The organism is Rhodococcus globerulus (assembly GCF_019334125.1).
GTDB lineage: Bacteria > Actinomycetota > Actinomycetes > Mycobacteriales > Mycobacteriaceae > Rhodococcus_F > Rhodococcus_F globerula.
Window position 1 is genome coordinate 2,743,671 of the sequence record NZ_CP079698.1, and the last position, 55,537, is coordinate 2,799,207.

55 protein-coding genes, 4 pseudogenes and 1 riboswitch (2 of these 60 only partly in view) are annotated in these 55,537 nt (G+C 61.1%); of the genes and pseudogenes, 26 read left to right on the forward strand and 33 right to left on the reverse strand.

Annotation, left to right across the window (positions count from 1 at the left end; all coding sequences use genetic code 11):
• Positions 1 to 714, forward strand: the 3' portion of a protein-coding gene (locus tag KYT97_RS12380) for a TetR/AcrR family transcriptional regulator C-terminal domain-containing protein (RefSeq protein ID WP_033231553.1). 12 nt of this gene lie to the left of the window's left edge; only the last 714 of its 726 coding nucleotides appear in the window; the start codon falls outside the window, past its left edge; its stop codon occupies positions 712 to 714.
• A 78-nt stretch (positions 715 to 792) separates the two neighbouring features.
• Here KYT97_RS12380 and KYT97_RS12385 read toward each other — a convergent pair whose 3' ends face one another.
• From KYT97_RS12385 to KYT97_RS12440, 12 genes are all read right to left on the reverse strand, one after another.
• On the reverse strand, positions 793 to 1,125 hold the full coding sequence (locus KYT97_RS12385) for a gas vesicle protein K (protein WP_045064356.1): 333 nt from the start codon (positions 1,123 to 1,125) through the stop codon (positions 793 to 795).
• Positions 1,118 to 1,327 (reverse strand): gas vesicle protein GvpJ, encoded by a 210-nt coding sequence (gene gvpJ, locus KYT97_RS12390; protein WP_033231554.1) that lies wholly within the window; start codon positions 1,325 to 1,327, stop codon positions 1,118 to 1,120. Before gvpJ (KYT97_RS12390) ends, KYT97_RS12385 begins: the two co-directional genes overlap by 8 nt.
• Positions 1,324 to 2,112: a GvpL/GvpF family gas vesicle protein gene (locus tag KYT97_RS12395; RefSeq protein ID WP_033231555.1), complete on the reverse strand. Its 789-nt coding sequence runs from the start codon at positions 2,110 to 2,112 to the stop codon at positions 1,324 to 1,326. Before KYT97_RS12395 ends, gvpJ (KYT97_RS12390) begins: the two co-directional genes overlap by 4 nt.
• Positions 2,099 to 2,506 carry a gas vesicle protein gene (locus KYT97_RS12400; protein ID WP_095886923.1) on the reverse strand — a complete coding sequence of 136 codons (408 nt, stop codon included), beginning with the start codon at positions 2,504 to 2,506 and terminating at the stop codon, positions 2,099 to 2,101. Before KYT97_RS12400 ends, KYT97_RS12395 begins: the two co-directional genes overlap by 14 nt.
• Positions 2,503 to 2,793 (reverse strand): gas vesicle protein GvpO, encoded by a 291-nt coding sequence (locus KYT97_RS12405; RefSeq protein WP_033231557.1) that lies wholly within the window; start codon positions 2,791 to 2,793, stop codon positions 2,503 to 2,505. The genes KYT97_RS12400 and KYT97_RS12405 overlap by 4 nt, the downstream gene beginning before the upstream one ends.
• 6 nt (positions 2,794 to 2,799) lie before the next feature.
• Positions 2,800 to 3,051 (reverse strand): gas vesicle protein GvpG, encoded by a 252-nt coding sequence (locus KYT97_RS12410; RefSeq protein ID WP_033231558.1) that lies wholly within the window; start codon positions 3,049 to 3,051, stop codon positions 2,800 to 2,802.
• 3 nt (positions 3,052 to 3,054) lie between these two features.
• Positions 3,055 to 3,858 carry a GvpL/GvpF family gas vesicle protein gene (locus KYT97_RS12415; RefSeq protein WP_172936487.1) on the reverse strand — a complete coding sequence of 268 codons (804 nt, stop codon included), beginning with the start codon at positions 3,856 to 3,858 and terminating at the stop codon, positions 3,055 to 3,057.
• Positions 3,858 to 4,268 (reverse strand): gas vesicle protein GvpJ, encoded by a 411-nt coding sequence (gene gvpJ, locus KYT97_RS12420; RefSeq protein ID WP_033231560.1) that lies wholly within the window; start codon positions 4,266 to 4,268, stop codon positions 3,858 to 3,860. The genes KYT97_RS12415 and gvpJ (KYT97_RS12420) overlap by 1 nt, the downstream gene beginning before the upstream one ends.
• Complete coding sequence (locus KYT97_RS12425; RefSeq protein ID WP_172936488.1) at positions 4,265 to 5,443, reverse strand: SRPBCC family protein; 1,179 nt, start codon at positions 5,441 to 5,443, stop codon at positions 4,265 to 4,267. The genes gvpJ (KYT97_RS12420) and KYT97_RS12425 overlap by 4 nt, the downstream gene beginning before the upstream one ends.
• 5 nt (positions 5,444 to 5,448) lie before the next feature.
• The gene (locus tag KYT97_RS12430) at positions 5,449 to 6,069 is read right to left on the reverse strand and encodes a hypothetical protein (protein WP_172936489.1); all 621 of its coding nucleotides are present in this window, start codon (positions 6,067 to 6,069) and stop codon (positions 5,449 to 5,451) included.
• Between the two features lie 297 nt (positions 6,070 to 6,366).
• Positions 6,367 to 7,116, reverse strand: a complete 750-nt coding sequence (locus KYT97_RS30875) for a hypothetical protein (protein ID WP_242484614.1) — start codon at positions 7,114 to 7,116, stop codon at positions 6,367 to 6,369.
• A gap of 103 nt (positions 7,117 to 7,219) precedes the next feature.
• Positions 7,220 to 7,414 (reverse strand): CsbD family protein, encoded by a 195-nt coding sequence (locus KYT97_RS12440; protein WP_033231564.1) that lies wholly within the window; start codon positions 7,412 to 7,414, stop codon positions 7,220 to 7,222.
• Positions 7,415 to 7,482: 68 nt separating this feature from the next.
• Here KYT97_RS12440 and KYT97_RS12445 point away from each other — a divergent pair, with 68 nt between their 5' ends.
• Positions 7,483 to 7,641: a hypothetical protein gene (locus tag KYT97_RS12445; protein WP_155276674.1), complete on the forward strand. Its 159-nt coding sequence runs from the start codon at positions 7,483 to 7,485 to the stop codon at positions 7,639 to 7,641.
• A gap of 761 nt (positions 7,642 to 8,402) precedes the next feature.
• Here the strand turns inward: KYT97_RS12445 and KYT97_RS12450 are convergent.
• From KYT97_RS12450 to KYT97_RS12460, 3 genes are all read right to left on the reverse strand, one after another.
• The gene (locus KYT97_RS12450) at positions 8,403 to 10,571 is read right to left on the reverse strand and encodes a catalase (protein WP_172936490.1); all 2,169 of its coding nucleotides are present in this window, start codon (positions 10,569 to 10,571) and stop codon (positions 8,403 to 8,405) included.
• Positions 10,572 to 11,362: 791 nt separating this feature from the next.
• On the reverse strand, positions 11,363 to 13,018 hold the full coding sequence (locus KYT97_RS12455; RefSeq protein WP_219112397.1) for an ABC-F family ATP-binding cassette domain-containing protein: 1,656 nt from the start codon (positions 13,016 to 13,018) through the stop codon (positions 11,363 to 11,365).
• Between the two features lie 329 nt (positions 13,019 to 13,347).
• A complete protein-coding gene (locus KYT97_RS12460) occupies positions 13,348 to 13,488 on the reverse strand; it encodes a hypothetical protein (protein WP_165826228.1) in 141 nt (46 codons plus the stop codon).
• On the opposite strand from KYT97_RS12460, the gene KYT97_RS30885 reads away from it, so the two are divergent.
• Positions 13,429 to 13,677 (forward strand): CorA family divalent cation transporter, encoded by a 249-nt coding sequence (locus KYT97_RS30885; RefSeq protein ID WP_425332407.1) that lies wholly within the window; start codon positions 13,429 to 13,431, stop codon positions 13,675 to 13,677. The two genes, KYT97_RS12460 and KYT97_RS30885, sit on opposite strands and share 60 nt — an antisense overlap.
• 170 nt (positions 13,678 to 13,847) lie before the next feature.
• Positions 13,848 to 14,573, forward strand: coding sequence for an alpha/beta fold hydrolase (locus KYT97_RS12470; protein WP_219112399.1), 726 nt, complete (start codon positions 13,848 to 13,850; stop codon positions 14,571 to 14,573).
• Between the two features lie 59 nt (positions 14,574 to 14,632).
• Here the strand turns inward: KYT97_RS12470 and KYT97_RS12475 are convergent, their stop codons facing one another.
• Positions 14,633 to 15,079, reverse strand: a complete 447-nt coding sequence (locus KYT97_RS12475; protein WP_219112400.1) for a hypothetical protein — start codon at positions 15,077 to 15,079, stop codon at positions 14,633 to 14,635.
• 739 nt (positions 15,080 to 15,818) lie between these two features.
• On the opposite strand from KYT97_RS12475, the gene KYT97_RS12480 reads away from it, so the two are divergent.
• On the forward strand, positions 15,819 to 16,391 hold the full coding sequence (locus KYT97_RS12480; protein ID WP_172936495.1) for a hypothetical protein: 573 nt from the start codon (positions 15,819 to 15,821) through the stop codon (positions 16,389 to 16,391).
• Between the two features lie 125 nt (positions 16,392 to 16,516).
• Here the strand turns inward: KYT97_RS12480 and KYT97_RS31100 are convergent, their stop codons facing one another.
• Positions 16,517 to 16,879: an FAD-dependent oxidoreductase gene (locus tag KYT97_RS31100; protein ID WP_172936496.1), complete on the reverse strand. Its 363-nt coding sequence runs from the start codon at positions 16,877 to 16,879 to the stop codon at positions 16,517 to 16,519.
• Between the two features lie 63 nt (positions 16,880 to 16,942).
• On the opposite strand from KYT97_RS31100, the gene KYT97_RS12490 reads away from it, so the two are divergent.
• Positions 16,943 to 17,329, forward strand: a complete 387-nt coding sequence (locus KYT97_RS12490; protein WP_219112401.1) for a hypothetical protein — start codon at positions 16,943 to 16,945, stop codon at positions 17,327 to 17,329.
• A 233-nt stretch (positions 17,330 to 17,562) separates the two neighbouring features.
• Here the strand turns inward: KYT97_RS12490 and KYT97_RS12495 are convergent, their stop codons facing one another.
• A complete protein-coding gene (locus tag KYT97_RS12495; RefSeq protein WP_141484977.1) occupies positions 17,563 to 17,994 on the reverse strand; it encodes a hypothetical protein in 432 nt (143 codons plus the stop codon).
• A gap of 447 nt (positions 17,995 to 18,441) precedes the next feature.
• Here KYT97_RS12495 and KYT97_RS12500 point away from each other — a divergent pair, with 447 nt between their 5' ends.
• The 3 genes from KYT97_RS12500 (at position 18,442) to KYT97_RS12510 (ending at position 22,235) form a co-directional block, all read left to right on the forward strand.
• On the forward strand, positions 18,442 to 19,140 hold the full coding sequence (locus KYT97_RS12500) for a type 1 glutamine amidotransferase domain-containing protein (protein WP_219112402.1): 699 nt from the start codon (positions 18,442 to 18,444) through the stop codon (positions 19,138 to 19,140).
• A 450-nt stretch (positions 19,141 to 19,590) separates the two neighbouring features.
• Positions 19,591 to 19,704: riboswitch (SAM riboswitch) on the forward strand.
• Between the two features lie 51 nt (positions 19,705 to 19,755).
• Positions 19,756 to 20,841 (forward strand): LLM class flavin-dependent oxidoreductase, encoded by a 1,086-nt coding sequence (locus tag KYT97_RS12505; protein ID WP_245006096.1) that lies wholly within the window; start codon positions 19,756 to 19,758, stop codon positions 20,839 to 20,841.
• A 23-nt stretch (positions 20,842 to 20,864) separates the two neighbouring features.
• A complete protein-coding gene (locus tag KYT97_RS12510) occupies positions 20,865 to 22,235 on the forward strand; it encodes an NtaA/DmoA family FMN-dependent monooxygenase (protein ID WP_219112403.1) in 1,371 nt (456 codons plus the stop codon).
• Positions 22,236 to 22,737: 502 nt separating this feature from the next.
• On the opposite strand, the gene KYT97_RS12515 is transcribed toward KYT97_RS12510, so the two are convergent.
• A complete protein-coding gene (locus KYT97_RS12515) occupies positions 22,738 to 23,439 on the reverse strand; it encodes a hypothetical protein (protein WP_219112404.1) in 702 nt (233 codons plus the stop codon).
• A 192-nt stretch (positions 23,440 to 23,631) separates the two neighbouring features.
• Between KYT97_RS12515 and KYT97_RS12520 the strand changes: the two genes are divergently transcribed.
• From KYT97_RS12520 to KYT97_RS12535, 4 genes are read left to right on the forward strand one after another with little or no spacing between them, the layout of a single operon-like run.
• Complete coding sequence (locus KYT97_RS12520; RefSeq protein ID WP_095886940.1) at positions 23,632 to 23,994, forward strand: GntR family transcriptional regulator; 363 nt, start codon at positions 23,632 to 23,634, stop codon at positions 23,992 to 23,994.
• Positions 23,991 to 24,926: an ABC transporter ATP-binding protein gene (locus tag KYT97_RS12525; protein ID WP_219112405.1), complete on the forward strand. Its 936-nt coding sequence runs from the start codon at positions 23,991 to 23,993 to the stop codon at positions 24,924 to 24,926. The genes KYT97_RS12520 and KYT97_RS12525 overlap by 4 nt, the downstream gene beginning before the upstream one ends.
• On the forward strand, positions 24,923 to 25,663 hold the full coding sequence (locus KYT97_RS12530; RefSeq protein ID WP_219112406.1) for an ABC transporter permease: 741 nt from the start codon (positions 24,923 to 24,925) through the stop codon (positions 25,661 to 25,663). The genes KYT97_RS12525 and KYT97_RS12530 overlap by 4 nt, the downstream gene beginning before the upstream one ends.
• A gap of 35 nt (positions 25,664 to 25,698) precedes the next feature.
• Positions 25,699 to 26,103 (forward strand): nuclear transport factor 2 family protein, encoded by a 405-nt coding sequence (locus KYT97_RS12535; protein ID WP_141484983.1) that lies wholly within the window; start codon positions 25,699 to 25,701, stop codon positions 26,101 to 26,103.
• Positions 26,104 to 26,128: 25 nt separating this feature from the next.
• Here the strand turns inward: KYT97_RS12535 and KYT97_RS12540 are convergent, their stop codons facing one another.
• Positions 26,129 to 27,127: a poly(ethylene terephthalate) hydrolase family protein gene (locus KYT97_RS12540; RefSeq protein WP_095886943.1), complete on the reverse strand. Its 999-nt coding sequence runs from the start codon at positions 27,125 to 27,127 to the stop codon at positions 26,129 to 26,131.
• Positions 27,128 to 27,338: 211 nt separating this feature from the next.
• Here KYT97_RS12540 and KYT97_RS12545 point away from each other — a divergent pair, with 211 nt between their 5' ends.
• From KYT97_RS12545 to KYT97_RS12555, 3 genes are all read left to right on the forward strand, one after another.
• The gene (locus KYT97_RS12545) at positions 27,339 to 29,780 is read left to right on the forward strand and encodes a glycoside hydrolase family 3 protein (RefSeq protein WP_245006098.1); all 2,442 of its coding nucleotides are present in this window, start codon (positions 27,339 to 27,341) and stop codon (positions 29,778 to 29,780) included.
• Between the two features lie 143 nt (positions 29,781 to 29,923).
• Positions 29,924 to 30,535 (forward strand): TetR/AcrR family transcriptional regulator, encoded by a 612-nt coding sequence (locus KYT97_RS12550; RefSeq protein WP_219112408.1) that lies wholly within the window; start codon positions 29,924 to 29,926, stop codon positions 30,533 to 30,535.
• 148 nt (positions 30,536 to 30,683) lie between these two features.
• Positions 30,684 to 32,348 carry a hypothetical protein gene (locus KYT97_RS12555; RefSeq protein WP_245006099.1) on the forward strand — a complete coding sequence of 555 codons (1,665 nt, stop codon included), beginning with the start codon at positions 30,684 to 30,686 and terminating at the stop codon, positions 32,346 to 32,348.
• Between the two features lie 452 nt (positions 32,349 to 32,800).
• On the opposite strand, the pseudogene KYT97_RS30895 reads toward KYT97_RS12555, so the two are convergent.
• Positions 32,801 to 32,987: pseudogene (locus tag KYT97_RS30895) on the reverse strand (hypothetical protein); the annotation flags it as partial.
• 21 nt (positions 32,988 to 33,008) lie between these two features.
• Positions 33,009 to 33,347, reverse strand: a pseudogene (locus KYT97_RS12560) (Mu transposase domain-containing protein); the annotation flags it as partial.
• 58 nt (positions 33,348 to 33,405) lie between these two features.
• Here KYT97_RS12560 and KYT97_RS12565 point away from each other — a divergent pair.
• Positions 33,406 to 34,055, forward strand: a pseudogene (locus KYT97_RS12565) (IS6 family transposase).
• Between the two features lie 331 nt (positions 34,056 to 34,386).
• Here KYT97_RS12565 and KYT97_RS12570 read toward each other — a convergent pair.
• The 3 genes from KYT97_RS12570 to KYT97_RS12580 form a co-directional block, all read right to left on the reverse strand.
• A complete protein-coding gene (locus KYT97_RS12570) occupies positions 34,387 to 35,013 on the reverse strand; it encodes a TetR/AcrR family transcriptional regulator (RefSeq protein ID WP_172936510.1) in 627 nt (208 codons plus the stop codon).
• 289 nt (positions 35,014 to 35,302) lie between these two features.
• Positions 35,303 to 35,920 (reverse strand): TetR/AcrR family transcriptional regulator, encoded by a 618-nt coding sequence (locus KYT97_RS12575; RefSeq protein WP_095888927.1) that lies wholly within the window; start codon positions 35,918 to 35,920, stop codon positions 35,303 to 35,305.
• On the reverse strand, positions 35,904 to 36,794 hold the full coding sequence (locus KYT97_RS12580) for a crotonase/enoyl-CoA hydratase family protein (RefSeq protein WP_095888928.1): 891 nt from the start codon (positions 36,792 to 36,794) through the stop codon (positions 35,904 to 35,906). Before KYT97_RS12580 ends, KYT97_RS12575 begins: the two co-directional genes overlap by 17 nt.
• Before the next feature lie 246 nt (positions 36,795 to 37,040).
• Here KYT97_RS12580 and KYT97_RS12585 point away from each other — a divergent pair, with 246 nt between their 5' ends.
• The 5 genes and pseudogenes from KYT97_RS12585 to KYT97_RS31270 form a co-directional block, all read left to right on the forward strand.
• On the forward strand, positions 37,041 to 37,814 hold the full coding sequence (locus KYT97_RS12585; RefSeq protein ID WP_219112410.1) for an SDR family NAD(P)-dependent oxidoreductase: 774 nt from the start codon (positions 37,041 to 37,043) through the stop codon (positions 37,812 to 37,814).
• A gap of 77 nt (positions 37,815 to 37,891) precedes the next feature.
• Positions 37,892 to 39,094 carry a serine hydrolase domain-containing protein gene (locus KYT97_RS12590; RefSeq protein WP_219112411.1) on the forward strand — a complete coding sequence of 401 codons (1,203 nt, stop codon included), beginning with the start codon at positions 37,892 to 37,894 and terminating at the stop codon, positions 39,092 to 39,094.
• An 11-nt stretch (positions 39,095 to 39,105) separates the two neighbouring features.
• Positions 39,106 to 40,623: a flavin-containing monooxygenase gene (locus KYT97_RS12595; protein WP_219112412.1), complete on the forward strand. Its 1,518-nt coding sequence runs from the start codon at positions 39,106 to 39,108 to the stop codon at positions 40,621 to 40,623.
• A gap of 69 nt (positions 40,624 to 40,692) precedes the next feature.
• On the forward strand, positions 40,693 to 42,318 hold the full coding sequence (locus KYT97_RS12600; protein ID WP_219112413.1) for an AMP-dependent synthetase/ligase: 1,626 nt from the start codon (positions 40,693 to 40,695) through the stop codon (positions 42,316 to 42,318).
• 253 nt (positions 42,319 to 42,571) lie between these two features.
• A pseudogene (locus KYT97_RS31270) lies at positions 42,572 to 42,738 on the forward strand (transposase); the annotation flags it as partial.
• 467 nt (positions 42,739 to 43,205) lie between these two features.
• On the opposite strand, the gene KYT97_RS12610 reads toward KYT97_RS31270, so the two are convergent.
• From KYT97_RS12610 to KYT97_RS12630, 5 genes are all read right to left on the reverse strand, one after another.
• Complete coding sequence (locus tag KYT97_RS12610; RefSeq protein ID WP_219112416.1) at positions 43,206 to 43,397, reverse strand: hypothetical protein; 192 nt, start codon at positions 43,395 to 43,397, stop codon at positions 43,206 to 43,208.
• 618 nt (positions 43,398 to 44,015) lie between these two features.
• The gene (locus tag KYT97_RS12615) at positions 44,016 to 45,071 is read right to left on the reverse strand and encodes an acyl-CoA dehydrogenase family protein (protein ID WP_219112418.1); all 1,056 of its coding nucleotides are present in this window, start codon (positions 45,069 to 45,071) and stop codon (positions 44,016 to 44,018) included.
• A 9-nt stretch (positions 45,072 to 45,080) separates the two neighbouring features.
• Positions 45,081 to 46,316: an acyl-CoA dehydrogenase family protein gene (locus tag KYT97_RS12620; protein ID WP_219112420.1), complete on the reverse strand. Its 1,236-nt coding sequence runs from the start codon at positions 46,314 to 46,316 to the stop codon at positions 45,081 to 45,083.
• Positions 46,313 to 47,077: an enoyl-CoA hydratase-related protein gene (locus tag KYT97_RS12625; protein WP_219112422.1), complete on the reverse strand. Its 765-nt coding sequence runs from the start codon at positions 47,075 to 47,077 to the stop codon at positions 46,313 to 46,315. The genes KYT97_RS12620 and KYT97_RS12625 overlap by 4 nt, the downstream gene beginning before the upstream one ends.
• A gap of 7 nt (positions 47,078 to 47,084) precedes the next feature.
• Complete coding sequence (locus tag KYT97_RS12630; RefSeq protein ID WP_219112424.1) at positions 47,085 to 48,770, reverse strand: AMP-binding protein; 1,686 nt, start codon at positions 48,768 to 48,770, stop codon at positions 47,085 to 47,087.
• Between the two features lie 117 nt (positions 48,771 to 48,887).
• On the opposite strand from KYT97_RS12630, the gene KYT97_RS12635 reads away from it, so the two are divergent.
• The 3 genes from KYT97_RS12635 to KYT97_RS12645 all read left to right on the forward strand — a co-directional run bounded on the left by KYT97_RS12635 (position 48,888) and on the right by KYT97_RS12645 (position 52,780).
• Entirely contained in the window at positions 48,888 to 49,679 is a 792-nt protein-coding gene (locus KYT97_RS12635) for a FadR/GntR family transcriptional regulator (RefSeq protein ID WP_172936521.1), read from the forward strand.
• Between the two features lie 154 nt (positions 49,680 to 49,833).
• The gene (locus KYT97_RS12640; protein WP_219112426.1) at positions 49,834 to 51,186 is read left to right on the forward strand and encodes an MFS transporter; all 1,353 of its coding nucleotides are present in this window, start codon (positions 49,834 to 49,836) and stop codon (positions 51,184 to 51,186) included.
• Between the two features lie 43 nt (positions 51,187 to 51,229).
• Positions 51,230 to 52,780: an AMP-binding protein gene (locus tag KYT97_RS12645; RefSeq protein ID WP_172936523.1), complete on the forward strand. Its 1,551-nt coding sequence runs from the start codon at positions 51,230 to 51,232 to the stop codon at positions 52,778 to 52,780.
• Between the two features lie 731 nt (positions 52,781 to 53,511).
• Here the strand turns inward: KYT97_RS12645 and KYT97_RS12650 are convergent.
• Positions 53,512 to 53,880: a winged helix-turn-helix transcriptional regulator gene (locus KYT97_RS12650; RefSeq protein WP_141484985.1), complete on the reverse strand. Its 369-nt coding sequence runs from the start codon at positions 53,878 to 53,880 to the stop codon at positions 53,512 to 53,514.
• 112 nt (positions 53,881 to 53,992) lie between these two features.
• Here KYT97_RS12650 and KYT97_RS12655 point away from each other — a divergent pair, with 112 nt between their 5' ends.
• Positions 53,993 to 54,619, forward strand: coding sequence for an NAD(P)-dependent oxidoreductase (locus KYT97_RS12655; RefSeq protein ID WP_051730255.1), 627 nt, complete (start codon positions 53,993 to 53,995; stop codon positions 54,617 to 54,619).
• Between the two features lie 119 nt (positions 54,620 to 54,738).
• Here the strand turns inward: KYT97_RS12655 and KYT97_RS12660 are convergent, their stop codons facing one another.
• Both KYT97_RS12660 and KYT97_RS12665 read right to left on the reverse strand, forming a co-directional pair.
• Positions 54,739 to 55,029: a hypothetical protein gene (locus KYT97_RS12660; RefSeq protein ID WP_219112428.1), complete on the reverse strand. Its 291-nt coding sequence runs from the start codon at positions 55,027 to 55,029 to the stop codon at positions 54,739 to 54,741.
• A gap of 6 nt (positions 55,030 to 55,035) precedes the next feature.
• A protein-coding gene (locus KYT97_RS12665; RefSeq protein ID WP_219112430.1) for a pentapeptide repeat-containing protein crosses the window boundary here: on the reverse strand, positions 55,036 to 55,537 show its 3' portion. The gene runs 263 nt beyond the window's last position; the window shows 502 of its 765 coding nt (coding positions 264–765); its start codon lies beyond the right edge, outside the window; the stop codon is at positions 55,036 to 55,038.

Here is a 55,537-nt window from a genome sequence, read left to right on the forward strand (position 1 = left end):
CCTGCACGTGGCAGCAGCCGTTCCGTCGACGACGGCTCAGACGGTAGCGCACTCACCAAAGAGCGAATCCTGGTGTCGGCACTCGAAATTCTCGATCGTGACGGCATCGACGGACTTTCGATGCGACGCCTCGGAAAGGCACTCGGACGGGATCCGATGACTCTGTACCGACATGCACCCAACAAAGCAGCACTCCTCGACGGGGTCGCCGAGAAGGTCCTCGAACAGCTTGTCGTCGACACCGACGACAACGACTGGATGACCCAGCTTCGCTCGATCGCCCGGCACTTTCGTCGCTTGGCGCTCGCGCATCCTCACGTGGTCCCCTTACTGGTCACCCGGCCCCTTGCAACACCTCTGGGAATGCGACCGCCAGGAACCCTGCGTCCATTCGAAGACATCCTGAGTTTGCTCAGCCGAGCGGGTTTCAGCGCTACCGACGCGTTACGCGTCTACCGGGCGTTGTTCGGTTTCCTTTTCGGACATATCCTCCAAGAGCTGCAGGAGCTCGTCGAACGACCCGACGAAACCGACAACTTACTTCGCCTGGGGCTGAATCGGCTACCGATCGGGGAATTCCCGTTGGTGCGTGCACTCGCACCGGTTCTTGCGTCCTACGACGGCGCCGCCGAACTCGAACGGGGCCTCGATATCCTCTTCTCCGGTCTGACCTCCACACTGACCTCCCCGGAAGGACGGACAGATACCAATTAATCGACAGTGGTTCGATGCGCGGCCCGCGCATCGGAATTCCTGTCCTATGACTCCTGACCTCAGGTGTCGTTGGACTGGCTATTCGTTGGACAGCAGCGGTCCCAGCGGTCCGAGGTCGATGTTGAGGTCTTCGGGTGTGAGACCGAAATGCTCCCTCAATTCGGCCATTCGATCCTCGAGCAGCATCAAAGTCGTGCCGATGCGCTCGATCTGCTCGTCGCTGAGATCTCCGTGCTCGACACGGCGCAGCGCCTGGCGCTCCATGAGTTGACGCAGGAGTTCGACGAGCGTGAGAACCAGGGTGACCAAACCACGTTCGACTGATTCGGGGTCTGCGTCGATCCGCTGTGGTAGAACGCGGCGGCCGAGGTCTGGGTTCGCATCCGAGTCGAAGGCCCCCGGTTCAGTCATCGGTGATGTCCGGTTCTGTTGGATCAGGAACGAGCGCGCTAACCGACGCGATCAGGGTTCGTAGCGAGATCCGCACCATGTCGACGTCTGCCAGCGAGAGAGTGATCTCGCCGGTGACGACAACTCCCCCGCCGAGCACCCGGTCGAGCAGGTCTACGAGAGCGATGCGACGAGTATCGTCGGCCGGGACCATCTCGCTCATCGAGTCACCATGTCGATCCCGGAAAATGAGTACGGGGGCCACGGTCCGGTCAGTTCCACTGTGATGCCCTCCCGTTCGGCGTCGAGCGTCGCAACGAAGGTTGTGAAGTCGTCGACCCGATCGTCGTCCACGAGGTAGGTGCCGTTGAAGATCATCCAGGCGCGTTTTCCGGACAGGACAGGATCGGTGACAGGCCGCCGGAGACCGTCGACGGCGCGTTGGAGTAGCGCAGCATGTAAGTCGTCTGCCTCGGCCGCTGCGCGCCGTTCCACGTTCTGTTGCGCAGTCAACTCGGCCCGGCGTCGAAGCAGATAAGCTGTTCCCTTTCCAGTCGGACTGGGCTCGGGTTGTTTCTCGGGTGATGTCTGCGCCAGCGCACGTGCATCGCCATAACCCTTGACTCCCCATTCGCTTCGCCCGGCCACGGAACGTAATGCGGCGCAGAACTTTTCACGCCCGACCTCGAGCAAACTGCGAATTCGGTCGTCGTCGAGGTACAGGGTGGCCAAGCGCAGCGGAATCGTGGGACCGCAGCGCAGCACGGCAGACACGACGCGCTCATGGGCTCGCGCGGTTGCTGCCAGCCAGTCGAGATCGTCGAGGTGCCGTCGCAGTGGAACCTCGCCGAATTCGTCGAGATCAACCGAGCCCACTACTGCCGCCAGGTCGGTCGAATGCACCACCCGCACAGCCTCACCCGCCACGCCGAGGACCCCGCTCAGGGACACGCCGTCGAGACTCTCGGACGTGATGGCGTAGAGCCACACGCCTTCATTTCCTGTCATCGTCTTCGTCCCAGCGCCGCGTCTCCACCTCGATCGGCTCGTCCGAGGTAAGTGCGGACTTCACTGACCTGTCGGCCTCGAGTTCGGCGATCCGTTCCCGCAAGCGTGTGTTCTCCAGTTCGACGTTGTTGTTCTTTCCGGTAAGCCAGGGATCGTGCTCCCACCAATCGATGCCCACCTCCTTCGCCGTTTCCAGCGAAGCGATCACGAGTCGCACCTTGATCGTCAGTAATTCGATGTCGAGCAGGTTTACCTGAATGTCCCCGGCGATCACCAGACCTTTGTCGAGCACCCGTTCGAGAATGTCCCCAAGGTTGGTCGACTGGCGCCCACCGCCCATGCCGCCACCTGAGACCTGTGGCAGGTTGCTCGAACCGCCGCCGGCGACGGTCATGACCGTCCGCCCATACCGTCACCCGCACCGCGGGCATAGCGGCGGGTTCTGCGATAGGACAGCAACTCTCCGTCCATATCCAACACCACCTCATATAGTGCGAGCATGTCCGTCGACGACGGGACGCGCCGATCCTCGATCACCTCCACTTCCACAGTCCAGCCTTCGTCGGTCGGCATCACCGACGTCGCACCCAACGGCTTCTTTCCAGTCAACTGCGTGATGTCGCGCAATGCGAGTTCGGCGACGTCATGTGCAGGCAGGGGCGGTGGCTCCTCTTCCACCATGGCGCATCACTCCTCCTCCTGAGTGATCGTCTGTCGTGTTGCAGCCATGTCGTCGAGGATGACCTGCTGCGCTTGTTGTTCTTCTTCCGCCGTGATCTCGCCCGCAGCCCGCGCTTCCTCCAACTCCTCGAGAGCGCGGCGTGCGCTGGCGGGATTGTGCAGTTCGTCCTCGACCTGTTGTTGAATCAACTCGGCCAGCGAGATCACCCCGCGCACCGGGGCGAGTGGCAGCGTGACGATGAAGGAAAGCAAACCCATCGGTCAGCCCTCCGGTTTCTGTGTCACCACAAAGTCGTAGGCCGCGAGCGGGCCGAGTAACCGCATCTCGACCCGGCCGTCCCATTGCTGCGCCAACTCGCCGACAATGTTCTCGAGTTCGTCTTGTCGTGCGACCTCGACGAGCACCGCCACTTGCGCGGCTTCCTCCTCGTGCGTGGGTTCCCGCACATTGAGGAAGTCGGTCAGCGCTGTGAGCGCATCGACCACCGCGCGAGTGTCTTCCTCTCGCTTGGCCACGATGGCGTTGCTCACGATCTCACCGAGGGCCATCCGCGCGTCACGAGTGACCTCTTCGGGCTGATCACGGATAGTGTCCCGCAGCCTGCTCGCCTGTTCGTTCTCTTCGATAACTTCCCGTAGGATCGCCTTTTCGACGTAGCGCCCCTTCACGATGTACTGCGCGAGTCCTTCGAGTTCTGCCAATGCTGCGGCGAACTCGTCGGCGTGTGCTGTGAGTAATTCGTCCTTCACGGCGTCAGTGTCGGTGAGGACCGCCCCGAACCTCAGGGGAAGAACGGGTGCCACGCGAGCAGTTCCGTTCAACAGATTCGCGTGGGCTTGTAGGTCCTCAGGCTTACCCAGCCGTCTGTCTACCGAGATTTCGCTGACGAGCGCGGCAATGTCGCCGTGTGTGACGATGCTGACCGCTTCGTCACACACGCCGACTGCGTCCTCTCCGGCCTCCACATCTGCAGGCACGATGCCGTACACGTAGATCCCGCTGGTTCGAGGCTCCTGACGCGCGCCGGCTGCTTGGTTCGAGGTAGACGTATTCGACGTGGACATCATCGGTCACCTCGGCTCGACTTGCGTGAAACTCGTTCGCGCTCAGGCTCTTCCTCGCCACCGCCGAGGATTCCGCCGAGCTTCTCGCCAGCTGCTTCGAGCGCGCCCTTGGTTTTCGATTTGGCACCGCTCTCGGTGACATCCCCGACCAAATCCGTCAGTCCCTTGGGTTCATCGCCGATCTCGAGCCGGTTCACCGCCTCCGCGAACCGCAGATAGGTATCGACACTGGCGACGACTACGCGTGCATCAATGGTCAGCAGTTCGATACCGACCAGGGAGACACGCACGTAGGCGTCGATGACCAGGCCCTTGTCGAGGATGGTGTCGATGACATCGGCGAGGCTACTCGAACTAGGCCCGCCGCCGACTGCGCCGCCACCGCCTCCCGCGGGTTGTATCGACGTCATCGTCGTGCTCCCTGCTTCGAACCCGTGGACTTTGCTGCCGCGGTCTTGCGTGGGCGGCCTCTACGGGCCGGCGCCTTGTCCTCACTCGCGGGCGCAGTTTTGCGGGGGCGTCCTCGGCGTACCGGCGGAGGCGGTGGCTCCTCCTCGGGCTCTTCCTCAGGTTCCTCGTCCTCGTCTGTTTCCTCAGGTTCCTCGTCCTCGGGCTCTTCCTCAGGTTCCTCGTCTTCGTCTGTTTCCTCGGGCTCCTCGTACTCGTCTGTTTCCTCGGGCTCCTCGCCCTCATCCAGTTGTGTTTCGTCCTCCTCGGCCTCCACGACCTGGCCGTCCCGGATTTCTCCGCGCCAGCCCTCGATGTCATCGGGATGGAGAATGGCCTGCGTCATGACGTGACGTTGAAAGTGCTTGAGTTCCAACCGTGCTCGCCGTCCAGGCGCACGCCACAGGTTTCCCGTCTTCTCGAAGAAACCCTTCGGTTGATATTCGAGGATCACGAGGATGCGGGTCAGATCTGGCGTTACCTCGTGGAACGTCACCGCTCCGTCGACGTAACCTTTGGCACCCTTCGAACGCCACACGATCCGTTCATCGGGAACCTGTTCGAGGATCGTCGATTCCCACGTTCGGTGCGACAGGAAGACCTGGGCCTTCCACTCGAGTTTCTCGTCCGATTCCTGCTCCACTCGTTCAACCTTCTTCATGAACGACGGAAAGTCGGTGAACTGAGTCCATTGGTTGTAAGCCAGTTGAACAGGGACCCCGACATCTATCGATTCGATGATGTTGGTCAACTTGAGCTTCTTGCCCTTACCCCCGCCCTTTCCGCCGTCCTTGCCTCCACCATCGCCGCCGCCGGTGACCGCGTCCTTGACCTCGGAAGCCCTGTCCTTGACCATCTGCTTGGCGCCCTCCCAGCCACCGCTCACGGCTGACTTGAGGGGCGACTCACCGTCATCCGATTTCTCGGAACCGGTAACAGCGGCGAGCAACCCGCCGCCGCCACCCTCGGCGTAGTCGTTGAGCCTTTCCGAGGTGTTCGACACAGTTTCCGAGACCGACGACAAGGCACGTTCAGCCACCGCACCGAGTAGCTTTTGGAACGAGTCCTGCAACACGCTCGACGAACTGTGTCCGTCACCCGGTATAGCTTCTTGTAGTTTCTTCGCGGCGTTCGTCATCGTCATCATCTCCGTGAGCGCCGGACTGGCGCGGAGTCCGTTGCGGCTTTAGCTCGTGTTCTGTGGCTGCTTTCGGTAGCCTCTTCTCCCTCACCCTTGTCGGACTTGGTCTTCCGCGTCGTCCCACTGGATCGGGTGCTGCCGGTACTCGAGGTGCGGCGGCGCGGCGCCGGACGCTTGCGTGGAGTCGACTCCTCTTCGTCAGGTGCCTCGTCTTCTTCATCGTCACGCGTGTCGTCGTGCGAGTGAGCGCTTTTCTTGCGGCCGAGCCTCCGTACCCCGGCGACGTCACCGACAGTGTCGGAAACATCATTGACAGTGCCCGATACAGGGTTGCCGCCGGCCAACAACCGGTTACTCAGAGAATCGATGCGTTGACTGGCCGCCGTGACTGCTGCGGCCTTCGCTGCGCTGACCAATTCTTCCTTGACCACGTCGCCGATCTTGGCGGCCTCCGGCGATTTTGCCAGCATCTTGGTGCCGCGTTCCAGCAAGTCACGCGGTCCGCCGGGGAAGCGGCCAGTCGCGCCCGCGGCCGCGAGCATCAACGCCATCTTCATTCTGCGGGTGCGGCCCAGCATGTAGCCCGCGCCGACTGCCAACGCCACTTGACCTTTTGCTTTCATTGTCGAACCCCTTCGCCGAGTAGTCATAGCGCACCTCTTGCCAAACGTCGGCAATGTGTCGCAGGACGGTTCTCGGAGGTGGGCCGCACAACCGTGTGCGGTAAGGGTGCGCATTTCGACTACCCTGCCCGTAGGGCACTCAATCATCAGCAGAACACTTGATTCGGCCGAGTGTTGGTTCCCGCTTTGCACCAGGCGGCCATCGCCGAGTATGTGGGTCGTGCGTGATCACCTCCGCGACCGTGTCGATGGGACTGACGTGCGCGTTGTTGTTCAACAGCTTTCGACGGTTGTGGCCTATTTGGCGGCGGCTCGCACCGCTGCGATCACCCCCGCGACAATGAGCGCCAGCACGAGGACGACGAGCAGCACCGGCCCGAGCAGGAGCGCAAGGGCAAACAGGAGGACGAGCATGACTTTCGTTTTTCCACTCAGTCCTGACACCATGCCTTTGACCGCGGGCAATACAGGATTCTTCCCCGTCAGAACTGCCCGGACGCCTGCCAGCCCCGCTGATACGCCCGGCCCGTGGGGTGTGGCCCCTTCGACAAAGGTCTTCATCCTCTCCTGGAGCTTGCTCCTCACCGCCCCTACCCGATCCTGCACCGAATCAGCAAGGTGAGTGTGGGTTTTCAACCACTCGAGGGCGGCCTCGACCGATCGCCACACCGGACCGCGAGCGGTGCCGGTGGAGACGCCTTCGGGGGCAACCGTGGCACCTTGCTGTGATTGCCGCGGCTTTGATCGTCGTGTCGGCTCCGCGCGCTTTGATCGTCGTGTCGGCTCTTCGCGCCGTGGTAAGCCGCGACGAGATGCGACGGTGGTCGAATCCGCAGTCGCCTGCCGCGCCGCCAGGGCTTGCGAAGATCCCCACCCCAACCTTGGTGAAGCCTTCGACGTCCGCGCCGAACGCGACGTGGCGGACACACCTCGCGTGGCACTGCCACCGGCTCTACTGCTGCGTGCCGTGCCTGTAGTGGGTGTCGCGCCCGTACGTCGCGTCGTGGCCGGTGCAGCCCGTCCTCTCGTATTCTGTTGTGCACTCATACTTCTCGCCTACTCTCGCGTGCACAGGCACCTCGCAGCGCGATCCTGACGTGCACCAGGATTGATTGCTTATTACCCCAACTAATGACGGTGCGGGACCAAGTCAGTGCTTGAAGATGTGTTTGACCTTCTGGCCCGCCTCCTTGAGCTTGTCGCCGGCTTGTTTGGCCTGGCCCTTGGCCTGGTCTGCGCTTCCCTCGGCCTCCATCCTTTCATTTCCCAGGCTTTTGCCGACAGTCTTCTTGGTAGCGCCCCCGGCAGTTTCGGCCTTGTGTCGGATCTTCTTCACGATGCTCATGGCGTTTCTTTCTCTACGGCGATCGGCGGCCGAACGGTTTTGCCCAGTCGTCTTCCCCTGGATCGCCCATGGTGATCGACGTCGTAACTGCAGACTCCGAAGTTGCCCGCTATCGGATGTGCATGACTGCAGTTGCTCAACGGGCGCGCGACTGCAGCGGTCGCCGCGAAAACCAGGACGACCAGTCCGAAGACGATGAGCATGACGGCCTCCCGGCCATGGCGTAATGCCTAGTCAACGCCGCATTCTGCAGCGCGTCAACACCGTAGGTCTCGCTGATGGCCCCGGGGTGAACCGTCCGCGACACCAGGTCACTCAATTACGTTGATCAGCAGCGCGATTCCGTCATTTGTCCGGAGCGCGCAACAATGCGCGGACCCTCCGTATGAAGCGCCCCAAGTTTGCTACGCGTGAAATTCGTTCGCTACATTTTGCGAACGCAGCGAGGATCGCCTCGGAAGTCTTGGTCCAGACGAAAGGTTTCGGGTTCTCCCATCTCCGCCGCGAGTGCTCACAGCTTCCGTACGCGCGATCCGGAACGCGCCCGCGGCGGACGCGCGTCGAGATAGGTCGCGCAGTAGGTGGTCACTGTGTGCGGCATTCGCCCGCCTCACAGACTCACCCGGTGGGGCGTTTCCGGCCTCAGGAACGTACACCAGCATGAGACGCGAAAGTTACTGCACTACAATATGATATCAATCTAGTCGCGAAATACCTGCGGCGTTTCCGGAAGGTGCCGGCATGCACCTCGACATTGCGACAGGATCTTCACGATGATGTTGTCGACCCCTGCACCGGGCGGATTGTCGATCCTGACAGGGGCTGCGCTCGCCGTACGTCTCGGTGGCTTCACAACGAGAGGTCCCCCGCCCGGCGCCCCGGTAAACCCAGGAAGCAGCTAAACCATGCGTCACAACGTATATATGGGTTCGACTGCTTTCCTGGATAGGCTGACCAGTATCATCCCGCTTCGACGGACCGTCCCGTGTCAGGCGGTCGGTGGTACCTCGAAGCGCTCCCATACCCGGTGCGTCTTCAAGAGCTGGGCGACTGCGGCCAGAGCCGCTTCTGCATCCGCATCAACTCCGACGCCTGGTGCAGCCTCGTCGATACCGGCAGCAGCGAGCACACCCGTGTTCTCACCCCAAACGCCAATCGCCTTGCAATGTCTGTACATTTCGTTGAGAAGCGTGTCAACACGGGGATCCAGCTTGTCTTCGTCGATCCTGAACGCGTCACCGCTCAACAGGATTGCATCGAACTCGATCGAACGCGCTGTGAGATACGTCCTCTGCACGGTCACCGCGTGCTTCCCCTCTCCGATCGTCCCTCCGTGCGGTCCGAGGACAAGCGGCACCATACCGGCGTCGACAATCTTCTCGCGCACAGAGGCGACGGTATCCAGATCGGAGTTCTCGTCGACGGCCAGCGCGATAATCCTGCCGTCGACGGGCCATTCCGCGCCCACTTGCGAGAGCGCTGGGCTCGGCTCCGAATCCTCCAGTGGCTCTGTAGGTTCGGGGACCTCGAGCCCGAGCCCCCTCGCCACCGTCTTGGCGAGCACTGGGTCGATGTTCGCCAAAATCTCCAGATTCCGAATCTTGATGTTCTCCTCGAAGCACTTCCCCAATTCGAAGGTATATGCCCCTGCGACGTGCTCCTGCTCGATCGGAGACAGACTGCGGTAGAACAGACGCGCCTGCGAGAAGTGATCGTCGAACGTCGCCGGTGCCTGACGCACCTTACGGCCTGAAACTTCTTCGGGCACTTCGATGTAGGCGGCGCTCTCTGCCGAGGCCAGGAACGGGCAACCCCCATCGAGCGAATTGGGATGGTACGGCGCTACCCCGGTGTGGACCCCGTCCTGGTGGAAGCCGTCGCGAAGCATGTCGTTGACGGGTACATGAGGACGGTTGATCGGGATCTGATCGAAGTTGGGACCGCCGAGACGCGTGATCTGAGTATCGAGATACGAGAATAAACGTGCCTGCAGCAGAGAATCATTGGTGATGTCGATACCTGGCACCAAATGGCCCGGATGGAATGCAACTTGTTCGGTCTCGGCGAAGAAATTGGTGGGGTTGGCGTCGAGTGTCATCGTTCCGATGATCTGAACCGGCGCAATCTCCTCCGGAACGATCTTCGTGGGGTCCAGCAGATCGATGCCTTCGAACATTTCGTCTTCGGTATCCGGAAACACCTGAACCCCGAGATCCCAGGACGGATACGCGCCGGCTTCGATGGCATCCGCGAGGTCGCGGCGATGGAAGTCCGGGTCTACCCCACCTGCTATCTGAGCTTCCTCCCACACCAGCGAGTGAACGCCTGCCGCCGGTTTCCAATGGAACTTGATCAAATTCGTTTCACCGTCGGGGTTCACGAGTCGGAACGTGTGGATGCCGAAGCCCTCCATCATGCGATACGAGCGGGGGATGCCTCGATCGGACATATTCCACAACGTGTGAGCGGTCGCCTCGGTGTGAAGGGAAACGAAATCCCAGAACGTATCGTGCGCGCTCTGTGCTTGCGGGATCTCACGATCCGGGTGAGGTTTCGCAGCATGAATGATGTCGGGAAACTTGATTCCGTCTTGAATGAAGAAAACCGGAATGTTGTTCCCTACCAAGTCGAAAACACCTTCGTCGGTGTAGAACTTAGTGGCAAAGCCGCGTGTGTCTCGCACGGTGTCCGCAGAACCTCGAGAACCCAGCACCGTCGAGAATCTCACGAATACCGGGGTCCTTGCGCCCGATGCGAACATGGCTGCTTTGCAAATACTTTCGGCTGCCCCATTAGCCAGGAACGTTCCGTGTGCAGCGGCACCACGTGCATGCACAACCCTCTCAGGAATTCTCTCGTGATCGAAGTGAGTGATCTTCTCGCGAAGGTGGTGGTCTTGAAGGAGGGTCGGCCCCCGCTCACCTGCAGTGAGTGAGTGGTCGGTCTCGTACAGTCGCGTCCCCGTTGCAGTAGTGAGATATTCACCCCGCTGCCCGCGGCCGTTACCCTTCACCTTCTCTTCTGCGCCCGCAACAGTGCGCACCTCAGGCTGTCTCTGGTCGTCCTTGGGAGGCAGCGGTTGGCGGGGCTTGACAGGCTCGCGCAGGTCCGGCGTTTGCGAGGATGGTGCGCCTGGGACGGATTCAGGTGACGGCATTGAACAACTCCTCTTGATTACAGGATGGATCGAGCAACCGAGCACTTCGGCTCAGGTACGCCCCGAACCGAGGGTGACGAGTGGGCCTCGACTATTGCTCGGACCGTTGTCGTGCTTGGTCCGCGGCCGCTTTCGCGCGAGCTTTCTCGGCTGCTGCTTCATTCTCGGCGACTTCCGCTGGCTCTCGGCCTTCTCCCGCTAGGCTCGTCCTTCCCGAGACAAGCTGTCGTTACCGCTGACCACACCAGAAGCTTCCTTCGCCTTGCCCTTGACGCCTTCGACGCCTACGCAGGGACTGCTCCTGTCCTCCGGCATGTGAATCCTCCAGTTTCGGTACGGAGACATACGTTGCGATTCATACACTCAAGGCACTACCCGAAGCTAGATCTGACAAACATCGGTGTCAGTCAAGGGATCGGCGCCGATGGCTTCGCGGCCCGATTGACGTCACTCGACAAGACGATAGCCACGCTTGACGTGCTTTCCTTAATCGCCGAACGGCCACAATGGAGGATCGCCTGAGGCCAAGTAGATACGTGCGAGAATGCCTCATTCGACTCGATCGGGTCGGTATTGATCGGCCTCGGCGGTTCGATGCGCGTTCGGTTTTGCGGGTGGCGGGCGGGGTCGGTTGTTGGGCGGTGGCACCGCGAACGTTCAGGACGTTCGGGATCTCCATACGGGAAGCAATCTCAGAACATCGAGAGGCATTCGTACACATCAGCTTTCCCATTGCGACGCGGTGGGATCAGCCCCGCAACGATGAAGATCGCTGGTATCGGAATTGTTGTTCATACCGATTCCCCGCTCAGGGCCGTTTCAGTCAATTGCAGTGGGGGCCAGTCGTCGACGTCGCGAAGAAGTTGGCGATCGTGGGTGGAGAGAACGACCGCGGCGTAGGTCGCGGCCAATGCCTCGGTGAGTTCGTCGACGAGGGCGACTGAGAGGTGGTTCGTCGGCTCGTCGAGTAGGAGCACATGCGGCTTGCCGGCTAGTACCATCGCGAGGTCGAGACGACGTTGTTGTCCCATCGACAGTTCACCGATCCGCTTGCTCGATTCACGCGCGCGCAGGAGGCCGAGGTGCGAGAGCCCGATTGCATCGGACGGCTCGAGTGTCCCCGCTGCAATGAGCGCGTCGAGGTGAGCGGCATAGACCTCACCCGCCCGCCTGTGCAGGGGCAGATCGGTTTCCTGACGGAGGTACCCGAGACGGGTGCCCTGCGACCTCCGGACGGAACCCGTACTCGGTTGCAGTTCACCGGCTACCACGCTCAACAGCGTCGACTTCCCGGCACCGTTGGGGCCGGTTACGACGAGGCGATCGCGGCGAGAGAGCGTAAAGGAAACCTGGCAGCCCAAGCGCGCCGCTACGCAGACCCGATCCGCACTCACCAACACCTGACCGGCTGTTGTTGCTAGTTCAGGGAACCGAAATTGCTGGGGTGGTTCCGGCACCGTCACCGCGTGCGCTTCGAGCTGCTCCTGGCGGCGATGAACGCTCTGCACGAGCCCGCCCGCGCGCGTCGCGCGACCGTGCTTGTTCGTTCCCTTCTCCGGTCGCCATCCAGATTGGAGACGGTTCTGCGCTGAGCTGAGACTGTCTTTCAGTCGGGCATGTTCGGCTTGTTGGTGGTCGTACTTCTGTTCCCAGAGTGTGCGTTCGGCGAGGCGGCCCTCGCGGTAGCCGGCGTAGCCGTTGCCGTACAGGCGGATCCGGTCATCGGGTGAGGGATCGAGGTCCACGATGGTCTCCGCAACATCGGAGAGCAGTGCGCGATCGTGGGTGACGACAACGACGCCTCCCTGGCGCTCTCGCAGCCGCACAGTCAGGAATTCGAGACCACTTCGGTCGAGGTGGTTTGTGGGCTCGTCGAGTAGCAGGAAATCGTCATCGGCACCCAGAAGGCAGGCCAAACGTACGCGGTATCGCTGCCCAACGGAGAGAGTGTCAAGCAACCGGTCAGGATCGGTTTCTGCGTCGAGCGCTTCGAGGGCTATGTGCACCCGTCGCTCGGCATCCCAAGCGTTCAGCACTTCGGCATATTCCAATGCGGCCGAGTATCGCTGCGCGCCGTCGGCGGTTCCATCGGATATCGCGAGTATGGCAGCGTCGAGTGACGCCAGCGCCGCGATCGATTCGGCTATCGCCTCCGCGACGGCTTGACCGACTGTTCGATCGTCGTGCGCCGGCATCTCCTGCTCCGCGACACCAAGTGTTCCGATGCGTTGCACCGTGCCGGAGTCAGGACTGAGGGTTCCGTCGAGCACGTGGAGGAGGGTGGATTTCCCTCGCCCGTTCTCTCCCACAATGGCGATACGCGATGTAGGAGTGACATTGAGGTCGACGTGGTTCAAGACCGGGTTCGCACCGCGCATCACCGATACGTCGGAAGCGATCAGCTGGGCGCGTTGGCGCATGGATTGAGGGTTCGTAGAAGTGAGCATTCGGATCCTTAGAGAAGGCCCACCGGCTGCCAATGGCAAACAGGTACGCCGAAGACGGCGACCCCACGCAGGGGTCGATAACGAGCGGCCGCCGCAAGCTCGGATGACTCGACGAGCGCGGAAGGCCTTACTCAGCCGTCTTAGAGAAAGTACAAATGCACGTCCCAAAGGTAAATGTATTAAGAACCTTTTGCAAACGATTTAGGCGGTTCCGGCTTGGGCACAAGGGGACGCCGGCGGCTGGATGTCGTCTATTCCACTCGACCGAACGAGCACCGTCCCAAGGACAGAGTGCAAACCGAGGTTTCTGCCTCGAATCGCTTTGCATGTCAATCGAACTCCTCGGCTGCGACCGTGGTGAATACCTGTGAGTGCAAGTCGAGTTCGGCATCGATGGGTAGATGTGGAATGTGCACGGCGAGAAGCTTGACCTCGTCCTCTCTGATCGGTTGGTCGGGTCCGAGTGGCAACGGGTACCACCTGAAATCCTGGATGCTTGGGCCGCAATACTATTCACACCCACCTTGATCTGCGCCATCTACTGCATGAACTTCGACACAATGCCAGAGCTGCACTGGACGTTCGGATACTCGCTCGCCCTCGGTCTGATGCTGCGCGTCGCCCTGAGTGGAAATCTCGGCCTCGGTGAACACCGATAAATCTGTTGGCGAAGACGACAGCCACTGCTATTCTCTCCTCGAAGCCGTGCGAGAGAACGAGGAGGTGGTACCCGTGAACGTATCGACGTGGGTGCTCCTTCTCAGGGTCACGGTCGGGCGATAGGTCGTCCGGGAGCGCCGTTCAACGAGCACTCCCGAAAGGCACGACCATGCATTTCACCACCGAACGGCGCCTCGAAAACGGCAGCCTCGAACGCGATTTCACCCTCGGCGAGATCCCCGGCACCCTGTGGACGCCCACGTCCTCGCCGGCGCCACTGATCATGCTCGGACACCCCGGCGGACTCCGCAAAATGTACCCCCGGCTGGCGGGACGAGCCCGGCACTGCGTGGCGAACGGCTTCGCCGCGGCCACCATCGAGCTCCCCGGGAGCGGTGACCGGCCCCGATCAACCGAAGCCGAGCAGGCCCGCGCCGATCTACATCGGGCGCTGACGGCCGGCGAGCCGGTTGACGAGAAGATCATCGACCGACTGGTCCTCCCGCTGGTCGAGAAGGCGGTCCCGGAGTGGCAGACCACCCTGGACGCCCTGCTTTCACTGCCCGAGATCCGCGGCCCGGTCGGGTACTCGGGTGGGGTGATCGCTATCGGTATCCGGCTGGCGGTGGTCGAACCGCGAATCGTGGCCGCCGGTCTCTTCGCCGGGAGTTTCGTGCCCCGCGTCATGTTCGACGAAGCCCGTCAGGTCACGATTCCGCTGCACGTTCTGTTGCAGTGGGACGACGAAGGAAACGACCGACAGTTGGCACTGGACTTGTTCGACGCCTTCGGATCCCAAGAGAAAACGCTGCAGGCCAACATGGGTGGGCATACTGGCGTCCCGCAGTTCGCGGGGGACGATGCCGGCCGGTTCTTCCTCCGCCACCTCCAGTGAGGCCTGAAGTGCCTACGCGAGTACACCGCCCGATCTCGAAAACCGTCTCGCTGCTCAATTCAGTTGTCGGGATCGACCGTGAGTGTGGGCACTCGAACAGCGAGTTGGCGGAGAATCCCATTGAGTGTGTCGGTAGCGTCAATCAACAGCAATTCTGCGGCATCGGGTGTTCGCCCGCGAGCTGTCAAGGTCATTCCAGAGCGATCAGGTGCCCGAGTCACGGTCAATGCTTTCGAGTAGTCGGATACTGTGCCACCGTGTGCGGCCGCGAGCCGATTACTCATCATCCCAACCAGTTCCGAAGAGTCGAAGCTCTCGTAGGCAATGTATCTGGATTGATACGTATCGACTACATGCGCAGACGGAGGAGGAACACTGAACTCTACGAACGCGGTCTTCGTGAAGGTGATCGCCTTTGTCCACCAGAGAAGTCCGAAGACGACTACCACAACAGCGATGAGCGCCAGCAGTACCGGGCGGAGTCGCTGCGAGTGAAATGTTCCCATCGGTCAGTTGTACCGGTCTCCGTCACGGACGACGCGTTAGCGTGGACACGCTGGCACTCCGGCCATGTCGCATCGAACCATGTTATTGCCCGCCTCCATAGACCAAGACGGGCGGACAGCCCAGAGTCGGAACAATTCGCAAATCAGGTGAAGTCGGCTGCCCCAGCGCGCCATTCGGTATGGTCCAGAGATGATAGTGCTTGGTGTGATCTTACTGATCGTTGCAACAGGTTTGAACTGGCTGTACGCAGTGCGGTTGTCGACGATCAATGCCGGGCGTCGGCTGCCGATCGTCACGGGGCAATACCCCATCAGGCCGCCTCTGCGTGTGTCCGCTCTTCGAGGCGTCGGTGCCGGTGTTTCGATACTAGGTGCATTGATACTGGCACAAGAACTTTGGTTCGATCGGCCCCTACTTGGATCGCTTCTCTGTGCAGTCCTCGCGGTATCAGCCATTGTGGTTCCCGCACTGATCGCTACCGTTGCACACAACGGGCCCCTTCGTGCGCGGCCACAAACCAAAGCCTAGAGTTCTGCAGACTCCGCCCAAGACAGAGAGATCCAGACAGTAACAGGCCGGGGCGGGCACTGGGTATCGTCGTCGGCATGAACCCGCTGAATGTCGCGGGACGCGCTCGCACGATTGTCGTGCAGATCGACTAACGCATCAAGAGAACTTCGCGTACGCATCGGGATCACGTTCCCACGACAATAAACATGCCAGGTGCATACTCCTATAATGACCGTCGATTCCGAATTTGCTCTACCGCAGTTTCTTTGGATGGTGCTCATCTTCGTCGGAGTGCCCACGATGATCAGTGCAGGCATCATCTCGTCAATCTGGCGATCAGAGCGAACTAGACCCGAGCAATCGTCGAACCGATCCGCAGCTACGCAGCCAGCCGGCGGGGGTCCGCTGGGGCTGTGGACTACCGGCCTGGTCGCGTTCTTGCTGGGACTTCTGTCCTGTGTGGGCTGGCTGAGCTGGTCCGTCGACTATCGGGGCGAGTTCCGTAGGCCCGGCCTGCCGGCACCGACCCAGTTCCCCACTTGGCAGGTGGTCGCCTGCGGAATAACCGTGATTCTGGCATGTTTCGTCGCTGCACATTTCTCGCGTTGGGCCACGGCAGGTGGTTTCACCGCCGCTGTAGGTACGACAGCAGGATTCACGACCGCATTCAGCGTTGCAGCCAGTACTGATGCCACCGGCCAAGCAGGCGTAGGCGTGGTGCTGTCCGCGCTTGGATGGGGCGCTTGCCTAAGCGTGCTCATGCTCCTGCGCGGCATCTGGGTAAACCGACAACGCAACTAAAGATCCTATCCGGAGGTATTTGTTCACGGCCGCAAGTCTTTCCAGCCCTTCCTCATACGGTTGTCGCCGTAGCCCGCAGATTCTCGGACAGCGAACTTGAGTCAAGTCGGCAGCGAAGGCAAAAATCAGGCTTGCCCGACGCGGGTTCGGCCCGTTTCCCGGGCGTTGGCCACAAGCGGAAACGCATACGCTGCCATTTCGGCTTGATAATCAGCGACCGCTTCAACCAGCGACGCGTGAGTGCTCCTGGCTTCAGCGAGCGTCCGGGTCAACTCGGACGCGTCCCGCATCGCAGTGTTTGCTCCCATCGCCAGTACCGGACTCATCGCGTGGATCGCATCGCCGATTAGCGTGACGCGACTCGGTTCCCAGTCACGTACAGGCGCCGCGGTAGAGATTCGAAGAGGCAGTACACATTGCTCGGGATCTTCCCCATCGCAGCACTCGTCGGCGTCGCCGTCGCAAAACGGAAGACAACAGAACGACACCGAAATCCGCTACCGTTCTTCGACTCTCCTGAGCGGGTTCTGGACGAACTCGCACGGAGATGCATGATCGACTCGTACGGGCTGATCACCCGTCAGTTCAACAATCGTTCGCGAACGACGTGGACCGAGATTGTCGACATCCTGGTCGGTCACTACAGACAGCAGTACACAATTCCACTGATTCGCGAACTGTGGGTCGGGCAACATCTGAATGCGAGCATCCGTAGTCTCGACCAGATCTGGTGCGACGAGATAGCTGTTCTCGTCTTCGAGCAGTTCGAAATTCACGCGCCACGCTTCAACCGCTTGTCACACCTACAGTGCGCCATTGCCGTCGAAATTATCGAGCGACTTGCTCAGTACGCCTTCCGGACCAACCCGTCCGGCGACGAGACGGTACTGGCCGAGTCGCACGACGCACTTCGCGAGTACTTTTCATCCTTTGAATAGGTACCACGCGTACGAGTCGGTCTACGCGCACGAATCAACACGACGACCAGGTTCCGGCGCTTCACCCCTTCGCGGAGAATCCGTCTTGTGCGCAATGCATTTCGCGTCTACTTCCGCGACTGAGTTCAGCAAGCGTTATACAGCAACAGGTCTCACACCCGTGAGCGCCATAAGACGATCGAGCACCGCTTTGAGTCAGACGCAGTGGGCCGCCACTACCCACGAGTTTCCGCTCAGAACCTTGCAGTGAGATTTGGGTTTTGGGGATTCTCGAAAATCCGAACAGCTTCTGCAACAACGGCGTAGGCAAAATCCGGAACTTCAGCTTCAGCCGGCAGGGCTGACAGCTTTTCCTTCGTCAACGGAGAATTGAGTGCCCGAAGTGGTGTCGCGGCTTGCCCCATCCACGGGGCGAATACCTCGACAGCAGTCGTGTCCGCGATACCGAGGCGTCCGATTTCATCGACAACCTTGTCGAATGTGAGCCACACTTGGTCTCCCAATTGCTCGGCAAAGAGTGTGTACGAACCCCATGACCATTGGGCACGTTGGAGATTCGCAGTCAGCCTCACGGCGCCGTCGGCCGCCACGCCTCGTAGTTGCCCGTCTTCCCATACCCAATCGACTTCGAGGTCGGGGTCGATACTTTTTTGCGGCGTGGTCATTTCGATCGCGTTCGCTCTCTTCGTTTCCTTGCACTTGCGCATTTGTCGAGGCACCGGTGTACCTCTATTGCTGTGTACCTCTATTGCGTTCCTTGGATCACGACCCATGCAATCACGAATGGCGGCCGCTGTGAACCGAAGTTTCGATGCCTAACAGTGTTCACCTCGGGGTTTGCGCAGGTATACGCGCTTTCCGCCGGTTGAAATTGAGACCCGACTGTAACATTCGGCCATCGTGGGATCGCTTGCCGATCAAACATATTGCAGCAGAAAAACATTAAAAATTCTCTACACACAAAGCTGCTCCGCAACTGCGGGGTAGACATGACTCATCTCACCCGAGGCGGCCGATGCGGAATTCTCTCCGGACCAGTGTGTTGCATTGACTGACGCTGTTTCACCGATTGGGCCTGTCTTCGGGTCCTGTCTCCGACGAAAGGTTATGCAATGACCAAGTTGCTGTTTGCCGTCACCTCTGCAGATCACTGGACGCTCAACGACGGGACCGCCCACCCCACCGGATACTGGGCCGAGGAGCTGGTCGAATCTCATCGGGCGTTCGTCGATGCCGGATATGACATCGTGATCGCAACACCCGGAGGCAAGGTCCCGGTTGTCGATGAGGGAAGCCTTGCCCCCGAGGTCAATGGAGGTCAGGAGGGCGCTGATCGCATGCGCAAGTACATTGCCGATCTGCAGCCGGCGCTGAACTCACCCCACGTTCTCGAAGAAATCGACTCCGATACCTACGACGTGGTCTTTGTTCCAGGCGGACACGGGCCGATGGAGGATCTCGCAGTGTCCAAAGCCTTCGGCGAGCTTCTCGTGAAATTCTTGGACGCAGGCAAGGTTGTCTCGGCAGTCTGTCACGCACCGGCAGCGTTGCTCCCCGCGCGCAGATCCGATGGAAGCTGGCTGTTCGACGGTTACAACCTGACCTCCTTCACCAACGAAGAGGAGACCCAGGCAGGTTTGGCGGACAAGGCTCCGTGGCTGCTCGAAACGAAGCTACGCGAGCAGGGCGGCAAGTTCTCGAATGCTGAGGCGTGGTCCCCCTACGTCGTAGTGGACCGCAAGCTGTACACCGGACAAAACCCGGCGTCGTCCAAGCCTCTCGCGGAGCGAATCATCGCGGACTTGAGCTGAGCTGTCGAAGTTTGTAGATCTCAACGACGGAGCGAAACCCCTAAACGGAGTGCTACACGTACCCGCTTAGGGAATCGTTCTGTCCGGGAGCGCTTTTCCGTTGGTGCAGAATGATCCAGGTCTGCGCATAAACCGACTTCGCCTTCATTATCCCTCGATGCCGACCACCGAGATACCCACCTTCTCAGATGCTCTCGCGCGAAAGCCTGTGGACGGAATATGCGGCGATAGAGTTACATCGAGTCATGATGCGTTTCCAGTTCGAGCTGGTACCGGTGGACGAGGTCGAACCGTCGAGCCAGATACGCAACCAGGAAGACCCGAGCACCGCACATCTTCGAATCAGCCGGATCTCAATGCTGGACACCACCCGAAAAACCGGATAAGCAGCGTTCCATGTTGGGGTGCAAAGGTTTTCGGCGATGATTGTCCGTGTTAGATTTGAGCCACGGTCATGAGCACCAGCATCAAGCCCTGGCTTGCTGGTCGGCAACCCTCCCGCGCGGTGGGGTGCTCCAGGTGACGACCCGGCGGCATCTGCAATTGATTCCGCAAGCGCGCAGGGTGAGGGTAGAGCCCGGCGCGTGTCCGCACTCATTCGAAAGGTCCCCGGTCGTGGTTGGATCACCTGGTTTCTTGCACTTTGCAATCGAGTTGGACGGCGCGGGAAGCCATCCCGCTGCATGGCGGGTGTGGGGTCACCCACCCGCCGAGCTACTATCGCCTCGGATTCTTCGGTCGAGCGCAGCGACCGCAGAGGCAGCCGGATTCTCATTTGTCACCTTCGACGACAGGGTGGTGCCGGAGGGCACACTGCACCCGGTGGGCAGGTTGGATGCTGGGGCTCGCGCGGCGTACCTCGCCTCGACGACAGGGCAGGTTGGGCTCGCCCCGACAGTGCAGGCCCTGACAACCGAACCGTTCCACCTCGCCACCCAACTCGCCAGCCTCGACCACGCGTCAAGAGGCCGCGCTGCCTGGGTGGTCGGTGCGGACAACTCCGTCGACGTCAACGAAGCCGTCGGCTTCGAGCCCCGAAGCGCCGAGGCCGCGAGCCGCGAGGTCCGGGACGTCGTGGACCTTGCACGCCGACTGTGGGATTCGTGGGAGGACGACGCTGTCGTCCGCGACCCCGCGACCGGCCGCTACCTCGATCCGGACAAGGTCCACCACGTCCGGTTCTCCGGCGAGTTCTTCGACGTCGTCGGCCCCCTGATCACTCCACGGTCCCCGCAGGGCCAGATAGTCGTCGTGGGAGACGCCGATCTCGGCGTGTCGGACCTCCTCGACGTCGTGCTGGTGTCGGGCCATGACACGTCCGCGATCGCCGAAGAGGCGGCCCGGCAACAGGGTCTCACCTTCGCCGACATCGAGGTAGTTTTCGACACCCCCGACCAGACGGCACAGTCGCGGCTCGCCGCGCTCGACGAGCATTCGCCGTGGCCCGACCGTGGACGGCTCCGTTTCACCGGTTCGGCACCCGACCTCGTCGATCTGCTGAGTTCCCTTGCCGGCATCGTCGATGGCGTCCGGATCCACCCCGCCGTCGTCACAACCGATCTGAAAGTCCTGCGCGAGAGCGTCGTTCCTACGCTGCAGGAATTATCGGTGCACCGCGCCCCTCGGATCGGCGCAACCCTGCGCGAAACGCTCGGGCTCGAGCGTCCCGTCAGCCGCTACGCATCGTCCACAACCCGCTAGTTCAGAGCCAGAGGAGTTTCGCCATGACCACTCCGAACACCGGAGCGCCCTACGACGCCGAGGCGCAGGTTCACCTCGGTGTGTTCTATCCGGGGATCGGACCGCAGACCGTATGGGAGGACCCGAAGGCCGCAGATCAAGTCTCCCCCGACACTTTCCTGAAGGTCGCCCAGACTCTCGAGCGCGGGCTGTTCGACGCCTTTTTCCTCGGGGACGGCCAGCGAGTACGGGAGAACCGGGGTGCGGTGCTGTCCACCGACATCGCCGGCCGACCCGACGCCATCACACAACTGGCTGCGCTCGCGGGCGCAACCGACAGGATCGGCCTGGTCGCCACCCAGAACACCACATACAGTCTGCCGATCGATCTGATTCGCAGGCTCGCAAGCCTGGATTTCCTGTCCGACGGACGAGCCGGCTGGAACATCGTCACGACCGACAACGCCTGGACCGGTGAGAACTTCCGGCGAGGCGGGTGGCTCCCCCACGAGCGCCGCTACGAAAGGGCCACCGAACTCGTAGAACTGGCCAAGGAGTACTGGGCCACATGGTCTCTCGGCGACGTCGCATCGAGCGCCGCCTCCGACGCATGGCTGCCGGACGGCCACGCCGGGAATCTCACCCGGACTTCCGACCTGTTGCGCGCCAGCGCAATATCAACCGTTCCGGGTAGTAGGCAGGGGCGGCCGGTGCTGTTCCAGGCCGGCGACTCGGACGGTGGCCGGGAACTGGCGGCGCGCCACGCCGACGTCGTGTTCTCGGCAAACAGCGACTTCGACGACGCCGCCGCTTACGCCCGCGATCTGCGGTCGCGGCTCGCCGCACACGGCCGGTCCGCGGATTCGCTCCGCATCCTGCCCGGCGTCACCGTGATCATCGGCGACACCCCGGAGGAAGCCGATGAGAAGGCCCGCTGGCTCCGCGAGAACGCGTACAACCCGCATCGTGCCATCGCCTACCTCGAACACTATTGGGGGCAAGACCTCTCGGCGTACGACCCCGACGGCCCCCTGCCGGACATCGACCCTATCGACGGTGAACTCGATCCGTCTCGCGGCACGATTCAGATCGCGGACCGCACCGGCAAGCTCGACCAGATCTCCCGTTGGCGTGCGCTCGCCGACGAGAAGGGCCTCTCCATCCGGCAACTGGTCCTCGAGGTCGCCCCGAACTCTCGGTACCTCGCCGGGACCGCCGGCGAGATCGCAGACCGCTGGGCGTACTGGGTCCGACACCGAGTGGTCGACGGATTCAACATCAACCCCTACCATCTGACGGATTCGATCGACGACCTGGTCGACAAGCTCGTCCCTGCGCTACAGGACCGTGGCGTGTACCGCACCGAATACACGACCGACACACTCCGCGAGCACCTCGATCTACCTGCGGCATAGGGGATGTCGTCTCCGCCCGGCCTAGTGGTCGCCTTGATGAACCGAAAGTATTGGCGCAGTTGGCGCGTTCGAGGATGCGGGCGAAGATCGAACAACGCGAAGGAACGTTCAGCGGGCACTGCAACGACCATCACATAATTTCCGCAAGAGTCAAATCATTGTTCGCATAACCGCGTGTTGTCACCATGGCTCTATGCCTGCGATACACCCAGCCGCCGTCCGCGTCGCGGATCGCCCCGGTCAATGTGCAAACTGCACTCACCCCTCTCCCTCCCTGGGACGAGGGTTGATCGAACGCTGCCTCAAACTCAAACCGCAGCCCGCTCGGTGCGCCGAGATCGTCGTCATGGACTACTACACGGGGTTGATCGAATTCTGCCGGTGCCGACATCCATTCCATGGATCATGACCTCGACGGTCGATTCCTTTCCCCTACGGTGTCCGTCGGATGTTGTCGCCCAACTTTGATGCTCTGTGGATTCCGGCCGGAGCGGGGGTATCACTAGTTGACGCAGAAAACACCCTCCTCAGGCCGCGCTGACAGATCGGGAATCAAGTCGGCACACTGCTCGATACCAGCCGATCCCGTTGCGAAATCCGAAAGCTGCGGACACACATGGACAATCGCGGAATGGATCAAGTATTCGTGGGCGGCGATGTCCGAACGATCGAATTCCAGAGCCTGCACTGATTGCCACAGTCCGGCGGTTCCCTGCTCCGCGATCGACGTACACGCCCGGCGGCCTAATTCGGCGGCGTGACCACGAAGCTCCCTCAGAGCGATCCCGTTGTACAGGGCGCCGTCCAATTGCGGTAACCCACACACGTCCCGAGCAAAGGCTGCGTCACCCCCAGTCGGCACCGAGTCGTTCACCACGTGTGACCATTCGGCCCGCTTCTGATTCTCCAGGTCCTCGCGAGAGGGAAACGACTGCTCCGGGTAGTGGATGCGTTGGTCGTCGAAAATGTTCTGCCAATAGATAACCGATTCGTCGACGCTCATGTTCGCGAAGTCTGCATCGAGGCAATGTACGGATGGGTTCATCGGTGCATCGGAGGGCCGTTCGGCAAAGTATCGGGGATTCGGCGTCTGCTCGATTCCGGCGACATCGCGCGAATTCTGGTCAGGAGTGCATGCAACCGCAACAAGTCCGGCGAGAACGACGACCACTCCGGTTAGTGCCGGGACAATCCGAAGACTCACAGCCAACCTCCCGAGAAATCGCGTATCGATTCGACTCACTATGCAGCACCACCGGATTCTTCGACGCTATGACGCTCGTGCCGCTTCACCGAACTGGTCGGGCATGAGGCCTCGGGGTTGCCAACACCCCTCACTAAGTTCTATGGTTCATTACATGAGTAATGAACCAGTGAGCCCCGGTCGTGGATCATCGTGATCGACGACGGACGACCACTGTTCCAGCAGATCGCCGAGCAGATCGAAAGCTCGATCATCGACGGCTCACTACCCGAGGACGGGCAGGTGCCCTCGACCAATGAACTTGCGGCGTTCCACCGGATCAACCCTGCGACGGCAGCCAAGGGCCTCAATCAGCTCGTATCCGAGGGGATCCTCTACAAGAAACGAGGAATCGGAATGTTCGTCACTCTCGGTGCGCGCGACGCACTCAGGTTCAGACGCCGAGAAGCATTCTCACGTCAGTACATCGAGCCGCTCGTAGCGGAAGCCGAACGTCTCCAGATTCCCCTCGACGAACTCAAATCCATGCTGGACGACAGGAAGGTGGCCCGATGAACGCGAGCATGACAACGACCGAGTCCGACATCAGGCGTTTCACCGACTTCGAACTCGCCGCCTCGATGCGCGCAGTGAACAGAAGATACGGGGATGTCGACGCGCTCTCCGACGTCTCCTTCGAGATCGAGCACAACAAGATCTATGGCCTGCTCGGCCGTAACGGCGCGGGCAAGACGACGATCATGCAGATCCTGACCGGGCAGGACCTGCACACCAGCGGCGAGGTCGAGGTATTCGGCGCCGCCCCGTTCGAAAATTCTGACGTGCTGGCGAACGTGTGCTTCGTCAAGGAAAGCCAGACATACCCCGAAGACCTCCGGGTCAAGCACGTACTCACCGCCGCGAGCCATCTGTTGCCGAAGTGGGACCACACGTTCGCCGAGGCACTGCTCGACGACTTCCAACTTCCTCTGGGCCGCAAGGTAAAGAAGCTTTCGCGCGGTATGCGGTCGGCACTGGGGGTAATAATCGGGCTCGCATCCCGCGCGCCGCTGACGCTCTTCGACGAGCCGTACCTCGGTCTCGATGCCGTTGCACGCCAACTGTTTTACGACCGACTTCTTACCGACTACGCCGAACATCCACGTACCGTAGTGCTTTCGACTCACCTGATCGACGAGGTAGCCAATCTGCTCGAGCACGTGATCGTCGTCGACCACGGCCGAATCGTGCTCGACGAGGACGCGGACACACTGCGCAGCCGCGCAGTAGTGGCAACCGGTCCCCTCGCTGCTGTAGATGCTTTTGCCGCGTCCGGCACGGTTCTGCACCGTGAGTCCCTCGGCTCCCACGCCCGAATCACGGTGCAGGCCGGCGTGACCGATACCGAGCGGAACCGTTTACGGGAGGCTGGGGTCGAACTGGAGCCGGCATCTTTGCAGGAACTTGTCATCGCGACCACCACACAGCGCAGGGAGACTACCGTATGAGCATCACGACGACCGCGCCCCGGACGATCCCGAAGGCGCCCACCCGGTCCCGGATCGGTTCCGTCCTCCAATTGCATACGGTCGCATGGCCGCTGCTGATCGCCTGGCCGGTCGGCATTCTGCTGGTCTCGTTCCTGATCAGCTTCACCATCTACGCGATCGTCAGGAACGAGCAGGACGAGGGCTTCACCGGCAGCGTGTTCTCCGTCTACGGTTTCGTGCTCGCTTTCTACCTCCAGTCGATGGCCCAGACATTCCCGTTCGCACTCGGACTGAGCGTGACTCGCCGCGAGTTCTTCACCGCCACAACGGTGATGGCGCTGGCACAGTCCGCGATCTTCGCAATCGCGCTGCAGCTGCTGTCAGTGGTGGAGTCCGCTACCAACGGCTGGGGTGTGCACATGCGCATGTTTGGCATCGCACGCTATTTCACCGACAGCACGGCCGTGCAGCTGTTGGCGCTGTTCGCTACGCTGCTGCTGACCAGTTCGATCGCGATGCTGACGGGTGCGATCTACCAGCGGTGGCGGATCACCGGTCTGCTTGCCTCCCTCACCGGACTCTTCGGCGCGCTCGGCCTGTCAGCGATCGTAATCACCTGGGCCCGCTGGTGGCCGGCGATCGGTTCGTGGTTTGTCGATGTCCCACGGGTGGTGCCGATGGCGGTGCTCCCTCTCGTCCTGACCATCGCGTGCATCGCCGGCGCCTGGGCGACACTGCGGCGCGCAACGCCGTGACGGCCACGATCAATTAGAGGCGCCGAGGAGCGATGATGGGCAAGGACGTCACAACAGGCACGGGTGATGACGTGCAGGCAGACATACTCGCGATCCACGAGCAGTGGTCCACGGCGATCGTCTCGAACGATGCCGAACGAATCGGCAGATTCATGGCGGACGACTGGGTGATCGTGTCCGATTCGGGCATCACGTCCAAAGAACAATTCCTGTCTATCATCCAGTCTGGCGAGCTCACCCACTCGACGTTCGACCGGGTCAACGACGCCAGAGTCCGCACCTACGGTGACACCGCGGTTCTGACAGCGCGGTTGACGAACACGGCGCACTACCGCGGCCGACAATTCGACGCCGACGAGTGGACTACCGATGTCTTCGTTCGACGGAATGGCCGCTGGCTGTGCGTGTTGAGCCAGATCACCGCAACTGCCACTCGCTGACTTTCGCTCGTGCAGGTCCTCGGCGTCAGCTGATGATGTTGCTAGCTTGGTTACTCCACGCCGGCAGGCTGAACAGCTCACCGGCCCCGGAGATGAAGGCACTGTGCGCATGCGCGTCTCCGCGCAAATTGTCCATGTTCCACGCAGTGAGAACACCAAGGAACCCCTGCACTCCGTCGACGCAGCCCGGATCGTTTGCCGGGCAACCGGGTTGACCTTGAATGTCGTTGTGGTTAGGACCGTTCAGAGTCGCGCGCACCTTCGGAACAGAGTCCGGGGTGGCACCGAAATAGCCCTCCGCGGACTGCGCTCCGATCAAGTCCCACGGCAACGGCTGGATCGACTGCGAAATGGGGCTGTTGGAGCCGTTCACGTACAGCACAGAACCTGTGGTCAGCGCCCGCGGATCCGTGCAGACGTTCATCGCCGCATCCGCTTTGGGCAGGCCACACATGTACTGGCCTGGAAGCTCTATGGGGACAGCTGTTTTCAGTTCGCCGCCGGAGCTGATCGCCGCGTTGAGGGCACCGACCGCCCCCTGAGAGTGCCCCATCGCACCGACATTGCCGGTATCCAAACTCTGATAGAAAATGCTCGACGGATCGCTGTCCTCATGTCGGAGGAAATCCACTGCCTCCAGCATTTCCTGACCCGTGCCCGTATTGGTGTTGTCGGCCGCGATCACCACGAACCCCCACGATGCCAGGTGCGAGAGCAGATAGTCGTATTGGAAGGGGTGTGCCCACGTCCCGTTGCCCCAAGTGATGATCGGGTGCCGATCTCCGTTCGCACCCAGGTCAGTGGGATACCAGACGTCGAACTTGTTACCAGAGGAGTCGCAGCAACCGAAACCTTGCTGACTGGTCACCTCCCACGGACCTCGCTCGGAGTACGTGCCATCGACGGTTCTGCCGTTTGCGACAGGCTCTCTGGTTCCACCCGCCTGCGCTGTGGCGCCTGATCCCAGCAGAACCAGAGTTGCAGCGGCGAGGAGCACGACACTTTTGCTCATCAGACTTTTCATGTGATGCACCCTAACGACGAGACCTAATCCAACTAAGGCTTTGTAATCTAATCGTTACGACTTCGAGTTCGCTTGCCGGAGAAGCACCTTCGGCATGGCCAAGCCAATATATAACGTTTTAGTAACAACACCTATCATTTATTAAGTTTGATGGCACGATGAGTTTCCATCGGACGGGCAACCAACCCACACCATGTCGAAGGAGTGCACATTGCGGGACGAAGCAACTTACGAGGCCGTCGAATCAGCACTCGCCAAGCTCGACCTGGATGCGAAAGCACGACTCCTCCAGGGCCAGGACATGTGGACCCTTCCTGCCCTCCCGCAAATCGGGCTCGGGTCGCTGGTGATGTCCGACGGACCGGTAGGTGTGCGAGGCGTCTTCTGGGGACCGGACGATCCGTCAATTCTGCTGCCGTCGCCCACCGCAATGGCCGCGACCTGGGATCCTGACCTGATCGCGCGTGCGGGAGTTCTGCTCGCGCAGGAAGCCAGGCGCAAGGGCGTGCACCTGTTGCTCGCTCCGACCGTGAACATGCACCGCACCCCGGTTGGCGGCCGACACTTCGAGGCCTACTCCGAGGACCCTTTGCTCACCGGCGCAATCGGTTCCGGCTACGTCCGCGGGGTGCAGTCCGGTGGCGTCGGCGCCACCGTCAAGCATTTTGTAGCCAATGACGCCGAGACGGACCGCATGTCCGTCGACAACATTGTGTCCCCGAATGCGCTGCGCGAGATCTACCTTGCGCCCTTCGAGGACATCGTGAAGAACTCCCGACCCTGGGCAATCATGTCCGCGTACAACAGCGTCAACGGCACCACCATGAGCGAGCACAACGAACTTCTGAACGGAGTATTGCGGGGCGAGTGGGGATTTGACGGCTGCGTAGTCTCGGATTGGATGGGAACGCGCTCGACCCTTGGCGCGATTCTGGGTGGCCTCGACATCGCGATGCCCGGCCCCCGCTCCGTCTACGGAGAGCTACTGGCCGAGGCAGTCAGGAATGACGAGGTCGACGAGTCGGTAGTCGACGACGCAGTGCGCCGAGTCCTACTGCTCGCGGCGCGCGCGGGCCTCCTCGAGGACGCCAATCCTGCGGTGACCGAACTCCCCGCGCCGGTCGACGGCCGCGCTCTGGCCCACGAGATCGCCAGCCGTTCCTTCGTACTGACCCGCAATGCTCCCATCGGCGGTGAGACGATCCTGCCGATCGACCCGAGCACTACCACCGTCGCACTGATCGGACTGGCCGCCCGCGACGCCCGCGTCCTCGGTGGCGGCTCCGCAATGGTCTTTCCCGAGTCCGTCGTGTCCCCACTCGACGGACTGACGGCAGCACTGCCCGAGGGCTCGCTCAGCTACAGCATCGGCACAACGTTGACCGACCAGATGGGTACCGCCGAAAGAGGATTCGATCTACGCGCCCGGTGCTACGACGCTGCGGGAACGCTGCTTCGAGAACTCGACCTGCCCAACGGAATGATCACATGGATGGGAATCCTCCCGGAAGGCCTCGACTTCCAAGCGCTGCACACAATCGAGCTTCTCGGCACTTTCACACCCAGTGAGAGTGGTTCACATCGCTTCGGCACCAAGGGACTCGGCATGTTCACCCTGACAGTCGGCGGTGAAACTCTATTCGACGGTGACCAACCCCTGGAAAGCTCCGATCCGTTCGAGCTGTTCTTCGGTGCTCCGAAGGACCGCGGCTCCGTAGAACTGACTGCCGGAGAACCTGTCGAAGTGGTCCTGAAGCACACTCCGATGAAAATGGAGGGTTCGCCGATCGACATCCTCAGTTTCAGTCTGGGACACCAGGAGCCGCAACGAGACCCGGAAGAGCTGATGGCCGAGGCGGTCGATGCCGCGAAGGCGGCGGACGTCGCCGTCGTTGTCGTAGCGACAACTGACCAGGTCGAGTCCGAGGGCTTCGACCGCAGCACACTGAAATTGCCGGGGCGTCAAGACGAATTGGTCTCCCGCGTAGCTGCCGCTAACCCGCGAACTGCCGTTGTCGTGAACTCGGGTTCGCCGGTGGAGATGCCCTGGCGGAACGATGTCTCGGCGGTATTGCTGAGCTGGTTCCCCGGCCAGGAAGCCGGCGCCGCACTGGCCGATGTTCTGGTCGGACTGACCGAGCCGGGTGGCCGGCTACCGACCACCTGGCCCGCAACACTTGCAGATTGCCCGGTCACGGATGTCACACCCGTCGATGGCAAGCTCACGTACACCGAGGGCCTGTTCATCGGCTACCGCGCCTGGGACCGAACAGATGTCGCACCCGCGTTCGCGTTCGGACACGGTCTCGGCTACACCACGTGGGAATACGAGAGCGTCGAATGGCAAGGCGACACCGTCACGGTTCGCATCCACAACACTGGATCTAGGCAGGGACGCGAGGTTGTGCAGGTGTATCTCGCTGCCGCCGACATCGACCCGTCCAGACCCGCCCGTGCGCTTGCCGGCTTCGCGAGCGTGGTGGCAGAGGCCGGCGAAACCGCAACGGCAACAATCACTCTGCCGCGTCGTGCGTTCGAGGTCTGGGACGAGCAGAGCCGTAGTTGGTGCTACCGACCCGGTTCGTATGATCTCCACGTCGGTGCCTCGTCGGCCGACTGCCCTCTCACCCTGCGCATCGAGACTCGAAATTGAAGTCCTTGAACACCGTTCGCGTCATCGCGGGGGCCGTCACCTTGGCAATGCTCTGGCGCCGACCCAGAGCCAGGACGCGGGACTGATGGCCGTCATCCTCACCCAGGCGCGATGAGAAACGCTTCCGTCGATAGGCTCACTGCATGACTGAGCGACAACGGGGTGGCCGGGCGGTCAAGGCCGAGGCCCGGCGCGAGGCCATTCTCGACGCGACAATGGCCGAGATCGCGGAGCGCGGATACCGCGGCACCACTCTCGCTGCCGTCGCCGAGCGCGTCGGCCTGACGCAACCCGGACTGCTGCACCACTTTCCCAGCAAGGAGCACCTCCTGATCGGAGTGCTCGACGCTCGCGACCGATGGGACGCCGCAGCCCTTCTCGCGAACTCGACGGATGTGCGCCTGTCGCACCTCGAACAAATCGTGGAATTCAATGCCGACCGGCCCGGAGTCGTCCAAACCTTCACCGCACTCGCCGCCGAAAGCGCGACCGGGCAGCACCCAGCGCGTGAGTTCTTCACCGAGCGCTATGCGTCCGTGCGAGAGGGCATGGCTGAATTGCTGCGCGCGGAGCTCGGGGACCGATTGGCCGGCGGGCTCACACCCGAGCAAGCTGCACCACTACTCATAGCTGTCATCGACGGCATACAGATCCAGTGGCTCTTGGCGCCGGACGAGGTGGACATGCCTGCCGCATTCCGGAACTTTCTCGCGCTGCTAACCGCGATGACGCCGACCGATCACCCGACCGCCTGACTGGACGGACAAACTGTCACCGTGGAGCAGCGACGCATCCGCTACCAACGTCCAAGGCCACAATCAGCACGCTGCGCCGCATTCGACACGGATGGACCGTCCTCACCAGCAACGCGGTGGACATGTCGATGCATGCGAGAATCGGACAATGATCGACACAAGCCGTAGAGTGTTGCACCCGCACCCAACGCGACTTCTGTGTGTCGGCGTCCTCTTCGCTGCAGGCTTGCTGTGGCCCACTCCCCTCGCCGCGGCCGCACCCGCCGAGGCCGGACCAGCGAGCTGCGTACCGTTCGGGACCGCCCAGCTGCCGCCGGGCGCTCCATCGGGCGGAGGGCGCATCGGGCTGGCCGAATTGCCGACGTTCACCGGCTCGACCGCTCCGGAGTCCGTCGAGGTTCGCACGCCGACCACCCAATTCAACCGCTTCTGGGACTTCGCGCTCGTCGGCCACGACCTGCTCACCCGGCCGCGGGAAGCCGACGCGCCTACCACCGAGCCCTGGCGATTCGTACCGATGCCCGAGTGCCTGCGCGGCCGGTTGGTCGGGATATCGCTGGACGACGACGAACTCGTCGCGGTCGACGACAACGGCTGGATCTACACGATGGACAACGCGTCCCAGCACCCGCTGGTGTGGAACTGGACCTCCGCGTGGGGCGCACCCCTGTGGAGCGCCCCCGGCCGCCAACTACCAGGAGACCGTCCGAACGGATGGGCGCTGAGCGTGTCGTCGCCGTGGGACAACCAAACCTTCACCGACATCGCCGGACGAATCCACTTCGTCGGATTTGGCAAGATGACAATGCTCCCCGCGCTGACCGGGGACGGCAGCCGCATCACGTACGCGGACCCGTGGCTACCCAACGACGACAGCTACGAGATCGGCGGGCCGCTCGGCGGGCGGTTCCAGGCCGACTCGTTGTCGGCGGCCGGATCCACCACCTTCGTGATGAACAAGTACGGCGACATGTACACCCGCACATTCGATTTCGACTCGTCGGGATCGGACTCGATCTTCTTCCGCTACAGCTGGGACGACCAGTCGGGTAAGCCGTCCGCGCCCAACCTCGTCGCCGAAACGCTCGACCGCAGCACCGCCGCAATCCAACTGCCGGCGCCGGACTGGGTGCACCAACCCAAGATTCCCGGCGAGATCACATCCGCGATCAGTGTGCACTCCGTCGGCCCCGGCCCGAATCGGCGCGAGTTGCGCGTGGAGGGCCGCAACGGCACCGAATCCGGTTTCTGGCACAAGGATCTCGTAGGCGGCATGTGGGAGTTCACACCAACGGGCGCGGACCCCCTCGGCTCGCCGATCGAGAACGCGCCGACAGACCGCTCGACAGATACCCTGGCCCCCGCCGCCCCTTGGGACCTGTCCACAACGCTGCCCGCCCGCAACGGCACCATCGACGGTCAGACACTGATCGACATCGGATTTCCGTACACCGTGGTGGACCCGCGCATGCTCGACGCGATCGGCCAGCACGCACAGCCCTCCGGCTACCGGTTGGACGTGGAACACTTCGACCCCGTCGCCACCACCCGGACCGCGACAGTCACCGCACCGGACGGCACCTGCATTCCGGTCATCCTGCACACCGCCGACGGACTCCGAATGACACCCCGCGGGCCCGGCCTCGACGCCAACCCACGCCACCTCGTCGGGGCAATCGAAATCCCGGCGGACGCATACGCGACTCGGGAATCGAACCCCACGCTTGACGCGTTTGTCCGAGACTGGATGCGCGGCAACCACATTGCAGCGGTCACTCTCAGCGCCACCGACCATGACCTAGTGATTCGCTGACACGAAACCCCGCCGCGCGATACGCAGTCGCCGCTCACGCCGGCATCAACCGAACTGGTCGCGCCAACGGCCTGACCACGTCGCAGGCTTCGGCGCCGGCGGGCACCGGTCGACAAGCAACAGCGCTTTCGTAGTGATCAAAGTAGTTCACGACGAAGCACTCATCCACCCGAAACTACTGGCTACGGCCAGTCGAGGCCAACCACTCGAGCAGGGAATCACTCGACGAGCGCAAATCGTCGGGCGCAATGCAGCGATGCCCTGTTTGCCTACGTCGAGGAGTCAACATCTACCCACGAATGGAGGAGGGCTATCGCGATTCGGGATCCAGACACCGTCGCCAGCAACTCCTGCACTCCGGAATCGCCGTGTCCACCATCTATCCCGGACAATCTTCGTGGGTTCTGGCCCAATTTCCGTGATCGATTCTGAATGTGTCAGCGACTGAGAAGCGCGGAGACTTCCCGCTGCAGGCACGCGACCAGAAGTTCTTCGTGGGTCCAACTCTCTTCTCGTGCTCGTTCGGTCAATCGTCCGGCGGCATCGCGCAAGGTTGGGGCTTTGAGGGCGGGACAGGAAATTCAACTCGGCGGACATATCATGCTGGGGCCGCCAGATTCCGGTGTTGCTGCTGGTCATAGCGCCTCCGTTCCGTCGTAGTCAGGGACGTAAGAACATGGCGTCGTAATCGCTCAGCGATCGGATCTGAACCTCCGGTTCAGTCGCCGGGCGAACCGCTGTGATGTGGTTATGGCGCAGTGCGACAGCAGCTTTCATGTGGTCGAAATCGGATATCGTCAAGATGTTTCGCCCACGCCCGAACATGGTTGGCGATGCACTGGCCCGGCACCACACTGGCACCCGGGCCAGATCTGCGGTGACCTCGATGCGCCGTTTGATCACCGACGGGTGCACCGAGTAGTCGTTCGAATCGAGTCGGATGTAGTGATCGCGGGCCAGTCTGGTCGAGTACTGCCATCCGGTGACCGGTGGCACGGGGCACTGTCACGATGTTGAAGTCGGGGAACTGGGAGAATCGGTGGAGTGAGCACCCCCAATGCTGGCGTACAAAGGCCACCGCTGCCCGGTGGAAATCATCAACCATTGCGTGTGGTTCTACTTCCGGTTCCCGCTCAGCTTCCGTGAAGTCGAGGAACTGATGCTCGAACGCGGTGTCGTAGTCAGCTACGAGACGATCCGGCGGCGGTGCGCCAAGTTCGGGCACCCGGCGACAAGTGGCACGTCGACGAGGTATTCATCCGAATCGACGGCAAGCTGCATTACCTGTGGCGGGCGGTCGACCAGAACGGCAACGTGCTCGACGTACTGGTCCAGTTACTCAAAATACGTTGGCGGCCAAGAAGTTTTTCCGGCGGCTACTTAAGGGTTTGAGGTATGTTCCGCGGGTGATCGTCACCGACAAGCTGGGCAGCTACCAGGTGGCGCACCGCGAGATGCTGTCCTCGGTCGAGTATCGCCAGTCCAAGTACTTGAACAACCGGGCTGAGAATTCCTACCAACCGACCCGACCGCGGGAGCGCGCTATGAAACGCTTCAAATCAGTCGCACACGCGCAACGTTTTCTGTCTGCGTACAGCTCGATCTCACCGCGTTTCCGGGCCCTGCCGGCATCGACTGACCGCGGCCGAGATGGCCGATCGATTCATAGTCTGGCGGGAAGTCACCGCGAGCGGTGTTACCTCCTGAAACATGAACAACCCCAACGGGATTACATCGCCGTATACTCCAAGTCAACGACGCCGCTGATTTTTTTCAATCAACGTGACAGTGCCATTCTGTCGAAGAAGCGTGAGCGCGGCTGGGACATGACCTTCAACTTCACGGTCGGTGACGTGACCGGACACTTCGCCGGGCCCGACGTTCTCAAACAGGTCATCGACAACGCGATAAACCGAGCAATACTATCTACTACCTCTGCCCTGAACTCACCAGATACCTGACGCGCGCCGGTCGCTTCCCCGTGTTGTTAGTCACCGGTATTGCAACGACCCCTTGAATCCGCCTCGTCGTTTCTGGACTACTTTTCAACCGTCGTTAACATCCCATCAGATGCGCAGTTCACTATCGATCGCGCGATGCTCCGATAGCGGTCTGCGATCGCATCGATCGACAGGCGTCCGGACGGGTCGAACCATTGACAGACCCCATTGATCAGATCCATCAGTGCGAGGGTCGTGATCTCGACGTCCGTGGTCTCGGATCCCGGGTCTCGGATGGCGGCCACCGTGTCACGAACGGCACGTTGGTAGGTGGCCTGCAAGCCCACGACGGTGTCCAACTGGTCAGGAGAGAGCGCGCCACGGTTGCCTCGAATGCTGAGCAGTTCAGTGTTCCGCGCGTTGCTGATGCGTAGATGCAGTGTGATTGCTTCGTCCAGGCGATCCTGCGGCGCACGCGTCGAGTCGGTCAGGACTGGGAGTATGGCGTCGTTGAATTCCCGCATGAATTGCAGGGATATAGCGAACAGTAGATCCTGTTTATTTCGATAGTGGTGGTACATCGTCGACGACGAAATTCCGACGGCGTCGGAAATATCGCGGATCGTGGTCATGCCGTAACCACGTTGGTGAAACAACCGCGCCGCTTCGACTCTGATCTGCTCGGCCACGTCCACGCCGGCCTCGAGTCCGAGGTTTCTCGCCATTTTCACCTCCGAAGTAACAGTGATCCGGTTCCGCGTGCATTCAAAGAAAAATCTAGCAGGAGAACGACGTCTCGGATCCGGTCTTCGGCTCAGCGAGGCGGTGGTGCGCATTCGAAAGTAGTCTTGCTCAGTCGCGGCGCCGAAGCCGTCACAGGCGTTCGAGGCACTGCCCGCTAGACCGAGATTATCTGCGAGATCTTTGGAAATTTCCTCCAGCGCCCGGTCCCGACACTTCGGGCACAGTCGATTTTCGGTTAAATCGACTGTGCCCGAAGCAATTCCAGATGCATCAAGCGCTGGGGATGATACTGGCGCCGAGTCGCCAGATGGTATCGAGCAGGTACTGCCGTGAGGGTGTCACCTCGCGGCTCATGGCCTCGGCCATGAGCTCACGGAACGCTCCCAGGAACGCCGCAGAGACGAGGCGTGCATCGACCTCGGGATCGACCTCGCCGTTGCGCTGTGCGTACGCGACGTTGCGCGCGGCCATGTCGATCTGGGAGGCGAGGCGTTCTGCATCCGCTTGAGCGGCTGACGGTTCGCGCATTCGCCGACCCATCACGATCTGCGCGAGCCGGTCCTCGAACAGGAAATCTATCTCGCGAGACAGGCGTAAACGTTCGCGCTCGGTCCAGCCGAGTTCCGGTGATACCGAGACCGCGAAGACGGCATCGTCGTAGGAGTCGTAGAAGCCGTGGACAACAGCGGCGACCAGGCCGTCCTTTGCGCCGAAGTACCGGTAGAGCAACGCTGGAGATGTCTCGGAGCGTGCCGCGACCTTTGCAACCTCCAAGGTCCCTCCCGTTTCCAGCAGTTCCGCGCGGGCGGCCGCGATGAACCTCAATCGGGTGGCGTCACCGCGGGCCGTCCGCCCGTAGCGGGTGGTTTTGTCAGACGTGGATGACATTGTTCGGGTTCGGCTGCTCGTCGGCCGGCGCAGCACTGTAGTCACCGAACGGTGTATCCCGCTCAGCGACAACCGCTGCGACGCCCTGTTGTTCGGCGATCGTGATGAACTTCTTCGCTTCGGGGGTGTTGCGCATCAGGCCGTCGAGAATCGGGCCGAGCATCTGGGTGCTCGCGAGTCCCTGGTTCTCGTAGGCCTGATTGACGATCAGCTTCATCGCCGAAAGCTGCGAAACGGGAATGCTCGCCAACTGGGCGGCCATCTTTGCTACCTCTGCTTCGAGGTCCTCGAACGGAACAGCCTTGTTGATCAGGCCGATACGCTCCGCCTCGACGCCAGACACTGCTTTGCCAGTCAGTGCGTACTCCTTCGCTTTGGCCATCCCGAGCCGGTAGATCCACATGCCGGAGAGGTGGCAACCCCACATACGAGCATACGGCGTACCGATACGAGCGTCCTCGGAGGCAATGACGATGTCGGCGCCGAGGGCCATTTCGCTGCCGCCGCCGACGCACCACCCGTGGATCTGAGCAATGACCGGCTTCGGGCTGCGCCAGATGCTCATGAACTTCTGCGTCGGGGACTCCGATGGAGCAGTCGCCATCACGAAGTCTTTGCCGGCATCCCATTCACCATCGGTGTTCATCTGATCTTCCCAGTGCTTGAAACCGCCACTGAAATCGTATCCGGCACAGAATGATCGGCCCGCGCCACGGACCACGACGACCTTGACCTCGGGGTCGCGATTCGCCTTGGTCATTGCTTCCTGGAATTCGTCGGGCATCGGAGGAACGATGGTGTTCAGGCGTTCGGGGCGATTGAACGTGATCGTGGCAACCGGACCGGTAACGGAATACAGCAGGGTCTCGTACATAGTTTCTCCTTCATTTGTAAAGTAAATTCACTTTACAATCACGATCGCGTAAATGTCCACCCTTTGAGCTGAGCCGCTTCCAGCCTTCGGCAACTCGACAAGGGAGATGATGCCAGCCCATTGACAGGCACATAGTGACGTGGGTAACTTGATGCCCATTCGAGCGGTCGATCAAACAATCGACCCAATCACTTTGTGCGCAAACATCATCCAGCAAGAAGATATCGGTAGGGAGACTCGTCCGTCATGGAGTCAACGTCAGCCAGTCCCGCAACAGCACCCGGACCCGGAACGAAGGTCATCGTCACCGGCGCAGCCGGAGGGATCGGCGCCGCACTGATCGGCGCCCTTGCTGCACTCGGCTGTGAGGTCGCCGGAATCGACCGTCCCGGGACGGCGCTGCCGGAAGGACTCGGGGCGATCCCGCTCTTCGAGGCCGACCTCGCCGACGAGACTGCAGCGGCGGACGCAGTGGAACGAGCAGTGTTCCAACTCGGGGGTTTGGACTGCCTGATTGGTGCCGCAGCCAGCGTCGCGACCCTCCATCGAGCGAAGTCCTTCTCTCCCAGTGTCTTCCGCCAGGACATCGAGTCGAACCTGCTGTCACAGTTCTGGACCGTCCAGGCCGCCTATGCCGCCCTAGTCGAGAGCGATCAGGCTAATCTGGTTCTTTTCTCCTCGACAGGCGCCCTGGATGGCCTCCCCGGTCAGGTGTCCTACGGGGCCGCCAAGGCTGGAGTGCTCGGGCTGGTCCGCACCCTTGCGGCCGAATGGGCAGACTCCGGCATTCGCGTCAATGCAATCGTCCCCGGATTGGTCGCGACCCCCAAGGTCCTCTCGATGCCGCCAGAAACTCGGGATCGGGTGCTGCGCAACGTCGCGATGAAGCGGCTGGTCGAGGTGGACGAGGTAGTGGCGTCAGTGTTGTTCCTGATGTCGTCCGGAGCCGGCGCCATCACCGGCCAGTCGTTGCGAGTCGACGGGGGTGCGGGGATTAACACCCAAGGCCTCTACCGCTGATCCGTCGTTCCCCGTCATTCATATCGAAAGGAGCTGTCGCAGTGGCGAATTGCGAACAGGAAGGAGCTGCAACATTGATGAGAGGCGTTGTAGACCCGGCCTTCGCCGCGGTGACAGAGGAGTTCGGTCGGAATTTCGCCGAGCGAGGCGAAGTGGGAGCGTCCCTGCATGTGCTCCTCGACGGCAAGCCGGTCGTTGACCTGTGGGGCGGTGTCGCCGATCCCGAGACGGGGCGAGCATGGGAACAGGACACGGTCAGCGTCGTATTCTCGGCCACCAAAGCTGCAGTCGCACTGTGTGTCCACCGACTCCTGGCCTCCGGCGACCTCCACGAGGACATGCCGGTGGCACAGGTGTGGCCTGAGTTTGCTGCGAATGGCAAGGGCGACATAACAATCGGGATGTTGCTCAATCACTCCGCCGGGATTCCCGTGCTCCGCGAGCCGCTGGGATCCGGGATGCTCGAGGATTGGGAGTTCATGGTCGGCCGGATTGCAGACCAGACGCCGTTCTGGCGGCCAGGCGAGCAGCACGGCTACCACCCGGTGACCTTCGGGTACGTTCTCGGTGAAGTCGTGCGCCGCGTCGCCGGCTCCACGGTCGGCAAGTTCTTCGCATCAGAGATTGCGGGTCCGCAAGGTTTCGACTTCTGGATCGGGCTGCCACCGGAAATCGAACCGCGTGTCGCGCCGATCGTCGAAGGAATCGCTGGTCAGGTCACCACGACGCCGTTCCTCGATGCCGCCGTCCACCAGCGTGGTTCGATCCCGAATCTCTTTGTGTTCAACTCGGGAAACTGGGCTCGTGCGGGGGTGAACACCCGCGCCGGCCGGGCGGCGGAAATTCCCGCAGCAAACGGTGTCACCAATGGAAAAGGGCTCGCGCAGATGTACGCAAGCGCCCTTGAAGATCCCGCCGTGCGGAGCCTTGGCGAGTCCGAGCCGTCTTCGGCACACGAGATGCCCACGTCCGACGGATTCGACGCAACACTGTTGATGCGGACCAGATTTCGCGGCGGGTTCATGCTGTCGATGGATAGTGGTGCACACCTTGGCCCCGGTCACAGCATGCGGATCGGTAGCAAAGCCTTCGGCCACTGCGGATCGGGCGGTTCGATCGGGTTCGCAGACCCCGAACTCGGCCTCAGTGTCGGCTACACAATGAACAAGCAGGGCCCGGGAACGCTGCTCAACGAGCGCGGACAGTCCCTCGTAGATGCCATCTATCGCTCGCTCGGACAGCCTGTCCCGACGCCGGGCGCCACCACAGCTGCAATTTGAACAGGACGACTATGACTTCTGAAAGAACACAGAGCAATTCGAGCCGGACCGACGTGCTCATCCTCGGCGCCGGATTCTCAGGCCTCGCCGCGGCTGCGACGATCTCCCGCGTGGGCGGACTCGACTATCTGATACTCGAACAGGGTGACGACGTCGGTGGCACTTGGCGCGAGAATACCTATCCCGGGTGTGCCTGCGATATCCCGTCACCGCTCTACTCGTTCTCCTTTCGGCAGAACCCGGGCTGGCGGCACCTCTTCGCGCCGCAACAGGAGATCCTGGACTACCTCCGCGACACGAGCGCCGAGCTTCGGATCACCGAGCGTATTCGATTCGGCACCACGGTCACCGGCGCAGACTGGGATGAGCAGGACGGTACCTGGACAGTGGAGGCTGCGGACGGCTCGGTGTTCCGAGCGCGATTCCTGGTCTCCGCAATGGGACTACTGCACCACGCCTCCTATCCGAAGTTGCCAGGCCTCGAGAACTTTCAGGGCCCTGTCTTCCATTCCGCGCACTGGGATCACTCGTGCGATCTCGAGGGCAAGAAGGTGGCCGTCGTCGGCACCGGTGCGAGCGCCATTCAGTTCGTTCCCGCTATCGTCGATCAAACCGCCACGCTCACGCTCTTCCAACGGACAGCCCCGTGGATCGCCCCGAAGTTCAACCGCGCGTTCAGTGAGGAAGAACGAGAGGAGATGCGCCGCAACCCGATCAAGCGATGGAACCGACGCGCACGACTATTCTGGATCCACGAGAAGCGGGCCAAGGGGTTCGTTTCCGACACCTCGAAGATGGGCCCCACCAAGGCGTTGGCGTCGGGGCACTTGAAGAAGCAGATCAGTGACCCCGTGTTACGGGCGAAACTCACTCCGGACTACGAGATCGGCTGCAAGCGACTGCTGATCTCCAGCGACTACTACCCGGCACTCGTCAAGCCGCATGTCGACGTTGTCACCGCCGGCGTCGGGGAGGTTCGCGCGAAGTCCGTACTCGACACGGAAGGAACCGAATACGATGCTGACGTCATCATCTTCGGAACCGGCTTCGACGCACAGAACAGTCTCAGCCTGGTCCCGATCCGCGGACGTGACGGAGTCGCGCTCGGTTCGCAGTGGGCGTCGGGCCCCGAGGCGTATCTGGGGACGACTGTGGCGGGATTTCCGAACCTGTTCCTGCTGTGCGGCCCGAATACAGGCCTCGGGCACAACTCGCAGGTTTTCATGATCGAGGCCCAGGCCAGGTACATGAAGCGGTGCATTCGGTACGCAGGTCGCCGAGGCGTCATCGAGGTGCGACAGGATGCACAGGACCGCTTCAACCAGTTCCTGCAGGGCAGGCTTTCGTCGACCGTGTGGCAGGCCGGCGGCTGCAAGAGTTGGTACCAGGATCCCGTCACGGGGCGCAATACGCTTCTGTGGCCGAAGTCGACGCTGTCGTACTGGCTGCGCACTCGCTTCCTTCGGCGGACTGATTATCGCCGGAGCATGAGCACCACACCTACTCAGCAGTCGGTGACTGTCGGCTAGTGCACTGAGCTTTTTCGTTCGATCCGACCCAAGCGCGCTCCGGCCGCACCTTTAGTGAAAGGTTCTGCAATGTCGACGATTCCCGAACTACTACACCGCAACGCCGAGCAATACGGCGGCATGCCCGCGCTGTCCCACAACGGACAGGTTCTGACCTGGAGCGAGGCCCGGACTCGCATCGCCCAGATCGCTCTGGGACTATCCAAACTGGGCGTGCGCAAGGGTGATCGCGTCGCGATCATGATGTCCAGTCGCCCCGAACACTGGTTGACGGACCAGGCGCTCGTGCATCTCGGTGCGCTTCCGGCGACGGTGTACGGCACGATGCCGTCCTCCCAGATCGCGTACCTCGCCAACCACAGCGGGGCCAAGGTCGCCGTACTCGAAGGCGCCGGCGAGGTCGACCGTTGGTTGCCGGTGCTCGACCAGTTGCCCGCACTCGAGCGTGTCGTCGTGCTCGATCCCGAGGCCTGTGTGGCCGACAACGATCGCTTCGTGAAGTGGTCGGACGTCGTAACGGACGAGACGGACCTAGACACGTTCGAGGCCGGTTGGCGGGAGATCACCGAGGACGATCCGGTGACACTGATCTACACCTCCGGCACCACCGGCATCCCCAAAGGCGTGCTGCTCACTCACCGCAACGTGATCGCCAACGCCGAAGCATGGGATGCCGGGGCGCCAATACCCCAGCATTTCCGCAGCGTCTGCTACCTACCGTTGGCACACATCGCCGAACGCATGATCTCGGTCTACATGGCCATCCACAAGGCCGGCTACGTGACGTTCTCTCCCGACCCGAGCCAGTTGGTCGGCGTACTCCTCCAGACACGCCCGACCAGCGTCTTCGGCGTCCCTCGGATCTGGGAGAAACTTGCCGCGGCACTGCGCGCTCGACCGGGTTCATCCCTCTCGGACATCGGACTCGATCAGGTCACCTGGGCGTGCAGTGCGGCCGCGCCGTTGCCTGTGGACGTGCAGGAATACTTCCGGGAGCAGGGAATCGCGATCATCGAAGCATGGGGCATGACCGAGACCACCGGCGTCGCCACATCGACCAGCGAGACGGACTTCCGTTTCGGGTCGGTTGGTACCCCGATCCTGGGCACCGAGATCAAGCTACTCGACGACGGCGAACTCCTCGTGCGCGGTCCGATCGTGGCGTCGGGATACCTCCAGAACGACGGAACCGTTCTCCCCGTCACCGACGACGAGGGCTGGATGCACTCCGGTGATATCGGACGCGTCGATGAGGACGGACACCTCTACATCATCGATCGCAAGAAAGACCTGATCATTACATCGGGAGGAAAGAACATCGCACCGGCCGCGCTCGAGGCGCTGCTGACCAAGCATCCATTGGTCGGTCAGTCGCTGGCATACGGTGACCGCCGACCGTACGTCGTCGCCCTGATCGTTCTCGACCTGGACGCGACGACGGCGTGGGCAACCTCGCAGGGAATCGTCGTCGCAGCGCCGTCGGAGCTGGCCTCGCATCCGGACGTAGTCGCGGAGATCGACCGCGCGGTCGAGATCGCCAACCAGGATCTCGCCCGGGTGGAACAAATCAAGCGCTACCGAGTGCTTCCGACGGAGTGGACTCCGGAGGGTGGGGAAATGACCGCGAGTCTGAAAATCATGAGGCGCGCCGTCCATGAGAAGTACGGTGACGTGTTCGAAGCTCTGTATGCATAGTGACGACACTGTCAAGTTTTTGAGAGTGCAGTGGTACGTAGCGGTTGTATCGTCGACGAAAAGTCGGTTTCATCGGGGATGATCGTCGCGCAATGCATGTGGGTGCTCCAACCGCTCACCCCTTGCTCGGCGAGATCGAATGATGGTGGACCCGGGATCGATGTGACAGGCAAGACGATCCGCGCCTGGTGCATCCGGTCCGGGCGAGACTACTGCCGAGGACGCAGGTGGCATCTCGACGAAGTGTTCATCAGGAACCGTCACCGCCGCACAACTATTGATCACCGCGGGTGGAAACCCCGATCGACTGAAATCAAAAGCGTCTTTCGCGGCACTCTGCGGGACAAGCCCTATTCCGGCTTCCAGCGGCAAGACCACCCGTCACCGCCTCAATCGCGGCGACCGGCACGCAAACTGCGGGTTCGTTGGTCATAGGTCATTTGAGTGAGGGCGATTTGATGGAGGGCGATTTGATGGAGGGCGGAGGACTACATTCAACGCAAGCAGCAAGAAGGCAAGGGCACCGAGGAAATCCTTCGCTGCCTCAAACGCGCGATCGCCCGGGAGGTCTTCACACTCATCACCAACCCCGTCCCCGCCGTCGACCACCGAAATCTTCGACCGCTTCGCCACGAAGCTGGACTCATCCAGCTCCAGGCCGCCGCAGCCCTGGCGTCAGCATCGCCAAAATCTCACTCGCGGAAAACGGACGAGTCCACGGCGCTGCCTTCCTCACCACCTACGACACATGGCTCCGAAACATCAATTTGACACCATCGGAGCATCAGATCGCCCCGGACCCATCACCCGACGCTTGATCCAGACGCGGAATCTGCTTCGCATGCACCTCCTCCACCACATGCCAATACGACGGCGACAACACCGACTCAAGCTCCCCCAACAAACCAGAAGCACCACCCATCGCCCGATGACGCCAATAGATCCGCCCACACAGCAGCACGATCAACCAACACCGCCAAAGCAACCAGCACCACCGCACCGACAACCCACGCAACCCTGCGCGCACCCACACAAGCAACCACCGAGCGTGCCGGCAACCTTCCGCTGGGACGTGCCATCACCCCAGTTCACAACACCGAAAAGGAACTACTCCGCTCCGTCGTACTGGGAAGTAGCCGAGTTCCCAAGAGAACAGGTGAACCCCGCACCCGCGGGACTCGGCACTTCACAGGAGCAGCAATGAACCAGCACAATGAACACAACCCCAACGATTCCCGCCCGACGTGGCGCGGGCAGCTCCCCGACGCGCAGGCTTGGGTTCTAGCGGTCGTTGCAACACCCGAGGTTTGGGAAGTTGCAACGACCGTGTCATACCAGAAAGAAAATGCCCTCACTAGACGGTGAGAAGTCTTTGCTTGACAACACAGCAGCAAGGACCGACCCGGTCCGCCTCAGGATCGACACGAAATTGCGTTCGGGCGATGTCGATAGTTTTGAGCGCCACCAGAAAGCTTGTGCTGGGTGTGGAACCCATATTCAGAGACTCCCGGCCGGCAGCCACTAGGACCTTCGCCAGCGCGGATGCAACAAGCCTCCGACGAGCCAGGGAAGGCTGCCGCGGTAGGTCGCGATGATATCGACGCCAGGCGGACGCATGGCCAGGTTTACTACCGCCGGCCGACTGGCCTCGTTCAGTTGCACTCAATCACCTTGACAAACTCCGACATTCCAACCAATTACACGACAGAACGAGCAATCACCTCACGATGCGCCTCGCAATTGCCGAACAGCAGTGCATCACTCATGGCGCGCCGAAAGTACCGGTGCAGGGGGTGCTCCCAGGTAAATCCGAGACCACCATGGATCTGTATGGATTCCTCCGCGGCATATGTGAAGGCTTCCGACGCCATCACCCGTGCGATGCTTGCCGCGATGGTCAGTTCATCAGTAGAACTTTCGTCAGCGTTCGCGGCTTCCAAGACTGCCGCCTTCGCCAGTTCAAGCGACACCAACATGTCTGCGAGGCGGTGTTTGATCGACTGGAACGACCCGATCGGGCGGCCGAACTGCTCACGAACCTTCGCATACTCCACTGACATGTCGAGACACGCCTCGGCGGCGCCAACCTGCTCAGATGCCAACGCTACGAGCGCTAAGGCCTGTGCGCGTGGCAATGTCAGGTGCAAGTCCGCGCCACCTACCGCCTGTCCGCGCGCATTATCGAACGTAACTCGGGCCAGCGGACGACTGGGATCGAGAGACTCCAACGGCGTGCAGATGACTCCTGGCACATCTGCCTTGATCACGGCTAGTTCCAAGCCGTTCACCCCACGCGCGACTACAACAAATAGGTCGGCTGCTGTTCCCCCAACCACAAAGTCTTGTGTGCCAATAAGATTCAACTGACCGTCGTCGGCTTCAGTGGCTGTGACCGCAGTATCGGTGAACGGGAATCCGGTTATCAGCGCGGCCGTACATTCACCTGACGCAATGGTGGGCAGATAGGCGGCACGCCCCGCGTCCGTACCGCATTCCGATAGTACGAACCCGGCAAGGCACACGGATGAGAAGTACGGAACATCCGCGATCGTGCGTCCTAGCTCATGCATCACCACTGCAGTGTCTTTAAGCGTGAACCCAGCGCCACCAAAGCGCTCGGGAAATGGAATCTCCGTGAGACCAAGTTCAGTGAGGCCAAGCCACCGCGCCTTTTCGGCTTCCACATTCTTTGCAAGAAATGCGCGCACACTGTCGCGCAATTGTTCTTGTTCCTGAGTCAGTTCGAGGACCATCCTGTGCTCCTATCGGGAGTCTCTTGGCAGGCCGAGGCCACGTTCGCCGATAATGTTTCGCTGAATCTCATCGGATCCACCTGCGATTCGGTAGCCCGGGGCGCCCAACACATGCTCGGTCCAGGCATAGGTATTCGGAGCGCCCGTATCGGCAACGATGCGAGGTCCCAAGAACTTCGCCGCCGCGTCGCCGATCCGCTTGAGATTCTGCGTCCACACGAGTTTCGCGATAGAACCCTCAACACCGGGAACATGGCCTGCCAGTTCACGTTCGGCGTATCGGGCATTGAATGTCGCCGTGACCCGTTCGTGTATCACGACATCCGCGAGAGTTTGTCGCACCAGAGGGTCGTCGGTAATTCCGAGTTGCTTTGCGAGCGCGATCAGGTCGGCGGCATTTCCGCCGGCAGATACGATTCCTCCACTGGAACTTCGTTCGAAACCCAGAGTCGTCAACGTGACATTCCAACCGTCACCGACCTCACCAAGACGCAACGAATCCGGTAATTCAACGTCGGAGAGGAATACTTCGTTGAATGTGGAACCGCCGGACATCTGACGGATCGGTCGAACCTCTACTCCGGGAGCATCCATGGGAACCAGAAATGCCGTCATGCCACGGTGTTTCGGGGCTTCGGTGTCACTGCGAGCAATCAGCAGTCCCCATTCCGAGAATTGCGCGCCCGAAGTCCACACCTTCTGGCCGGTGATTCGCCATCCGGTGTCGGTACGCACTGCGCGGGTCGAGAGTGAGGCCAAGTCGGAACCGGCTCCGGGTTCCGAAAACAGTTGGCAGCACAGTTCATCCGTGCGCAGAAACGTCGGCACAAATCGTTTCTTCTGCTCCTCGGTACCGAGGAGATGGATGGTCGGTGCTATCAGTTCCACCGTTACCAGAATGTTTTCGTGTCGATCCGGTGCCCGGAACTGACCTTCAAGTTCCACGTAGATGCGTTCATGAGAGGCTGTCAGTCCTGGTCCGCCCCATTCCGGCGCCCAGGTAATCGCGCCGACACCTGCGTCGACGCGCTCAGCCTGCCACGCGCGACCACGGTCAAGCAGCTCGCGCTCCTCATCTTCGGTGCGGTTGTGAAAAATTGCGTAGGAGCGTTCCTCGTCCGAGTGGTTATGTGTCCCATCTGCCGGCAAGTGCCGGTCCAGACGCTCCGCGAGCCAGGCCCTGACGTGGTCACCGAATGCATTCAAGTCGTGATGCGCAGCGAGTTCACTTGTTGCCATACTCATGGTTTCTTCCCATTCGTCAGCGCAGCAATCCGCGCCTCGACTGCACCTTTGGAATCCGGATGCTCGGATAGCTGGACGGTGAAATTCTGTTCCAGCTCATAGCCACGTTTGAGATCCATACCCTCGCAACCGTTCAATGATTTCTTTGCCAGAGTCAGTGCGTAACGACTCTTCGACGCGATAGACCGTGCGCGGTCCATCGCGGTTTCCATCAGCGCCTCGTGTTCCACCACCTCGATCGGTGCTCCCCACCGTTCCAAGGTGCGGGCGTCGACGGCTTCCGCGGTGAAGAACATCCGACGCATCGCCTGTTCCGGCAGCATGCGGGCTGTGAATCGCCCACCACCGAGCACCCCGACATTCATCTCCGGAAGCCCGAATGTCGCTTTCACCGAAGCGACTACCAGGTCGCAAGATGCAGTCAGACCGAAACCGCTGCCGAGCGCGGGGCCGTTGACGGCAGCAATGACCGGAACCGAGCAGTCGATGAGGTTGAATATCGCTCGTCGAACATTGCGCATCTGCACTTCGCCACTCGTCGAGTCCATGCTCCGAAAGTCATTCAGGTCGTTGCCGGCGCAGAACACATGACCACGTCCTGTCAGGACAACAGCTTTCACTGTCGAGTCGTCCGACAGTCCGTCGAAGATATCTGCGATCTCTCCATACATTCGATGATCGATCGCGTTCACCTTGCCTCGCGCCAACTCGACCAATGCAATGCCCGGCTCCGGTTGGGAGACAACGATATTCTCTGTCATGAAGCCCTCACTTCTCATACGCCGAATGGACAATTACGTCGACCATCTGCGGCGGAACTACACTTCGGTCGCGAGTCCAGTCGCGTAGCGCGAATTTCTGAATTTTGCCGCTTGCTGTTTTCGGCAGCACCTCAACGACAAATATGCTCTCGGGGATCTTCTGTTTGGCTACCTCGCGATTGGACAAGAACTCGTAAACCTCACCAAGAGTCAGATCCTTGCCGTCATGGGTGACGATAAATGCACAACCACGTTCTCCGGTTGTCGCATCCGGCCCAGCTACCACAGCAACTTCCCTGACGGAGGGATGCTCACTAAGTAGGTTCTCCACCTCGTGAGTGCTGATCTTCTCTCCGGATCGATTGATGATGTCCTTGATCCGACCCTCGATGTGGATTGCGCCGGTTTCGTCGAATCGCGCCAAGTCACCGGTTCGGAAGAAGCCGTCAGCGGTGAACGCTGCAGCGTTGAGTGAAGAATCGAGGTACCCGAGGAACGTGTCGGGTCCTCGCCACAACACCTCCCCGACCGAACCTGCCGCCGCGGGAAGTTCGGAGCCGTCGACGATCAGAACCTCTGTAGGCGCGAGAACACGACCGTCGGTACGGGTCCGCAATTGTTGTGTATCCCAGCGATTTCCGGACGTCACGGATGGCCCTTCCGTGGCACCGTACATACGAACGACAGTACCGAGACGATTCGTCGCACTACGCGTCAACTCGTCGGGGATGTCAGCACCACCGCACACGATGTATCTGATCGACGGAGTGGGAAGCTCCGCCGCAACGGAGGCTTCGACCAACCCCTGAAGGAATGGAGTCGAGAAGATCATGAAACTGGCGCTGTAGCGAGTGATCTTTGACAGCGCCTCTTCGGGATCCCATTGATCCTGCAGCACTACGGGCGCTCCCAGCAGAAAGGGCAGTGTCAGCGCACAATTCACGCCTGTCACATGGGTGACCGGCGACGGATTGAAGATGACATCCTTCTCATTGAGATCGAACAACTCAATCATCGAATGGTTTTCGAACACGATTGTGTTGTGGCTGTGCAGAGCACCTTTCGGATCCGCAGTCGTCCCAGAGGTGTAAAGCAGGACGCCGACCTGATCAGGATCCGGCTCGGGGAGTGCGGCAATCACTTTCGCAGCCTCCGCCGGGGCGCCGAGCAAGAAGTCCGTCCAGGTCGTCATCCGCTCGTCGGCATTGCTCACCTCAGGCTCACCGAGGACAACGACTTTCTTCAGATGCGGCAAGTCACCGAGCAACCGCGTGTACATCGCGGCATAGTCGAATCCTCGGTACGACGCGGGTATGAAAACAACGGACACTCGCGCCTGCCCGAGAATGAACCGCAGCTCACGCCCTCGATAGATAGGAACGATGGGGTTGGCGACAGCGCCGAGTTTCATGATCGCTTGATAGATAACTACGGCTTCTGCCCTGTTCGGGAGTTGGAACGAAACTACATCGTCAGCACCAATCCCCGCATCGTGCAACGCTGCCGCAAGGATGATTGCGTCACGGTCGACGTCGGCGAAGGTCAACTGCACATCGTCGTCGATTACCGCCACAGAATCCGGGTAGAGCGACGCCGCGCGAGTCAAGTAATGGCCGACCGTCCGGCCCCGCCAGTGTCCCGACTCGCGGTAGCACTGGGCCAGTTCGGGCGTCGGTGGGCGGGTCGGCCACATCTTTACCTCCGTGAAGCACTGCGTCGATACAAGGAACGTTGCCCAAAGTAGCTGATTTCGCTAAATATGTACAGATTTAGCTCAACTCACTTTCGAATCTAGGTAGGGTTTGTACGCATGACGGCTACACATCGAACTGTCGACGAGAACACCGGGGAAACAATGACGCAGGACATCGCCCGCAGAGCACCGAGTCGGGCACCGAAAATATCGGAGCGCATTGCCAACCAAATCGCCGACAAGATCCTCGGCGGGGACATCGAGGTCGGGGACAGGCTCCCTACCGAGAAGGAGATGGTTACCGAATACGGTGTTGCACGCACGTCCGTCCGTGAAGCACTCCGCCTCCTCGAAAGTCGAGGCCTGGTCACTATCCGCGCCGGCGTCGGGGGAGGCCCCGTCGCATGTCGGCCGCAGTTCGAAGCACTGGGAAACACCATGAAGCTGTTCCTACAGCTAGAGGGGGCGAATCTCAGCGACGTCATCGATACGCGCCTGACCCTGGAACCAGTGGTCGCACAGCTTGCCACGCCTCGAATTACAGAAGAGCAACTCGACGATTTACAGTCAGCGCTCGACACCATGCGCACGCATCCCGATGACTACGACAATTTCGTCGAGAAGAACGCACTGTTTCACACCATCATCTACACAGCGTCAGGGAACCCGGTACTTCGCATACTCATGGAGACATTGCTTCTCCTGGTACGCGACGCCGAGCCGTCGCGACATCCGGAAGTCACCCGCATCGCCGCCGTCGAGGCACAACAACTCGTACTCAATGCCATGCGTTCCCGAAACGCATCTGCTGCCGGAGATGCGATGGAAGCCTTCGTTCACGACACCGCGAAGTACTATCGCAAGCGCCTCGCACACATCATTTCCGAGCCGGTGCACTGGCAGCTGTGACAATTCCGCAGGATATTTCAACCAACTCGACTAAACATGTACAGATTTAGGGCCTGAGCGGTTATGGTGTGAAAAGCGCCCCGAGATGTGACCACTCCCACTTCATGGGGAGCGCACGATCTCCTTCACACTTCCGCACAGAAATGAGACGTTCGTGGAAAGTCACACGAATTCCCAGACCGACACCCGAGCCCTCGATCAGACGAGGCGCCGCGGAGTTCTCGCCGCCGCAGTCGGAACCATCGTCGAGTACTACGACCTCACCGTCTACGCCTACCTGGCAGTAGTCGTGAGCCCCCTGTTCTTCCCCGGCGGAGATCCAACCGCCTCGCTACTCGCCAGCCTCGCGGTATTCGCGTCCGCATACCTCATGCGACCCATCGGCGGAATCTTCTTCGGCCGCCTTGGCGACAGACACGGACGGAAACGTGCGCTCCTGCTGTCAGTCCTGCTGATGGGCGCCGGCAGCCTACTCATGGCATTTCTGCCGGTCTACGAGTCGGTAGGCATTCTGGCACCGATTCTGCTTGTCGTTGCGCGACTGGTGCAGGGATTCTCAGCAGGCGGAGAGCTAGGCGGCGCACTGACATACGTGTACGAGACGGTCGGCCCGAAGCGCAAGGGCCTCGGGGCTTCGTTCGTTGCACTCGGCAGCAACTCCGGATTCGCACTCGCCGCTATCGCTGTCGGCACGGTCTCCGCGCTCACTACGGATGCTCAAATGTCCAGTTGGGGATGGCGAATCCCATTCCTGCTGGGTGTACCGCTTCTCCTGTTCTGCCTGTGGACCCGTACCCGAATCGAAGACACTCCCCAATTCGCTGACTCCACAACAACAGTCGATGTCGCAAAGGCGCCTCTCACAGAACTGCTCCGCACTCAGCCCAGGCAAGTCCTGCAGGTTTTCGGGCTGGGAGTAGCGCAGAATGCCACGGGATACATGGTGCTGACCTACGTCGCCATCTATCTTGTTCGCGAAGGTGGTTACGACAGAACGCAAGTCACCTGGATGACGGCACTCATCATCGTCCTCATCGCTCTACTCATGCCCGTTGCCGGACTCCTCGTCGACAGGTTCGGTAGCGTCCCCGTCGCGGCAGCAGGCTTGATCGGATCCGGCCTACTTGCCTACCCTGCCATGTCACTGATGAACGGCCACGGACTCGCCGTTGCCGGTCTGGCGTTCTTCGTCTTCGCACTCGGCACCCCGCTCATCCAGGTCGCCACAGCACCGCTCTTCCCGTCGCTCTTCAAGTCCCGAGTCAGGCTCACCGGCGTAGCTCTCGGTTTCAATCTCGCAACCATCGCGACCGGCGGAACCGCCGCGTACATCGCTACGTGGCTGATCGATCGCACCGGAAACTCCCTTTCTCCCGCATACTTCCTCCTCGGCTCGTGCTTGGTCGGCATTCTCACCTTGGTCAGCATCCGGACCGCGACGTACGGCGGATCGCGCACCTCATCCGCATCAAATGCGGAAACCGTTGCACCACTTTCTATTCGATAGAACGATTGAACTTCGGAAGCGATCCGAGAAGGAAGACCGCACGATGCACGCACGTCCGCTCCACGCCCCCGCGACAGCCGAACAACTCACTCCAGGGTCGTTCCTACGGCGTTCTGCCACGTTCTTCCCCGACCGGATCGCTGTCGTCGACGGAGACATCCGAATCACCTACCGTCAGTGGTTGACACGCTGCCGGCGCCTCGCCGGTCTCCTGGCTTCACTCGATGTGAAGCCAGGAGACCACGTCGCAGTACTCGCCCCGAACAGTCGCATGCTGCTGGATGCCCACTACGGAGCCGCGATGGCGGGAGCTGTACTGGTAGCACTGAATACACGACTGACGGCCCCCGAACTCCAGCACATCATCGAGCACTCCGGTGCGACCGTCCTCCTGTACGACACATCGCTCGACCAACTCGCCGAACAGTTGGCAGTGGAGTTCTCACTCGACTCGGAAACGTACGAGGAACGCCTGAGTGACGCGGAAGAACTGGAAATTCCGGTTACGGACGAACACTCAATGATCACGCTGAACTACACCTCAGGGACGACCGGGCGCCCCAAAGGCGTGATGTACCACCATCGAGGTGCCTACCTCCAGGCAATGGCAATGGCCTTCCACAGCAAACTCGATACCGACACCGCTCACCTCTGGATACTACCGATGTTCCACTGCAACGGGTGGGCGTTCACCTGGGCCGTCACCGCTGCCGGAGGCACACACGTGTGCCTCCCCAGGGTCGACGCCGGACGCATCTGGGAACTCATCGACACCGAGGGCATTACCAGTTTCAATGCTGCGCCAACCGTATTGATCGACCTTGCCTCGCACCCCGCTGCGCATTCTGTCGACAAACTTCTACGTGTCGGCACCGGTGGTGCACCGCCGTCTCCGACGCTGCTCGCACAACTCGGCAATCTCGGCTTCGACGTCACCCATCTGTACGGGCTGACCGAAACATTCGGACCGTCTGCGATCTGCGAGTTCCCCTCCGAGTATTCGTCATTGGCTATGCAGGAACAGGCACGATTCAAGGCCAGACAAGGAAACTGCAACATCGCAGGTACGCCCCTCCGAGTTCTGGACGAAAACGGCTCCGACGTTCCCGCGGATGGAACGACGACAGGCGAAATCGCTGTACACGGAAACACAGTGGCCTTGGGCTACTACCGCGATGCCGAAGCGACGCGTCGGTCGTTCGGATCCGGCTGGTTTCGGACCGGCGATCTGGGAGTTCAACACCCGGACAACTACATCGAACTGCGCGATCGCTCCAAAGACGTGATCATCTCGGGTGGCGAGAACATTGCCTCAGTGGAAGTGGAGCAGGTGCTCGAACGACACGCCGATGTACTCGAATGTGCCGTCGTCGCAGAGTCACACGAACGCTGGGGCGAGGTACCCGTCGCCTACGCGTCCGTCGTCGACGGATCTCGCCTCACCGAGCAGGAGTTGATCATGTTCGCCCGAAAACAATTGCCTGGCTTCAAAACACCGAAGCGGGTGATCTTCGGGCCGTTACCGAAGACGGGGACCGGGAAGATTCAGAAGTACATTCTGCGCAACCGCCTGGGACACAATCCGCCAACCTGATCCGAATACTTTCCAGTCGCGGTGTATTGGTGGTGTCGGCGATGCACAGGGCTACCGGCTTCGTCGGGAGATCATCTCCCACTGCATGTGGCTGTACCTGCAGTAAGAGGCGTCAGCACTTCAATCCAGGCCGTCAGGGCCGCAGCCGCCGCGCCCGGACTGCCAGTTGCCCTGCCCCTCTCAGGGACAACCATCGTGTCGGTGATCGATCGCCTCGTTGTTCTTCGAGCGTCATCGGGCCATTGTCCCAATTCCTACGCACACTCATTTGAAACGGCGGATGTTGATCTCCAACTGGATCACCAATTTCAGTGTCACAGCCGAAGCAATCAACAAAGGCGTGCGAACATGCTCAATTTCCGCCCACGCTGAAGCAAGCCACGGAACCGTCCGCGACTACTCGAGCCCGCTGTGTACCATCGGCGCTGCGCCAGCCAGAAAGCAGACTCCGAAGGTTCGGCGGATCACCTCATGGATGCTACGACACCCCGACAACGTCACCGAGTACGAGCAGATCGGACTAAAACAGGTCCTCGCCAACTGCCCTACAGTTCTGGTGCGGTCGAAGGGCATGTCAATCGGATCAAGATGCTCAAACGGCAAATGTACGGACGAGCTGGTTTCGACCTGGTCCGCAAACGAATACTCCTCAGTCGCTGACACATTCACAATCGATCACGGAAATTGGGCCAGAACCTCCTCGTGACACCTCCACGCAGAAGCACGACCTGTCAAGCGAGCCCAGCTTCGTGCTGACGACGCGACTCGATCACCTCCGGAAGGTGTTTTTGAGACCACTCACAAGCAGCCTGCAGCGGCTGCGTGAGTGTGTATCCGAGTGCGGTCAAAGCGTAGGTAACGTGGCGCGGAGATTCCGAATGCACTGTCCGACTGACGAACCCGTCACGCTCCATAGTTCGCAGAGATTCGGTGAGGACTTTCGGCGCAACGTGCCGCATCGGGACTTGTATCTCGGAGAACCGCCGGGCCCCACCGAGGAGGCAGAAGATGATCTGAGCATCCCATTTACCGCCTACCTGCACCGGAGGACGAACCGTCCCGCACGAGGCGAATAGTTCTGAATCCAGAGGTCCAGTCATGGAATCCACACTACGGATGTCGGGTCGCTTACGTTGCGGTAACCGAGGGGGCGCGTTCTACCGTGAACGCGTCCCCGTCGCCATCTCGGTGACGCAGTGAACGGAGGAAAGCATGAGCCGGATTGTGTTGTTCGGAGCTGGCGGCCGCGCGGGTCGTCGAATCTTGGCACAGGCCCGCGCCCGGGGCCACGACGTACTAGCCGTGATGCGCCACCCACATGCGCACCCCGACATCGACGGCGTCACGGGCGACGTCACCGATGTCGCTGACGTACGCCGACTCACAGCAGGGGCCGATGCGGTGATCAATGCCGGCGCTAGCATGGATGTACCACCGGACCAGTTCTTTTCCGCATCCACGCATGCATTGATCGGAGGACTGCAGACCAGGCGTCTACTCGTGATCGGGATCGGAACAACCCTCGAACCGACCCCGGGAATACGACTGGTGGATACACCTGACTTCCCCGACGAAGCGAAGCCGTTCACCGTCGGTCATGCCCTCGAACTCGAACTCCTCCAGCAGAGCCCGAGCGAACTCGACTGGGTGGTAATCACTCCCCCTCCTGTGGTCATCGCAGAGCACGCCGAAACCGGCCCACTACTAGTCAGCGCCGGCCCGGAACTCTTGCATTCATCCGATCCCGCATTCACCTATACCGACCTCGCTGTCGCGACGGTTGACGAAATCGACAATCCGACGCACCACCGAACACAGATCGCCGTGGTCAGAAACTGAATCCCCATTGGGAAGCCGTGGATCGATCAACGAGTCGAACTCCACTTGGACGTAGGCTACGCCCGCATCGAGATGCCGATCCAGAGGCTCGAAGCTGTCGAACAGCGACACGTCGTCCTTCACGACGAACAATCCGTCTGCGATTTTTGGGCGGTGCCGGCCTGTAACAGATCCAATTGTTCGTCGACTTCCGATTTCTTGGCCGAATCAACCGAGGTGAACTCGAAACAGTTGAGGCGCAGCGAATCGAGGGCATCAACGACGCTGTACGACTGGTAACCCCTGACGCGTCGACGTACAACGACATTCGAGAGCAGATAGCGGAGTGCAGAGCCTCGAGCGTCTCCGCGTTCACCACGCGCCTGACCGTCGCCGCCGGACGGGCAGGCGGACGAAGCAGCCGAGGTCAACGTCAGCTAGCTCTTCACTCGAGTTTCGGACTTGACGGCCGGCCCATCCTCATCCTCCGCGACAATGGCTCGGGCGTAGCGTGCGGCATACCGCTCCAGTGCGACGCTTGCCTCGTCTTCACCTTTCCATTGGTCCGGCACAGCTGTGCCGTCGCTCGTCGTTCGCGAGACCTGTGCCATGCCGAAATCGATGATGGTACGGGTGAACGAGCACCGCGCGAAGCTCGTCGACGCGGAGAACCGCACGGCACCGAAGGTGCAATCGACGAACGAGGTGTCGGAGAACTGCGCACCTGTGAGGTCCGAGTCGTCGAATGTGCACCGATCGAACACGGTATTGGGCACGGAACGTAGCTTGTGGGCTTTCGCTCCAGTGAAATCGCAATCGACAACCTTCGGCCCGAGCGCCAGACGAGAGAGGGTGGCGCCGCGGAAACTGCATCGTTCGAATCTGCGGTTCAAGCGTGGTTGGCCGGTCAATGCGGCGAAATCGAAGCGGCAGTCGAAC

Excerpts from the sequence above, each read along its gene's own strand:
- KYT97_RS12385 (WP_045064356.1), bottom strand. The coding sequence starts at position 1,125 with ATGACTGAACCGGGGGCCTTCGACTCGGATGCGAACCCAGACCTCGGC.
- gvpJ (WP_033231554.1), bottom strand. The coding sequence starts at position 1,327 with ATGAGCGAGATGGTCCCGGCCGACGATACTCGTCGCATCGCTCTCGTA.
- KYT97_RS12395 (WP_033231555.1), bottom strand. The coding sequence starts at position 2,112 with ATGACAGGAAATGAAGGCGTGTGGCTCTACGCCATCACGTCCGAGAGT.
- KYT97_RS12400 (WP_095886923.1), bottom strand. The coding sequence starts at position 2,506 with ATGACCGTCGCCGGCGGCGGTTCGAGCAACCTGCCACAGGTCTCAGGT.
- KYT97_RS12405 (WP_033231557.1), bottom strand. The coding sequence starts at position 2,793 with ATGGTGGAAGAGGAGCCACCGCCCCTGCCTGCACATGACGTCGCCGAA.
- KYT97_RS12410 (WP_033231558.1), bottom strand. The coding sequence starts at position 3,051 with ATGGGTTTGCTTTCCTTCATCGTCACGCTGCCACTCGCCCCGGTGCGC.
- KYT97_RS12415 (WP_172936487.1), bottom strand. The coding sequence starts at position 3,858 with ATGTCCACGTCGAATACGTCTACCTCGAACCAAGCAGCCGGCGCGCGT.
- gvpJ (WP_033231560.1), bottom strand. The coding sequence starts at position 4,268 with ATGACGTCGATACAACCCGCGGGAGGCGGTGGCGGCGCAGTCGGCGGC.
- KYT97_RS12425 (WP_172936488.1), bottom strand. The coding sequence starts at position 5,443 with ATGACGAACGCCGCGAAGAAACTACAAGAAGCTATACCGGGTGACGGA.
- KYT97_RS12430 (WP_172936489.1), bottom strand. The coding sequence starts at position 6,069 with ATGAAAGCAAAAGGTCAAGTGGCGTTGGCAGTCGGCGCGGGCTACATG.
- KYT97_RS30875 (WP_242484614.1), bottom strand. The coding sequence starts at position 7,116 with ATGAGTGCACAACAGAATACGAGAGGACGGGCTGCACCGGCCACGACG.
- KYT97_RS12440 (WP_033231564.1), bottom strand. The coding sequence starts at position 7,414 with ATGAGCATCGTGAAGAAGATCCGACACAAGGCCGAAACTGCCGGGGGC.
- KYT97_RS12445 (WP_155276674.1), top strand. The coding sequence starts at position 7,483 with ATGGTGATCGACGTCGTAACTGCAGACTCCGAAGTTGCCCGCTATCGG.
- KYT97_RS12450 (WP_172936490.1), bottom strand. The coding sequence starts at position 10,571 with ATGCCGTCACCTGAATCCGTCCCAGGCGCACCATCCTCGCAAACGCCG.
- KYT97_RS12455 (WP_219112397.1), bottom strand. The coding sequence starts at position 13,018 with ATGCTCACTTCTACGAACCCTCAATCCATGCGCCAACGCGCCCAGCTG.
- KYT97_RS12470 (WP_219112399.1), top strand. The coding sequence starts at position 13,848 with ATGCATTTCACCACCGAACGGCGCCTCGAAAACGGCAGCCTCGAACGC.
- KYT97_RS12475 (WP_219112400.1), bottom strand. The coding sequence starts at position 15,079 with ATGGGAACATTTCACTCGCAGCGACTCCGCCCGGTACTGCTGGCGCTC.
- KYT97_RS12480 (WP_172936495.1), top strand. The coding sequence starts at position 15,819 with ATGACCGTCGATTCCGAATTTGCTCTACCGCAGTTTCTTTGGATGGTG.
- KYT97_RS12490 (WP_219112401.1), top strand. The coding sequence starts at position 16,943 with ATGATCGACTCGTACGGGCTGATCACCCGTCAGTTCAACAATCGTTCG.
- KYT97_RS12495 (WP_141484977.1), bottom strand. The coding sequence starts at position 17,994 with ATGACCACGCCGCAAAAAAGTATCGACCCCGACCTCGAAGTCGATTGG.
- KYT97_RS12500 (WP_219112402.1), top strand. The coding sequence starts at position 18,442 with ATGACCAAGTTGCTGTTTGCCGTCACCTCTGCAGATCACTGGACGCTC.
- KYT97_RS12510 (WP_219112403.1), top strand. The coding sequence starts at position 20,865 with ATGACCACTCCGAACACCGGAGCGCCCTACGACGCCGAGGCGCAGGTT.
- KYT97_RS12525 (WP_219112405.1), top strand. The coding sequence starts at position 23,991 with ATGAACGCGAGCATGACAACGACCGAGTCCGACATCAGGCGTTTCACC.
- KYT97_RS12530 (WP_219112406.1), top strand. The coding sequence starts at position 24,923 with ATGAGCATCACGACGACCGCGCCCCGGACGATCCCGAAGGCGCCCACC.
- KYT97_RS12535 (WP_141484983.1), top strand. The coding sequence starts at position 25,699 with ATGGGCAAGGACGTCACAACAGGCACGGGTGATGACGTGCAGGCAGAC.
- KYT97_RS12540 (WP_095886943.1), bottom strand. The coding sequence starts at position 27,127 with ATGAAAAGTCTGATGAGCAAAAGTGTCGTGCTCCTCGCCGCTGCAACT.
- KYT97_RS12550 (WP_219112408.1), top strand. The coding sequence starts at position 29,924 with ATGACTGAGCGACAACGGGGTGGCCGGGCGGTCAAGGCCGAGGCCCGG.
- KYT97_RS12555 (WP_245006099.1), top strand. The coding sequence starts at position 30,684 with ATGATCGACACAAGCCGTAGAGTGTTGCACCCGCACCCAACGCGACTT.
- KYT97_RS12570 (WP_172936510.1), bottom strand. The coding sequence starts at position 35,013 with ATGGCGAGAAACCTCGGACTCGAGGCCGGCGTGGACGTGGCCGAGCAG.
- KYT97_RS12575 (WP_095888927.1), bottom strand. The coding sequence starts at position 35,920 with ATGTCATCCACGTCTGACAAAACCACCCGCTACGGGCGGACGGCCCGC.
- KYT97_RS12580 (WP_095888928.1), bottom strand. The coding sequence starts at position 36,794 with ATGTACGAGACCCTGCTGTATTCCGTTACCGGTCCGGTTGCCACGATC.
- KYT97_RS12585 (WP_219112410.1), top strand. The coding sequence starts at position 37,041 with ATGGAGTCAACGTCAGCCAGTCCCGCAACAGCACCCGGACCCGGAACG.
- KYT97_RS12590 (WP_219112411.1), top strand. The coding sequence starts at position 37,892 with ATGAGAGGCGTTGTAGACCCGGCCTTCGCCGCGGTGACAGAGGAGTTC.
- KYT97_RS12595 (WP_219112412.1), top strand. The coding sequence starts at position 39,106 with ATGACTTCTGAAAGAACACAGAGCAATTCGAGCCGGACCGACGTGCTC.
- KYT97_RS12600 (WP_219112413.1), top strand. The coding sequence starts at position 40,693 with ATGTCGACGATTCCCGAACTACTACACCGCAACGCCGAGCAATACGGC.
- KYT97_RS12610 (WP_219112416.1), bottom strand. The coding sequence starts at position 43,397 with ATGGCACGTCCCAGCGGAAGGTTGCCGGCACGCTCGGTGGTTGCTTGT.
- KYT97_RS12615 (WP_219112418.1), bottom strand. The coding sequence starts at position 45,071 with ATGGTCCTCGAACTGACTCAGGAACAAGAACAATTGCGCGACAGTGTG.
- KYT97_RS12620 (WP_219112420.1), bottom strand. The coding sequence starts at position 46,316 with ATGAGTATGGCAACAAGTGAACTCGCTGCGCATCACGACTTGAATGCA.
- KYT97_RS12625 (WP_219112422.1), bottom strand. The coding sequence starts at position 47,077 with ATGACAGAGAATATCGTTGTCTCCCAACCGGAGCCGGGCATTGCATTG.
- KYT97_RS12630 (WP_219112424.1), bottom strand. The coding sequence starts at position 48,770 with ATGTGGCCGACCCGCCCACCGACGCCCGAACTGGCCCAGTGCTACCGC.
- KYT97_RS12635 (WP_172936521.1), top strand. The coding sequence starts at position 48,888 with ATGACGGCTACACATCGAACTGTCGACGAGAACACCGGGGAAACAATG.
- KYT97_RS12645 (WP_172936523.1), top strand. The coding sequence starts at position 51,230 with ATGCACGCACGTCCGCTCCACGCCCCCGCGACAGCCGAACAACTCACT.
- KYT97_RS12650 (WP_141484985.1), bottom strand. The coding sequence starts at position 53,880 with ATGACTGGACCTCTGGATTCAGAACTATTCGCCTCGTGCGGGACGGTT.
- KYT97_RS12655 (WP_051730255.1), top strand. The coding sequence starts at position 53,993 with ATGAGCCGGATTGTGTTGTTCGGAGCTGGCGGCCGCGCGGGTCGTCGA.